Here is a 57671-nt window from a genome sequence, read left to right as displayed (position 1 = left end):
GCTGCTGAGCAAGCTCCAGGTGAACCTGTTCACGGCCTCCCGGCATCTTTCGCCAGAGCTCCAAGAGTTGGGCACCACGCACGTAACCTATGACGCCACTCAGCCAGTCGGCGCCGCTTTCGATGGGTTGCCCGAAGTGCTACACGGGGTGGCCTACTTCCCCGGCAGCATCAAGCTGCGCCCCTTCGAGCGCATTCCCACGGAGGACTTCCAGGCTGATTTTGACCTTAATGTGCTGGGCGCAGTGCGCGTGCTGCAAGCCACTATTAAGCGCCTGAAAAAGGCCGAAGGCGGCGCGTCTGTTGTGTTGTTCAGCACCGTGGCGGCCGATACCGGCATGAGTTTCCACACTAGCATCGCCACGGCCAAGGCTGCGGTGGAAGGCCTCACGCGGGCCCTGGCCGCGGAGTACGCGCCCAGTGGCGTGCGAGTAAACTGCATAGCGCCGTCGCTCACCAACACGCCCCTGGCAGCGGCGCTGCTCAACACGCCCGAAAAGGTGGAGGCCAGCGGCAAACGCCACCCACTGCAGCGCATCGGCCAGCCCGAGGACCTGGCCTACACGGCGTCTTTTCTGCTCTCCGACCACAGCGCCTTCGTAACCGGGCAAGTACTGGCCGTGGATGGTGGCATGGGCAAACTGAAGTGATAATAAGATGAAAATCTGCGTCTTTTGGCACCGGCGCGACATTCGCCTGCACGACAACGCCGGGCTGGCGGCGGCGCTGGCCAGCGGGCTTCCGGTGGTGCCTCTGTTTATCTACGACCAGGACATTCTCGACTACTTACCCAGCAAGGCCGACGCCCGGCTGACGTATATTTTTGACGAGGTAGAACGGCTGGCGCAGGCCACTGAAGCAGCTGGCGGCACCTTTCTGGCGCGCTATGGCAAGCCCATTGAGGTGTTGGAAACACTGATGCAAAAGTTTGAAATCGCGGCCGTTCACGCCAACGAAGACTACGAGCCCTATGCCACCGAGCGAGACACCGCGGTGGGCCAGATGCTGCGCAAGCATGGGGTAAACTTCCTGCTGTATAAAGACCATGTCATCTTTGCCAAAGATGAAATCACGACCAAGTCGGGCACCGTGCCCAAAGTTTTTGGCGCCTACCACAAAAGCTACCTGGCCAAGCTTACCGACGACCTGTTGCTTCCTTTTGGCTCGTTGGAGGCTTTTAAAGCAGAAAACCTACACCAAATACCCACAGCGGGAGCGGGCCTCCGCCCTACCCTAGCCAGCATGGGGTTCGAGCGCCTCGAGCAATTTGTGCCCACTGCCGACCTGCCCGCCGAAGACGTGGTCCGCAACTACCATAATACCCGCAACATGCCCGCCTTGCAAAACGGCACGGCCCGCATTTCGGTGCAGCTGCGTTTCGGCACCCTCAGCGTGCGGCAGGTAATGCGCCAGGCCAAAGCCCTGAACCCAAAGCTGCTGGCCGAAAGTATTTGGCGCGACTTCTTCATGGTGCTGCTCTGGCACTACCCGAACACCGCCACCGAAGCCTACGACCCCAAAATGCGGCACATCCCCTACCGCAACAACGAGGACGAGTTTCGGGCCTGGTGTGAGGGCCGCACCGGCTACCCCCTCGTAGATGCAGGCATGCGCGAGCTGAACGCCACCGGCTACCTGCCCAACCGCGTCAGGATGACTGTGGCGGGCTTTCTCGTCAAGCACTTGTTCATCGACTGGCGCTGGGGCGAGCAATACTTTGCCGACAAGCTGCTCGACTACGAGCAGGCCAACAACGTGGGCAACTGGCAGTGGATGGCCGGCACCGGCGCCATATCCGCCCCCTGGTTTCGGGTGTACAGTCCGGAAAGCCAGCTGGCGCAGGTCGACCCCGAGCTGAAATACGTGAAGCGCTGGGTACCGGAAGTAGGCAGCAGCGCCTACCCTGTTCCGATTGTCGAGCATAGGTTTGCCCGCGAACGGGCCGTGGAGGCCATTCGGGCCGCCCGCACCGCGGCATCGTAGCGCGGACTAAAAGTCCGCGCTACGATGCCGAACCGTTGGTGTACCGAAGCGGTTGTAAGTCTATGGAAAAGGACCGCATCAAACAAGCCTATCTCAGCTTCGTGCTCAACGAAGGCCACCCGCCGCAATCCGTGTTTAAGCTGACTCAGCAATTGGGCATCGCGGAGCAGGAGTTTTATAAGTACTATCCCAATTTCGAAGCCATCGACCGTGAGTTGTGGGCCGATTTTGGGCGGCAGGCACGCGCTACTGCGGCCAGTGAGCCGGTGTGGGAAGGCTATGGCAGCCGCGAGAAGCTGCTGGCCTTTTACTACACGCTGCTCGAAATCCTCAAGCAAAACCGGTCCTATGCCCTCATGAGCCTGCGCCGCTCGTTGAGCCGCGTGCCGGCGCTTTCGCCCCGCGTGCTCGACGACTTCCGTCAGGACTTTGAACCGTTTGTCAGCGACCTGCTGGCGACCGGCCGGGTGAGCGGCGAAATCGCTAACCGACCTGTGGTGCAAGAGGGCTACCCCCGCTTCTTCTGGCAGCAGGCGCTGTTTGTGCTGGGATTTTTTGCCAAAGACGACACTGTGAATTTTGAGCGCACCGATGCTGCGGTGGAGAAAGCTGTCACGCTGAGCTTTGACTTAGTGGGCCGCAACACTCTCGATTCGGCTTTTGACTTCGTGCGTTTTCTCGTGCGGCGCTAACACTGCGTGTAAATGATTAACAGCAAGTCATGTTAAGCAGAGTTTGAGATTCTCTTGCACAGCAATAAACTCTATTGGCTGTCATGCTGAGGCACGAAGCATCTTATTTTTACTAAACGATTCTTTGTGGAGTAAGAAGATGCTTCGCAGGCTCAGCATGACAGATGCGAGGCAGACGAAGCAGTAGCGATGCTTTCCTACGGCGACATCCTGTTCGGCAAGCCCAGCATAATGCTCTTCACAAAGACGTGCTTTTTATAGCTTCTTCCTCCCTGATTTAATGGACGAACCCCAAACCTCCCTGCCCACTACCAAGGTGGCGCGGGCCGCCCGCTTTGCCAAAACCGGCATCAGCGTTGGCGCCAACTACGTGAAGCACTACGCCAAGCGGGCCGTGGGCGCCGAGTCGACCACCGAGGACCTGCACGCCGCCAATGCCGCTGAGCTCTACGGGGCCCTGAGCGAAATGAAAGGTTCGGTGCTGAAAGTGGCCCAGATGATGGCTATGGAGAAGAACCTCTTGCCCTCCGCCTACGCCGACCAGTTTGCCAAAGCCCAGTACCAGACGCCGCCGCTCTCGGGGCCGCTGGTAGTGAAAGCTTTCCGCGACGCGTTTGGGCAGTCGCCCTTCGGGCTGTTTGATGAGTTCGAGCCCGAAGCCCGCCAGGCCGCTAGTATTGGCCAAGTGCACCTGGCCCGCAAAAAAGGCGTTCAGCTGGCCGTGAAGGTGCAGTACCCCGGTGTGGCCGCCAGCATCAAGTCCGATATCAACCTGGTGAAGCCCATTGCCCTGCGCGTGATGGGCCTCAACGAAAGCCAAGTGCGGCCTTACCTGGAGGAAGTAGAAGCCCGCCTGCTGGAAGAAACCGACTACGCCCTGGAATTGCGCCGCGGCCAGGAAATGGCTGCCAGCTGCGCGCACATTCCGCATCTGCAGTTCCCAGCCTATTACCCCGCGCTGTCGGCGGCCCGCATCCTGACCATGGACTGGCTGCCCGGCCTGCACCTCAGAGAATTTCTGGCCACCAACCCCAGCCAGGAAGTGCGCAACCAGCTGGGCCAAACGCTGTGGGATTTCTACCAATTTCAACTCAACACCCTGCACAAAGTGCACGCCGACCCACACCCCGGCAACTTCCTGCTTCGGGAAGACAACGGCGGCACGGTCGGGGTGCTCGATTTCGGTTGCGTGAAGGAGTTGCCGGTTGATGTGCTGGCTCTATTCACGGCCTTGCTGGCGCCCGAAACCTTTGCCAACCAGGAGAAGCTTGAAGCCTTGCTTACTGAAGCCAACGTATTGCGCGCTACCGACCCCGTGGCCCTGCGTGCGTTGTATCTGCGCACGCTGCGGGTATCGCTGGAGCTGGTTGGTCGCCCTTTCCGCGAGGCGCACTTCGACTTTGGCGACCCGGCCTATATGCAAAGCCTTTACGCCCTCGGCGACGACCTAATGGCCGACCCCGAGCTGAAGAAGCAGCGCGAGCCCCGGGGCTCGGCCCACTTTATATACCTCAACCGGACCTACGTGGGGCTTTTTGCGCTGCTCACCGAGCTGCGGGCCCGCGTGAAAACGGGATTCGCCGACAAGCCGACAAAACAAAACGAGGTGTGAGGCTTTTGATGAGCGGGCCGGTGCCGCAGTAGAGACCGGTTAGCGCACTCATCAATTCCCAAACTTATTTTCTGAATGAAAAAATTACTCACCCTTGGGGTGGCCCTTCTGAGCCTCACCTTCTCGGCGTCGGCCCAGAAAATGGCCAGCTGCTGCGCCCGTCCTGCCGGTAATTTATCGGCTTCGGCCACGGAGGCATTTGCCATGCTGGCGGCTGACAAAGATTTTTCGGGCGGCCACGACGCGCCGCTGCCCTTCGAGTTTAAAGGTGAAGGCCAAAATATTGAATTCAAAACCTCGGACGGCAGCACTGGTCGCGGCTTCGAAATCAAAAGCGCCACGCCCAGCAACAAGTATCTTTTCGTGATTCACGAGTGGTGGGGCCTGAACGACTACATCAAAAAAGAGGCTGCCACTTTTGCCGCCGAAATGCCCGGCGTCAACGTGATTGCCGTGGACTTGTACGATGGCAAAGTAGCTACTACCCCTGAAGAAGCCGGCAAGTACATGGGCGAAGTGAAATCGGAGCGCGCCGTGGCCATCCTAAAAGGGGCGCAGGCCTACGCGGGCCCCAAGGCTCAGTTTGCCAGCATCGGGTGGTGCTTTGGCGGTGGTTGGAGCCTGCAGCAAGCCATCCTTGGCGGCAAACAGAGCGTGGCCTGCGTAATGTATTACGGCATGCCCGAAAAGGACGTGGCCAAACTCAAAACCCTGAACACAGACGTGTTGGCTATTTTCGCTACCCAGGACAAATGGATTAACCCCGAAGTAGTCGCTGAGTTTAAGAAGAATATGACGGCCGCTGGCAAGAAGGTCACCATTGAGAGCTACGACGCTGACCACGCGTTTGCTAACCCTTCCAACCCAAAGTTCAACAAGGAATATGCGGCCAAGGCGCATGCCCAATCCCTTAACTACCTACGCACGAAATTCAAGCTGAAAGCCTAGCACTGCTACTGGGGCGAGCAAAAGAAAAGCCATCCCAGTTAGGATGGCTTTTCTTTTGCTCGCTTAGTGATAAGCGAGCCTTAATTAAGGCTTTATTATCTGAAAGAGAGCAGTACGAGGCAATCAATACCTTACGCCAAGGCCAGCATGCCGGCCAGCTCGGCCACGCACTCGGTGAGCTGCTCCCAAGCGGGCAGCACAAAATACTGCTGCTGGTAGCGCTCGCCCGTAACGGGCGTACGCAGCACCGTGGCCAGGTCGAATACCACCCGCGGTGTGTTCTCATTCACGCAGTGGTGGATTTCGCCTGCCGACGACAACAGGCCCGCCCCGTACAAGCGCGGCTGCCCTTCGTGCTGCACCAAGCCAAACTCGGCCGTGAAGAAGTACAGCGCCCACAGCTGCTCCCGCGCCGGCGAGCCCACCGGCTGAGCGCAGTAGGCCTGCCCCAGCATGTGCAGAAAATCGGCCAAGCCCTCGTCCAACAACATGGGCACGTGCCCAAACAAATCGTGGAACAAATCCGGCTGCGGACTGAAATCAAACGCGTGCATCGGCCGGATGCGGGTCACAATTGGGAAGCGCCGCTCGGCCAGCAATTCGAAAAACGCTCCTGGCTCAAACGGCCGCCCTACCGGGGCCAGCTGCCAGCCCGTGTGCTCAAACACGGTAGCGCTAAGCTCGCTGATATCCGGGATGGCATCGCGACGCAGGCCCAGCTTGGCCAGGCCCTGAGCAAAGGCAGGTGCAGCACGCCGGTGCAGCAGCGCCGTCTGGCGGTCAAACAAAACTTTCCAAACCAGTTGGTCCTGGCCGTGGGCGTTTGCGGGGTTGAGCTTGGTTAACATTGCAGTTAGGCAAAAAAAAAGCCCGATATCCTGTTGGATTCGGGCTTTCGAAGGTTTCTAGTGAAGTTTCGGCTTCATGCCTTTTTCTTCCTGTTCGCCAAACGCAGCCCTACCTTGCCCTTTTTGGGGCGAGTAATTAGGAACGCAGTGCAATTGACGAGTTGGTGGCGCATGAGTGGAACGAATTTAAGGACCATTTTTGAAAAAACAAGCGCAGCTAAAATTAAATTATTAAGTAAGCTGAACCGCTAAGTCCATCTACTCTAGCTCGCCCCGCAGTTGAAACACGCGCCGCAGGTTGCGAACCAGCTTTGCTGATTCATCAAAATTCAATGTCTGCTGGCCGTCCGAGGCCGCCGTCTCGGGCGTTTCGTGCGTTTCGTACACAATGCCGTCCGCCCCAGCCAGCACGCCGGCCAAGGCCATGGCCGGTACATACTCCCGAATGCCGATGCCGTGCGAGGGGTCCACAATTACGGGCAGGTGGCTCTTTTCTTTTAGAATAGGCACGGCATTCAAGTCCAGGGTATTGCGACTGGCCGTCTCGAACGTGCGGATGCCCCGCTCACACAGAATCAGTTTCTCATTACCCCCCGAGAAAACGTATTCGGCGGATGACAGTAGCTCTTCAATGGTTCCGGAAATACCACGCTTAATCATTACTGGCTTGTCCACGCCACCTAGGGCATCAAGCAAGTTGAAGTTCTGCGTGTTGCGGGCTCCAACCTGAAACACGTCAACAAAATCGTGCATTTCTTCCACCTGCGATACCTGCATCACCTCAGTCACGATTTTGATGCCGCGCTCGCGGGCCATGCTGTGAAACAGCCTTAACCCCTCCATTCCTAAGCCGCGAAAAGAGTACGGCGACGAGCGGGGCTTGAACACACCGCCGCGCATCAGGCGCACGCCATTTTCCACTAGGTGCGTCATCACCTTCTCCATCTGAGCTTCGCTCTCGATGCTGCACGGGCCGGCGCACAGCGCCAAGGTGCCCTCGCCTATCGTCACGCCATCGCCGAGGTCGAGCACGGTAGGCTTGACGCGCCACTTGCGGCTCACCAGCTTGTAATCGTCGGATACGCGGTGTACGTCGCGCACGCCAGGTAACTGGCCAATAGTGCGGATGTCGAAGTCCTTCTTCCCTATCGCCACCAGGTAGTGTGCGTGTTGGGTGGTGACTTCGGTGGTTTTGTAGCCCTGCTGCTTCATATGCTCGGTTATGGCCGGCACAACGGCAGCATTTTCAAGTTGGATTATCACGGATTTACAGGAGAAAAAAGAACGTTATGCTGAGCCTATCGGAGCATCTCAACCAAGCCGTCATGTTGAGCTAGCGAAGCATCCTCTCATGTCCGAACGATTCGATCAGTGGGAATAAGATGCTTCCTTCGTCAGCAGGACAGACGTAGGGTGGCCGAAGCAGTAGGGAGCTTCATCAAGCTCAGCATGACGTTCTGAATGATTTGTTAGGAGTTGTTATACTTGCTTGATGCCTTGCACGAATCTTGCAGCCGTTGCGGGTGCATCATCGGTGTCTTCCAGTGCCCGAATGAGGGCTGAGCCGATAATGGCACCGTCGGCGTGCCCGCAGGCACGGTCAAAGCCAGTCTTATCGGCAATGCCGAAGCCGATTAGGCGCGGGTTCTTCAGGTTCATGGCCGTGATGCGCTGGAAATACGCCTGCTGGGCCTCCACGTCGGGAAGCGTGGTGCCGCCCGTGGTACCAGGGCCCGACACCAAGTAGAGAAAGGCTTCGGACAGCGCGTCGAGCCGGCGAATACGGTCCTCCGATGTTTGCGGTGTGATGAGGAAAACTGCCTTTAAGCCATATTTCTGGAACATGGGATGGTACATCTCTTCGTACTCGTCCAGTGGCAAATCGGGTAAAATCAGACCATCGACGCCCACTTCGGCGGCTTTTTTCAGGAAAGCTTCCATGCCGAATTGCAGTACCGGGTTGAGGTAGCCCATGAGCAGGACCGGCGTTTCGGGCACGGCGGCGCGCAGCTCATGCAGCTGCCCAAACAGCACCGGCAGGTTCATGCCATTGGCCAGAGCCGCCGAACTGCTGCGCTGAATGACCGGACCATCAGCCAGCGGGTCAGAGAAGGGCATGCCTATTTCCAGGATGTCGGCCCCCGCGGCTACCAGCGCTTTGGCCAGTGGCAGGGTGTCGTGCAGGCCAGGGTAGCCGGCGGTGTAGTACATGTTGAGCAGGTTTTGCTTGCTCGCAAAGGCATCTTTTATTCGGTTCTTCATGAGGAGTTTCTCGCGGCGGTTCGCGGAAGAGAACCGCCGCGAGAAATATTAGATGAGTTTGTCCATGTTTTTCAGGTAGGTCTCCAGGTCCTTGTCGCCGCGGCCCGAGAGGTTGACTACCACCACATCGTTGGGGCCTGCACCGATTTGGCTGAGGGCCGAAAGGGCGTGGGCCGTTTCCAGCGCCGGAATAATGCCTTCCAGGCGGCTCAGCTCGCTCACGGCCTTCAGGGCCTCGTCGTCGGTGATGGATATAAACTCGGCCCGGCCCGAAGCGCCCAAGTGGGCGTGCAGCGGCCCAATTCCCGGATAGTCCAGGCCAGCGCTCAGCGAGTAAGGCTCCGTGATTTGGCCGTGCTCGTCCTGCATAAGCAGCGTACGGCTGCCGTGAATGATGCCCGGTGTGCCCAGCACCGACGTGGCTGCCGAGTGACCGGAATTGATGCCGTGCCCCGCTGCCTCCACGGCAATCAAACGCACGGAAGGCTCGTCTAGAAAATGATAGAATGCTCCGGCTGCATTGGAGCCACCACCCACGCAGGCCACCACAAAATTGGGCAGTTCGGTGCCGGTTTTCTCCAGCAGCTGGGCCCGCATTTCTTCGCTGATAACTGCTTGCAGGCGCGCCACCAAGTCCGGGTACGGGTGCGGCCCCACCACCGAACCGATGATGTAGTGCGTATCTACAGGATTCGCAATCCAGTCGCGGATGGCCTCGTTGGTGGCATCCTTCAGGGTTTGGCTGCCGCTTTCGGCGCGGCGCACTTCGGCGCCCAGCAGGCGCATGCGGGCCACGTTAGGAGCTTGCCGTTCAATATCGATAGCGCCCATATACACCACGCAGGGCAGGCCCATCAGGGCACAGACAGTGGCCGTGGCCACACCGTGCTGCCCGGCTCCCGTTTCGGCAATGATGCGCTTCTTGCCCAACCGCTGCGCCAGCAAAATCTGACCCACGGTGTTGTTGATTTTGTGGGCTCCGGTGTGGCAAAGGTCCTCACGCTTCAAAAACACCCGCGTGCCATATACCTCGGAAAGGCGTTTGGCCTCGAAGAGCGGCGTGGGCCGACCCACGTAGTCACGCAGCAGGTTCTGCAAGTCGTTTTGAAAATCCGGGTCGGCCAGGATTTCCAGGTAGCGCGTGCGCAGCTCTTCCACGTTAGGATAGAGCATTTCAGGAATGAAGGCGCCGCCGAATTCGCCGTAGTAGCCGCGAGCTGTAGGTTGCTGATAGGATGGAGTCATGGGCTATTATCGATTTATTGTAGAACTGTCATGCTGAGCTTGCTGAAGCATCTCTATCGCTTCGTTGCAACGGCCCTAACGAAGCGGTAGAGATGCTTCGGCAAGCTCAGCATGACGTTATCAGGATTTTTTCAACGAGTTGCATTAGACCGCAAAGCAGCCAACATCTGCCCCACCCGACCGGCGTCTTTCACCCCGGGTGCAATTTCGAAGCTGCTATTCAAATCGACTCCAACCAAGCCAGGGAGACGCAAGTTGGAGAGTTCAGCGGCGTGCTCTAGCCCCAGCCCACCGGCCAGGAAGTACGGCACCGGCAGGTTGTAGCTCTTCAACAAATCCCAATCGAAAACGGCTCCGTTGCCGCCCGGAGCCGCGCCTTTGGTATCGAAAAGAAAGAAGTCGCAATGCGGCACGTAGGGCAGCAAAGCCGCAAAATCAACCGCTTTGCCCACCGAAAAAGCTTTCATAACGAGCAGGCCGGCTTCGTTTAATTCTTCGCATTGCGCGGGGGTCTCCTGGCCATGGAGCTGCACGGCCCCGAGCCCAAACCGCGCGGCAATAGCTAGAATTGTTTCGGTTGCTTCGTTCACAAAAACACCCACTTTCCAGATGTTCGCGGGCAGGTTCTGCACTCGTTCGGGAGCCAGCGCCTCCCCCACAAAGCGCGGGGAAGCCGGCGAAAAAATGAAACCCAGAAAGTCGGGGCCTAGCTCGGCCACGTTTGTCAGGGCCACCGCGTCGCGCATGCCGCACACCTTCACCAGTAGCCGCGACGCTTCCTCCGCTACGCCAGCCGACTGCGGCTGGCCAAACGTAGCGGGCAGACCGGCCGTGAGGGCAACATCAGCAGGCAAGTGTCGGGGCGTTTTCATGGGTTGGCTGCTGGCTAGGAAATGAGAGCTGGCTTTGGCAATGCCGCGATTTCCTGCACCAGGGCTGCGCAGGCACGTTCGGGGCGGGCGTGGCGCATGAAGGCTTCTCCAAGCAGGAAGCCCCGGTAACCCGCCTCGCGCAGTTTGCCAATAGCGGCGGCACTGGAAATACCACTTTCCGATACTTTCACAAACTCGTTAGGAATTGCTGCGGCCAGTTCCAGCGAGGTGTCGAGACTCAGGCTGAAGTCGTGCAGGTTACGGTTGTTGACTCCCACCAAATCCACCGCATCGGCGTTGGTGGAGCGGGCCAGCTCTTCGCCATCGTGCACCTCCAGGAGTACTTCGAGGCCCAACGAGCGCGCCAGGCTGCCCAGGGTTTTGATTTCTTCGGGCGTGAGCACTGCGGCAATGAGCAGCACAGCGTCGGCCCCAATGCTTTTGGCTTCGAGAATTTGGTACTCATCCACTACAAAGTCCTTGCGTAGAATGGGGCAGAAGTTGAAGCGACGAGCAATAGTTAGGTCCTCGTTTTTGCCGCCAAAAAACTCAGCGTCGGTAAGGATAGACAACGCGGCCGCGCCGGCCTGCATGTAGCCCAACGTGGTGCGCTCTACGGGCGCATACTGGTTAATCCAGCCCTTGGAAGGCGATTTGCGCTTGAACTCCGCAATAAGGCCACTGCCGTTTTCACGGAGCAAGTACTGCCGCAGCGACAGCGGCTTCGACTTGAAATACAAACTGCTTTCGAGCAGCTTGACGGGCACCAGGTCGCGGCGGGTGGCCACCTCTTTTCGCTTGTGTGCGACGATGGTTTGCAGGATGGTAGGCTGAGACATAATGTCGGGGTCGGTTCTTAGTAGGCGGTCGGTTATCAGGACTACCGGTTAGTTATTGGGTCGCGAGCATCGTTTCAAAAGCACGCCGGGCGGCACCCGAATCCAGCGATTCGCGGCTTTGGGCCAGGGCGTCTTCCCAGTTCAGGCCCGGGCGGGCGCACTGCAAAGCCAATGCGGCATTTGCGGTTACTACATTGCGTTGGGCGGGCGTGGCGCCACCGTCCAGCACTTGCTTGAAGATGCCGGCCGAGGCGGCAACCGTGCTGCCGCCGGCGAGGTCAGTGGCAGCGCAGGCGGCCAGGCCCAACGTTTCGGCCGTTATCATATGCTCGCCGGTTTGGGAGGAAACCACTTTGGCAGGGCCAGTCAGAGCCAGCTCATCGTAGCCATCCAGGGCGTGCACCACGGCGTAGCGCGTTCCCGTGGGCTGCATAAGGTAGTGGTAAAGCCGCTGCAGCTCAAGGCTGAAGACGCCCAGGAGCTGCGCAGCCGGGCGGGCCGGATTCACCAATGGCCCTAGGATGTTGAAGAAGGTGCGCAAGCCCAGCTCACGGCGAATCGGCCCGGCATGGCGCATGGCTGGATGAAAGGCTGGCGCGTGTAAAAAGCAGATTCCTGCTTGCTCCAGCTGCCGACGCAGCTGGTCGGTGCTGGCCTCGAAGTCGTACCCAAAATGTGCCAGCACATTCGAAGCTCCGCACACCGATGACACCCCGAAGTTGCCGTGCTTGGCCACCTGCACGCCCGCCCCGGCCACCACAAAGCAAGCCAGGGTAGAGATGTTGATGGTGTCTTTGCCGTCGCCGCCGGTGCCCACAATATCCAAGACTTCGTGAGTGCCTAGCTGCGGGTCGCGGCTCAGGTCGAGCAAGGCTTGGCGGAAGCCCGCCAGCTCTGCCACCGTGATAGGCCGCATCCGGTACACAGCCAAGAAGGCAGCCGTTTCGGCAGGGTTGGCGCCGCCCTCGCCCAGCTGCCGCATGGCGGCGTGCGCCTCGACCAGGGTCAGGGGCTGATGGTCAAATAATTTGTTGAGGATGTGTTTCAAGGCTTAATCTTCTTTCTGTACCGTCATGCTGAGCTTGTCGACCTTTTTGCACTTCCACTCAACCTTTCTCGTGCATCTACTTAACTCAACCAATTTTCCAGCATTTTGTGGCCGTGCTCGGTCAAAATACTCTCCGGGTGAAACTGCACGCCCCGCACATCGAACTGGCGGTGGCGGAAAGCCAGTACTTCTCCGTTGGCGTCGCGGGCTGTGGTTTCCAGCTCGGCGGGCATGGTTTCGGGGCGCACGGCCCAGGAGTGGTAGCGTCCTACTTGGAAGCGCGGTGGCAGGCCGGCAAAAAGTCGTTCATCGGGAGCGGTTATTTCCGCCTCGTTGGCCACGCCGTGCAGCACCGCAGGCATATTATATAGAGTAGCGCCGAAGCTTTCGGCCAAGCCCTGATGGCCCAGGCACACGCCCAGAATGCGCTTAGTAGGTGCGTAGGTTTTGATGATTTGCGGCATCAGGCCAGCTTCGGCGGGAATGCCGGGCCCGGGCGAGAGCATAATGGCGTCGTAGGCTGCCACGGCTTCGAGCGGCAGCTGGTCGTTGCGGGTCACGGTAAGGTTGGCCCCGTGGCCCAACTCACGCAGCAGGTGCACCAGGTTGTAGGTGAAAGAATCGTAGTTATCGAGAACAAGAATTTTCATGGGGCGGGGCTAGTAACTCGTCATGCTTCGCTGGGCTCTGCATGAGATTCTTTTTACTTAACATCAGAGGCAACCTTGAGAGCGGCCCGTAGGGCGCCCAACTTGTGGTGTACCTCTTCCAGTTCCGATTGCACGCTGGAAGCGGCTACCACTCCGGCGCCGGCCTGGAAATAAAGCTGGTTGCCGGTACTCAAAAACGAGCGAATCATGATGGCGTGGTTGAAGTTGCCATCAAAACCCAGGTGCCCAATGCAGCCACCGTAATAGCCGCGGGCCGTGGGCTCCAGCCCATCAATCAGCTGCAGGGCGCGGTGTTTGGGGGCGCCTGAGAGCGTGCCGGCCGGGAAGGTGTCGGCCACCACTTGCAGGGTGTCGGTGCCCTCGTCGAGCTGGGCCGTGACGTGGCTGACCAAGTGAATGACGTGGGAGTAGAACTGAATTTCGCGCAGGGTGCGCACTTTCACTTCGGTGCCGTGGCGGGCCAGGTCATTGCGCGCCAGGTCAACCAGCATCACGTGCTCGGCGTTTTCTTTGGGGTCGGCGGCCAGGCGCTGGGCGGCGGCGGCATCGGCGGCGTCGTCGCCGGTGCGGCGGTACGTGCCGGCAATGGGAAACAGGCTAGCTTCGCGGCCCTGCACCAGCACCTGGGCCTCGGGCGAGGACCCGAAAATTTTATAGTCGCCGTAGTCGAAGTAGAACAGATAGGGCGATGGATTGATGGAGCGTAGAGCACGGTATACGTTGAACTCATCCCCCGAAAAACCTTGCTGGAACCGGCGCGAGAGCACAATCTGGAACACGTCGCCGCGCATGCAATGGGCCTGCCCCTGCGTGAGACGCGCCAGAAATTCGGTATCGGTTTGGTTGCTGGCCTCCTCTCCTACCGTGGCGAAGTTGAATACCGGCACGCTGGGGTTGCGCACCAGGTTTTCGAGGCGGTCGAGGCCGTTGTTCTCGGTTCCCTGCCCGCCTACGCCGTGCTCAAACAGGAACAGCTCCTGCCGGAAATGGTTGAAGGCAATGACGTAGCGGTACACGCCATAGCGGATGAGCGGCACATCGCCGGCCGGCACTTTGGCCGCGTCGAAGGTCACGTCTTCAAAGCTCTGCACCGCCTCGTAGCCCATGTAGCCGAAAAGGCCGGTGCTAATGAAGGGCATTTTGGCAGCGCCAGCATCGGGCACAAACGCGGCGGCAAACTTCCGTAGCTCGGCTAGGGCCTGGCGTGGCTCGTGGAGCTGCTCGGTGGTTACCCGACCATCGGGAAACGACTGGCGCAACTCGCCGCCGCGCCGCAGCTCGAACGTGCCCATCGGCTCGCATACCAGGTAGCTAAAGGCATTCTGCTGGCCGTGGTAATCGGCACTCTCCAACAGCAGGCAGTTGGAATACTGGTCGCGCAAGCGCAGGTAGAGGCCCACCGGCGTTACGGTATCGGCCAAAAGGCGGCGGTGGGCAGTGGTGAGTTGGTAAGTCACTGGGGAGCGTGGGTTGAACGAAGGAGGCCGAGGGAAAGTCCTGGCTGGAATAAAATGCAAAAAGCCCGGCTAGTGGCCGGGCTTTTGTGGTCAAAGGCAAAATCAAAGGTGACTTCACTAGGAGCACAGGCAGTCCGGTCCGATGTTTCGGAGCTGCCACCACCAAGCCTGAGAAGTACGATGTAAGGTCATATTTTGGAAAGCGTTTTCCTGAAACGCGTCGCAAATATAAAGCAAGTTTATTAAAACACCAGCAACGCGACTCAAAAAGCATTGCAAGCTTCGCAGCTACTCTCCGGCATCTTCGTCATTATTGCAAAACACTTACCCGGCAGCTGTTGAACTTACTGGGCTGCTTTCGTTTTCGCTGCCGCTGGCCGAAACAGAAACTGATAAGCCGCCGGAAACTCCCGTTGCCAGAACCATTCGCGGTGTTGGCCATCGGCAGGCGCGCGGAACGACATGTTGGACGCAGGCACACCCTGGTTACGCAGGTTGTTGCGCCAAGCTGCCATGAGCGGAAGCATGGTTTCGGATTCTTTGGGGCCGCACACGAAGTAAAACCGGGTGGTGGAGGCCGCAGGGTGCATTTTAGCAAAGGCCTTTAAAGAATCATTACAAACCCAGAAGGCCGGCGAAAAAGCCCCAACCCGCCCGAACACACGCGGGTATTTTAGGGCGGCATACACCGATATCAGCCCGCCCAAACTGGAACCTGCAATGCCGGTATGCGCGGCGTCGGGCCGGGTGCGGTACTTGGTGTCAATGTAAGGTTTGAGGGTGAGGGTCAAAAAATCGACGTAGGCACCGCCCTGGCCACCGGCCTTGATTTCGGCGTTGCGCCAGGGAATGTACTCGTCGGACCGGTGTTGGTTATCGTTGTCGACGGCGACTACAATGCAGCCGCTCGGGTCTTGGCCGGCAGCCCGTAGGCTGTCGAGGGTTTCGTCTACGCCCCACTCGCCGCTGTAGCTGGTGGCAGCGTCGAACACGTTCTGGCCGTCGTGCATATACAGCACGGAGTAGCGCTTTTTGGGCTTGTTGGCGTAGTCCACGGGCAAGTAAACCAACACCCGCCGCGTGCGGCCCAGCTGCGGAATCCGGAAGCTGTCGCTGAGGGTGTGCACCTGCGGCGAGGCGGTCTGCTTCTTGGCAGGGGCCGCGCCCGGCTCGCTCCAGGCTAATACTTCGTGGGAAATGACGGCCGCTTGCTGCAGGTTGGCCCGGCGGTTGGGCAGAGGCTGCTTGTCAGCGCCGGTTTCGGATTTGTCCCAACTGCCTCGGGTGAACTTGTACTCGACCGGGCCCAGCGAAGCAGGCAAGGTTATCTGGTAAGTGCCGTCAGGATTTTTGGTCAGGCTGTAAGCCGGATTACGGGGGTTCCAGATGTTGAAGGAGCCGGCCACAAAAAGGCTATCGCCAGGCGGGGTGTTGGCCGGCACGCGGGTTATTTTCAACACCGTTTGGGCGTTGGCGGGCCCAGCTACCGCGGCAAGAAAAGTAGCAAAGTATAGAGTCCAGGCTGCCTTCACTCCTGCTGCCGCTACCGAATTGTTGCGCCGGCGCCTTGCTCAGCCGAGTCCATCTTGCGCAGCGTGTATACGGCCCTTACCGAATCAATGCCCGGCAACCCGTTGGATTGGAAATCCAGAAACGAGCCTTTTTTTTGCGGCCCTTTCACGAAATGCCGATATTCTTCGGCTGACTCAAGCACTACGTACAAAAGCCCAGATGCCGGCACTTTCAGGCGGGAGTAGAAGCTGCGACCGTCGCCGGCGGGGCGGCGGGTGTCCTCGGCCACGGCGCTGGTGCCAAGCAGGCGGTATTTGGCGTCGTCGCTTCCGGGCAGGGCGCGGTTACTCAGGCCATCAACAAACACTTCGCGCCGATTGATGAGCTCCTCCAGGTCCAGGGTTTTGAGCAGGCCCAGGTTTTCCTCAGCCATGATGAGCTGCTGCACGGCCTTACCCGGAGCCGCTTGTTCGTAATAGACTATTACAGGCTTGTTCAACTTGATTTTTCCAACAAAGACTTCGGGTTGGCCATCATCGTTAGAGCGCCTTTGTGACGAACCGACACCAGTACCCGATTTACTATTCTTGGAAGCAGAATTCCGCGAACCAGACCGGCTTTGCGCGAGCACGCCAGCCGTGGTGGCTACAGAGAGCAAAACAATGAGCAGTAACCGCTTTTTCATCATCTAAGGAAAAGCCAAAAGTAACAAGCACAGATTGGCCTTGCAAGGTCTTTGGCCAGCTGCTGTATCAGCCACAATACTATTGCTCCAAGATAAAGCGTCCTAGTCTTAGTTCAATTATAGAATGTCGAGGGCGAGGTTAGACAGACCCTTTTCCTTAAACTTGGTTCTAGTGTTAGTTATCTGGAAACTGCTTTAAACATCTTTTTCAGCAAAATACTATCTATCAATATTTTATGTTAAAAATGAGCCACAATGTTTTTACTTGAATTGTTGTCGAAAGTGCCCACTGTTCGAGAATTAACATAGTAAGTCACACCACAATTCCAACTTGAATAGCCTCGAATTTCACTGTTTTTATTGGTGCATTTCTGTTTGAGAACAGCTGCCTACCCCTTCAACAATACACTGATTAACTGATTATTACCTTTACAACTACTTTACTTGCTCGACTTTGTGCCCTAACTTATTGATGTTAGCGTGAATCTATCTTAGATTAGCTATGCCGGACTGCAAGGACGCTTAACTACTAGGCCTTCTCATAACAGCGCATTCTGCTGCAAACGATTGCGCATAATATACCGAAGTCATAAGTCTTATCCGTACGCGCATTTTAAATGGCTTTGGGCTTCAAAAGACCATAATTCGCAATAAGCTCGACCTCCTTATTTAGAAAGCCAACGGATTTAACCAATCCGAACTCCCTGCGTAGATGCCTCGCTTCGACCGGCTACTTCACTGCTCCTGGTCGACTATCCTATAGGACAAAAGTCCAGCCAAAACAGGCTTAGATGCTATTGCCTGGTAACATGCACGCCGTTTCCCATTTTTCTATTTCTCCCACCACTCACAATTCTCACCAAATTCCGTTTCCCATGAAACACCCTTATTTAGCGAAACTACTGTTTCTGCTATTATTCGCCGGCCTAGGATTTCCTTCGGGTGCCTATGCCCAAACTGGCTCCATTAGCGGTCGGGTCACCGATAACAAAAACGAAGGTATTCCAGGTGCAACTGTGCTCATCGAAGGCACTTCGCTGGGCAGCTCGTCGAATGTAGATGGCACTTACAGCATTCAGAACGTGCCGGCCGGTCCTCAGACCCTGGTTATTTCATTTGTGGGCTACAACACCGTTCGCCGTCCGGTGACGGTAGTGGCCGGCCAAAACACTGAAGTATCAGCCGGATTAATTGAAAACGCTACGCAGCTTTCCGAAGCAGTAGTAGTAGGCTACGGTACGCAGCGCCGGCAAGACGTGACCGGTTCTGTGGCTACGGTCGACTCCCGCGAGTTTGTGCAAGGCCAGGTTACCAACCCCGAGCAGCTTATTCAGGGCAAAGTAGCCGGTGTGAGCATCACCACAGCGGGCGGTGCGCCAGGTACTGGCAGTGTCATTCGCATCCGCGGCAACTCCTCGCTCAATGCCAACAGCGACCCGCTGTATGTCATTGACGGTGTGCCGGTGGATAAGGGCGACATAAGCGGCGCGTCGAACCCACTTTCGCTAATTAACCCCAACGACATTGAAACCTTCACCGTGCTCAAGGATGCTTCGGCCACGGCCATTTACGGCAACCGGGCTTCGGGCGGCGTTATCCTTATCACCACCAAGCGCGGCCTGCAGGGAGAGAAGCTGCGCGTGGAAGTGAACTCGCAAACGGGTGTATCGCGGGTAGCACGGCGCTACGAGACGCTTTCGACCGATGAATTCCGGCGGCAGATTCAAGAGAACGGGTCTCCTTCACAAATCGCCACCCTCGGTACTGCCAATACGAACTGGCAGGATGAGATCTACCGGACCGCTGGCACCTTCGACAACACCGTCAGCCTGATTGGCAGCGTGGCCAAAGTGCCGTTCCGCGTTTCCTATGGCAATCTTTATCAAGAGGGTATCGTCATCACCAACCAGTTGAAGCGGAACACGGGTTCGGTAAGCCTCACGCCTACGTTGCTCAACGACCGGCTGCGCATCGACATCAACGCCAAAGGCAGCGTGGTAGACAACCGCTTTGTCGACTATGGCTATGTAGCCGGCGCTGGCCAATATGACCCAACGCAGCCCGTGCGTTCCAACGAAGCTCAGTTTTCTCGCTTCGGCGGCTATTTCCAGTTCCTGAACCCCACCACCGGTGCTCCGCTGGGTAATGCTCCCACCAACCCCGTGGCGGCCATCAACAACTCGAACAACACCAGCAACGTGAAGCGCTTGATCGGCAACGTGCAGTTGGATTACAAAGTCCATGGCGTTGAAGGCCTGCGTGCCAACCTCAACCTAGGCTTGGATGCTTCGCGAGGACGTGGCAACAACGTTATTTCGCCCAATGATTTTGGCAACTACGAGGTTTCTACAGACCCCGGCCTGAGCGGCCGCTTCAGCCAGTATGCGCAAGACAAAGACATGCAGTTGATGGAGGCCTATCTGGCTTACGGAAAGCAGCTGGGCGGCACGAAGTTCGACATGCAGGCGGGCCATGCCTACCAGTCGTTTGTGACCCAGGGCCCTAACTTCCTGGATTACCGCTCAAACCGCGACACCCTCGTTACCCGTGGCGAGACGCTGAGCCTGCCCGGCTATTACAACAAGTATGTGTTGGTATCCTTTTTTGGCCGGGCCACGATGAACGTACGGGACAAGTACCTGCTGACGGCCACCGTGCGCAATGACCACACCTCACGCTTCCGCCAGGGCTACCGGAGCGGCATATTCCCGGCCCTGGGTCTGGCTTGGCGCGTCAAAAACGAAGATTTCCTGAAAGACAATAACACCCTGTCGGAACTGAAGTTGCGGGCCGGCTACGGCCGCACGGGTCAGCAAGACATCGGCGGTGTCTACGACACGCAGCCGCGCTACGTGGTGGGCACTTCTACTTCGCAATACCCCTTGGGCAATAACTCTACTGCTCCTGGCCTTACCTATAGCGCACAAGGCTACAACTCGGTGCTCACTTGGGAAACCACCAACACCTACAACGCCGGTTTGGACTTGGGCTTCCTGGACAACCGCCTCACGGCTACGCTGGACGTGTACCAGCGCACGGCGAGCGACCTGCTGGCCGAGGTTGACCAGTCAGCCGGCTCGAACCTGACCAACCGTTTGAATGCCAACATCGGCTCGCTGCGCAACCGCGGCGTTGAGTTGGGCCTCAACTACGGTGTTTTCCGCAGCGAGAACCTGACCTGGGACGTGAACCTGAACGGCGCCTACAACGTCAACAAAATCACCGACCTGGGCCTGCAGCCAGAGGGCTTCCCCGGATACAATGTGGGTGGCATTGGTGGCGGCACTGGCAATACCATTCAAATCAACACGGTGGGCCAGCCTGCCAACACCTTCTACGTTCGCCGCCAAGTTTACGGCCCCGATGGACGGCCAATTCAGGGCCTGTATGCTAACAGCGCCCGCAACAGCTCCAACACCGATGCCGGCGACTATTACTACAAGCAACCCGCTCCGCTGGTGACTTTAGGCTTTAGCTCGAACGTGGTGTACAATAAGTTTACTTTCGCCTTCACGCTGCGTGGCAATGTTGGCAACTACGTGTACAACACCAACGCCGCTGGCCTCGGCACCTATGCCAACGCCCAGGGCTCGACCAACTTTGTTAGCAACCTGAACCCCGACGTTCTGAACACGGGCTTTACGCGTCAGCAGCTGTTCTCGGACTACTACGTACAGAACGCTTCGTTCCTGCGTTGCGAGAACATATCGCTCGGCTACAATATTGGCAAAGTGCTAGGCGCCTCCACGTTGCGCGTAACTGGCAACGTGCAGAATGCTTTCTTGATTACCAAGTATACTGGCATCGACCCAGAAGTTGCATCTCCTGGCACCAACGGGGCCCCGGCCACGTTCGGCATCGATACCAACTTTTATCCCCGGGCCCGCACCTATACCTTGGGCCTTGCTCTCGGCTTTTAATTCCCACCATTCATGAAAAATTCATTATATCGTGGGCTAACGGCCCTCACCCTGAGCACGGCTTTGCTTGGCCTCACCACGTCTTGCATGAAAGACCTGGACCAGACCCCCAAGTTTGAGCTCACGCCCGACAAGGTGTATGTGGACCTGAACGGCTATAAGCAAGTTCTTGCCAAGCTGTACGGCGGCTTTGCCCTCACCGGCCCAAGCGGCCCTGGCTCCGGCGATATCAGGGGCATTGACGCGGGTACTTCGGACTACATCCGTCAGTACTGGAGCGCCCAGGAGCTTACCACCGATGAAGCAGTAATTGCCTGGAACGACCCCGGCGTGCAGGAGTGGCACAACATGAACTGGGATGCCAACGACCCCCTGCTCCGCGGCCTCTATAACCGGTGCTACTACGAAATAGCCATTTGCAACGAGTTCATCCGTGAAGCATCCGACGACAAGCTCAGCAGCCGCTTGGGCAGCGGGGAGCAGGCGCAGGGCAAACTGTTCCGGGCCGAAGCGCGCTTTTTGCGGGCCGTAGCTTATTCGCACATCATTGACTTGTTTGGCAACGGTCCTTTCGTCTCTGAGAACGACGCCGTCGGCGCGTCGCGCCCTCCTTACTATACCCGCAAACAGCTCTATGACTTCGTAGTATCTGAATTGCAAGCCATATCGAGCGAGCTGGCTCCTGCCCGTACCAACGAATATGGCCGTATTGACCGAGCTGCTGCTCAGGGTTACCTGGCCCGTATGTACCTGAACGCCGGCGTTTACACCGGCACCCCCGAGTATGCCAAAGCTGCTGAAGAAGCTAAAAAGGTAATTGATTCGGGCTACACGCTTTCGACCACCGCCAGTGCTGCTTCTTCGGCCTATGGCCGCAATTTCCTGGCTGACAATCACCTGCCTCCTGCTGCCAATGAAATCATTTGGCCGGTAATCTTCGACGTCACGCGCGTTCAGAGCTACGGCGGCACCACTTTCCTCATCAACGGCGCCACCAGCGGCGCCGATGGTGCATGGCAGCGCTACGTAGGTCAATCCACCGGTTGGGGTGGCCTGCGCACTACCAGCGCGCTGGTCAATAAGTTTTTCCTGGCGGGCGGTGATACAACTCGTGACACCCGTGGCCGGTTCTGGACCCGTGGCCAGTCGCTGGCCATCAACGACCTCAGCCAGTTTACCCAGGGCTTGGGTGTGGTTAAATACCGCAACGTTACTTCGAGCGGTACTGGCCTGGGCGGCTCGCTGAACTTCTCCAGCGTTGATTTTCCAATGCTGCGCTTGCCTGACATGATGCTGATTTATGCCGAGGCGGCCGCACGTGGCAACGCCGACCGTGCTATTGCGCTGGGCTATGTAAACCAGATTCGGGCACGGGCTTTCCGCAACGCCGCGGGCAGCGCCATTACCCTTGCGCAGTTGACCCCGGAATTCATTCTCGACGAGCGCGCTCGCGAGTTGCATTGGGAAGGCACGCGCCGCACCGACCTCATCCGCTACAACCGATTCACGACAGCTGATTACCTCTGGCCCTGGAAGGGCGGTGTAGCTGCAGGCCGCGCCGTAGAGTCTTTCCGGACGATTTTCCCAATTCCGTCTTCTGACCTCACGGCCAACCCCAACCTTCGGCAGAACGCAGGGTACTAACCTGCCCAACAGGATGGGCCGTGTGCAACGGTCCATCCTCATTTGCCTTTCAAATCATACATTTCAAGAACTGCCTTTCTCACCACTTTTTATGCTTGTACCGGCCAGCAGCACATCTGTTTGGGTTGACGCAAGCTTTGCCACTCCCTTGCCTTTGCTACAGCGTGCCATAAGGTGGAGTAAGTAATTTCTTGTTAATCCCTTTTTAGAATCACTAATCATGAAGAACTGGCTTACCCAAGTGGTGGCAGGCTTATTGGCAGTGTCCACTCTTGCATCTTGCGAAAAAGATGAGGACAAGGTCACTATTACGCCCTCCAACACCATCACTCTCAGCACTTCGGCAAATACCGTTGTGCTAACCCAAGCAAACAGCGCCCGGAATGCAGCGACGTTCACGTGGAATCCCATTAGCTCCTTTACCCTGAGCGGGACCGACCGTAACACGCCTCCAGCCGCTAGCTATCGGCTGCAAGTGGCCAAGTCAGCCACTGGGTTTGGTTACCCTGCCAATATTGAAGCGGGCGCGGGCAATACTAAATCTGTAACAGTCGAGGAGCTCAATTCGGCGCTACTCAATTTGGGCTTGGCGCCCGATGTTGCTGCTCAGGTTTTTGTCCGCGTAGCCGCCGTAGTAGGCACGGATGCGCAGGCATTCGTATCGAACCCGGTGCAGATGACCGTAACGCCTTACAAGGTGTGCTTGCCCCCCAACACAGACACCTGGGGCCTGGTTGGCCCGGCCGGCGACGGCTGGCCTGGTGCTACTGATACTGACCGTGTGCTGAACTGGGATTGCGACGCCAAGGCTTATGTACTAAGAACCACACTAAACGCTGGTGCTTTTAAATTCCGCAAGGACAAAAAATGGGACATCAACCTGGGCGGCAGCGGCAACCCCTTCGCCGGAGCTATTCCACTGACACTCAATGGCTCCGACATGGTTGCTATCCCTGGCACCTACACTATCAAGCTTGAGGTAACCGGCTCCGGCGCCAACGTATCTGCTGGGCGCTTGACCATTACTCCCTGATTTTTACTGAACTACCAATCAAAAAAGAGCCACTGGTATTCCAGCGGCTCTTTTTTGTTGAAGGCATCCACTACTCATTCAAGCATGATTAGTGGCCGAGGAGGAAGGAGTTTGGTCCTTAATTAGAATTGGCATCCTGCTCCTAACGCAATTTGTTGGCCGCGCTGAGGCCAATGCTAGCGGTTGGGATAAGACAGCCGCTCAGCATCTTGAACCTACTCGATGTGGGGCTGTGCGTGAGCCATTGGAGGAAAGCACAACGCATTTTACTCTTGCTCCTGCCACGACAAAAAAAGGCCCCGCACCAATAGTGGTGCGGGGCCTTTTTTTGTCTATCGGTGCGAGGGCACTTAGAGCAACACCACCTTGCGAGTAGCCACTTTATCGCCAACCTGCACACGCACGAGGTACGTGCCAGCAGAAACGTCGGCAGTGCTTACAGTTTTGGTTTTCACACCAGCTGCCTCGATGCCGGACGACAGCACTTGTACCTGACGGCCGAGCAAGTCGGTCAGCACAATGTTTACCTTTTCGGAACGGCTACCAACATTGTAAGCCACCGTAGCAACGCCATTAGCGGGGTTGGGGTACACGCCCATGGCTACAGCAGCTTCGCTAGCAGCCTTGTTGCCAAGAACACCTGAAGCGCCCAGCGTAAAACTCGCCGACTGCACGCCCGGGATGGCAGCGAAGTCTACGTCATTGCCTGCGTTACCGTTATCAGCGCCACCTAGGTTAGGCGAAGGTAGCGCAGCGGGCAATGCGCCTGTAGCTTTAGGGATGAATTCGCCCGAAGCATAGCCGCCATTGCTGTTGTTATAAATGGCGAATATGCGTAAGACCGAATTAGCAGCAGTCGCGCCAAGGGCAGCCCGGTCCAATTCAATCTCCCAGCCGAGAGAGCCTACTCCAGCATAAGCAGCGGTATTGAATAGAGGAACGTTGCCAGGATTGGTGGCGATTGTGCCACTAGTAGAGTTGCGGTAAGCCATGCGAGCACTGCCAAGCATACCATATGGAGCCGCCGTAATGCTTTGGTCGAGGGCACGAGCGGTGCCGTTTCCTACAACTGGAGCCGCGGTCGTAGTTACCTGCCGACTTTGTACGGCTGTGGCTGATGTGAACACCGCAGCTTCAACTCGGTAATTTTGTGGGGCAGGAGCAGTAGGCGTGCCTTCGCCACGCAGAGCCAAAGCCAAATCCACAGTCTGGTCCAATTTCATCCGGTTAATTTTCTCGAAGGAAGTACCTCCAAATCCGGCAGGAAGAAAAGTGCCAGCGGGAACGCCAGTTCCACCAGGCAGGTCGAGGTAAATCTGAAAGGAATTGCTGCTGGGGTCAACAGTGCCGCCAAGAAATATGTACACTTTGGTAGCCGTGTTGGCAACGTAAAGGCCAAGTAACCCACGCGAACCAAAAGGACGGTTATCATTCTGATTTTGAGTGCCCGTGAAGGTGAAGTTGTCGCTTTTCCCTATTAAGACATAGTTGCCTGCAGTGAGTTCAGCGGCAGTTAGTTCGCCGTCAACCGTGACCTGGGCTTGGGCGTTGAACGCACCAACTGCCAAAAAGCCGGCAGTTGCAAGAGTAAATAGTTTTTTCATGACAGTTTTTTACTGTAAAAGGTGGGAATTGAAAAAAACACTGTTTTGCACTCTACTGAACCTCTGAAAGTACCGTAGAAGGGCTTGTAAATGTAACCAAATAGTTAATTATCTCACTAACTGACTACTCAAATAATCATTCACTGAGTGAAGGTGCATCTTCTTGATTGCTTTCGTTACGTACGCACGGTTCTCGCGCTGGTTGCTACTTTCGCCATCCCTCCATTCACAACCTTGTTGATATGATTCTAATTGCCGACGGTGGCTCAACCAAATGCAGCTGGTGCCTGCTCGATGACACCCAAAACCGAGTGTACTTCAACACTGAAGGTTACAATCCTGATTTTGTAGATACTGCAACTATTACGGCTTCGCTTACTAAACACCTGCCGGGCAACTTGCCACGGGAAGAAGTCAAAGAAGTTCACTTCTACGGTGCAGGGGTTTCCTCGCCTCAAAAAGCTGAAATAATTGCTGCTGCTCTGCGTCAAGTTTTTCCCAATTCCACCGCTACGGTGACAGAAGACCTGCTTGCTGCGGCCCGCGCCTTGCTGGGCCGCAAGCCCGGCTTTGCTGCCATTCTGGGCACGGGCACGAACTCCTGCATCTACGACGGTGAAAAAATCACTTACAATGTCGATTCACTCGGCTATTTTCTGGGCGATGAAGGCTCGGGGTCGTACTTCGGCAAGCGGCTGCTGCGCGACTACCTCCGGGGCCTCCTCCCCGATGGCCTGCAGGAATCGTTCAAAGAAACCTACAAGCTGGGCTCCCGCAACGATATTCTGGACCGGCTATACAACCAGCCGCTGCCCAACCGCTTCCTGGCCAGCTTTGCCAAATTCGCCTACGACCACAACAACGTGAGCTACTGCCGCGAAATCGTGCTCGAAGGCTTCGAAACGTTCTTCCAGAACCTGGTGGTGCACTACCCCAATTATCAGGATTACTCCTTCAACTGCATAGGCTCGGTGGGCTACAATTTCCGCGACGTACTCACCCAGGTAGCCCGTAGGCACGGCATGGAAGTGGGCAAAATCATCCGGTCTCCTATTGATGACCTGGTGGGATACCACGAAGAAGTGAGAAGCAACTAAAACACAAGAATGAGTAATTAAAAAGGCCCGCCTGTTAAGTCAGGCGGGCCTTTTTAATTACTCAATGTTATTTCCTTATTCCACTACCAGTCGCAGCATCTGCTGGCGGCTATCGGCTCGGAGCTGCACCATGTACACGCCCGGCGCCAGCTTTCCCAGCGGCAGCTCCTGAGAACGCGCGCCAGCGGCTTGCTTCACGGCAGGCAGCGTCAGCACTGTCTGGCCCAGTACGTTGCGCACCGACAGCTGCACGGGGCCGGCCACGGGCAGTTCGTAACGAACGGTGGTGCTGCCGCTGGCCGGGTTGGGCGCAGCGGTGAGGCGGAAGGTGTTTTGCTGCTGGCTACCGCGCGTGGCCAGCGCGACGCGGCGAATGCGCGTGCTGGTGTACACCGCATAATCGCCCGGGTTCAGCGTCAGCAAGTCGTTGGTATTGGCCACCGTGATGCTGTCGCCGGTGAGGTAGTTGTACCACTTGCCGGTTTGCTGAAACTGAGGGTTAATCTGGTCGCCGAAGACGCCGAAGTTGCCGACCACCGTCACGTTGAGCGTGGGGCTGGTAAGGTGCATCGATTTCGACTGACCGCCCAACTGGGACGTGAAGGCGGCGTTGCTGTAGCCAGGCTGCTTGCGCAGGGCGATGAGGTTGGTGTAGGTGTCGCGCACACGGCGGCGGTTGGCATCCTGTAGGTAGTTCCAGAGGATGGGCTTGGCACCGGTGCGGCCGTTCAGATTGATGTCGATTTCGTAGCCTAACTCACCAAACTGCCACATCAGCTTGGGGCCGGGAATGGGGAAGAAGAACGCGGCGTTCATTTCCATGCGGGACAGGGCCGTGGGCAGGTTCTTGATGTCGTAGCCAGCTCCGTTGTTGAGGCCGAAGTTGAGCGCCTCGTAAACCATCCTCGACTCGTCGTGGCTTTCCATGTAGGCAATCAGGTTGGGCTGCTGCCAGCCCCGGGCTACGTGGTAGGCGCCCGAGAAGTTAGAGTTGCCGGTGCGACCCTGAATGGCTTGCGAGTAGGCTCCGTGCATGTTGCCCCACAGCATCATACCCGCGTTGCTGAGCACAATTTCTTCGCTGTTATCCGCAAAGTGCTCCAGCATGACGTAAGTGCCGGGGCTATTGGCTTGCATGTGGTTGTTGTAATCGTTCCAGATGTTGATGCGCGACTGGTCGTAGCGGCCCCAGGCCCCCACGTCGTTGCCCGTATTTACTTGGGTGAAGCCCTTGCTCAAGTCAAAGCGGTAGCCGTCGACCCGGAACTCATTCACCCAGAAATCCATCACTTTTTTGCTGAAAGCACGCGTGAGGGCGCTTTCGTGATTGAAGTCGTAACCAACATTGAAGGGGTGGCGCGCCACCCGGTTGAACCACGGGTTATCGGCCGTTGGTTCGCCGCCGTTGGAGTACATCTGCACCATGGGGCTTTGGCCGAAGGAGTGGTTCAGCACCATATCGATGACCACGGCCATGCCGCGGCGGTGGGCTTCATCCACAAAAGCCTTGAAGGCGTCCTTTGTGCCGTAGTACTTGTCCACGGCAAAGTAGAAGCTGGGGTTGTAGCCCCAGCTGTCGTTGCCCTCGAACTCGTTCACCGGCATCAGCTCAATGCAGTTGATGCCCAGGCGCTGAATGTAGTTCAGCGTGTCGCGCAGGGTTTGAAAGTCATGACGGGCGATGAAGTCGCGCAGGTGCAGCTCATAAATCACGAGGTTGGCCTTGGCGGGGCGCGTGAAGTTGGTGGTCTGCCACTGGTAGACCGTTTGGTTGGTTTGGAAAGTCGACATGATGCCCGTCTGCCCAGCAGGGTACGGCTTCAGGTTCGGGTAGGTGATGGCGGGAATGAACCGGTCGTTGTTGGGGTCCAGCACCTTCTCTGTGAAGGGGTCGGCCACGCGTATGGTGCCATCAATCAGGTACTGGTAGGCGTATTCCTGGCCGGGGGTGAGGCCGTTGAGCTGCACCCACCACATGTTGCCATCGGGGGTTTTGTTCATGAACCCAGAAGTAACCGCCTGGAAGTTGTTGAACTCGCCCACAACGTACACGAATTGCTTGTTAGGTGCGGTAAGGGCCAGGACAACCGAGGTGCCACCGGGTAGGTAAGTAATGCCTTCCTTAGCCCCGGCGGGCAGGGCGGCCACGGTTACGGTGGGCCGCACAATCAGAATAACCGAGTCGGACACGGCCGTCGCGCCGGTGCCGGCGGTCATCTTCAGCACATTGCGGCCGGCCAGGGTTGGCGTGGCACTGCCGCTGATTGTGGTGGCGTTGGCAGCCTGCGCAATCTGGGTGCCGTTCAGGGTCAGGACCAGGTTGGCGGCCTGCGCGCTTTCGCCCGTCACGGGCAGCGCTGCGTTAGCAGCCACAAACTGCGGGTTGGCCGAGCGCGCGGGGTTGGTGATGCGCACGGCCGCACCGCCCTGGTACACGTCGATGAAAATATCGCCGCCATCACTGGCGCGGCCTACTATCGACCCATCGGCATTCTTAAAAATCATGCCCAACCGCAGTATCGTTTCATTGGTGGGCACCGGGTAAAAGGTGCGGGGCGTGAAGGTGATGCGGTAAATATTAGGATTGGTCGCGTCGCGCGTCATCAGCGCGTTGGGGTCGGCCTGGCCAAAGCTGGGGCTCTTCACGTTGCGCCACGTGGTGTTGGTGGCACTCAGGTTGGTCACGGTGCCGGTCCAGATGTAAACCGGCCCGGTGAAGTCCTTCAGAGCCGAGTTGCCCTGGGTGGCGTCGAAAGTGATGGTGACCGGCGTGGTTTCCGTGAAGAAGACCGGTTGGGTCGTGACCACTTGTGCTTGGGTCGTCCAGGCCAGAAGTGTTAGCAGCAGGCCAGTTAAGCGTCGAAATGTTTGCATTGAAAAATTTGTGGGTGGGAGTGATGGTGGGAATTTGCAGCAACCGGCGGGTGGGAACGCCGCTGGCTCTAAGGTAGAGCCAGCGGCAAGATACTGCTTAGCTGCCAGCGGCAGGCAGGTTGCACCGTACCTTTACAGCCAGTTTGCGCCCTTATGATGCCTTCTTTCCGCTTTTTCTTGACCCTGCGGCAATGGTATTTAGCGGCAGTAGTAACGTCTTCTTTATTCCTGGCAGTGCCCCTTGGCAGCGCCGCCCAAGCCCCACCCCCACCCGACTCGGTGACCGCGCAGTTGCTCGCTACCCAGGCAGGGGCGGTACCCCTCGATTCGGTGGCCCAGCGCAAGCGCCGCCTGCGCCTGCTGGCGGGCGGCTCGGCGCTCGGCTACGGCATTATCTACACCGGACTCACCACGTCGTGGTACACCGGCGAGCGGGCGCCCCTGCACTGGTTCAACGATTGGCCCGAATGGAAGCAGCTCGACAAAGCCGGCCATTTCTGGGGGGCTTTTCAAATAAGCCGCGGTGCCGTCGACATGCTCCGGTGGGCGGGCCTGAGCGAAAAGAAATCTATTTGGTACGGCTCTTTTGTGGGTTTCGCCATTCAAAGCCCCTTGGAGCTGCTCGACGGGCGCGACCCCGCCTACGGCGCCTCGGCCACCGACCTGGCGGCCAATTTCCTCGGCTCCGCAGCCCTGCTGGCCCAGCAACTGGCCTGGCACGACGTGCGCATCATGCCCAAGTGGTCGTTTCACCTCACGCGCTATGCCCAGCTACGGCCCAATGTGCTGGGCCGCAGTGTGCCCGAGCGCTGGCTCAAAGACTACAACGGCCAGACCTACTGGCTGTGCACCGATGTGGGCGCGTTTCTCAAGCCCGGCAACCGTTGGCCCCGCTGGCTGCAGCCGGCCGTTGGCTACAGCGGCCAGGAAATGGTGTACAACGACGAAGCCACCAACCGCGCGCTGGGCCTGCGCTCCTACCGCCAGTATTATTTATCGCTGGATGTGGATTTGCGGCGCATCCCCACCCGGAGCCCAATTCTGAAAAAGGTATTTTACACCCTTAGCATCTTCCACTTACCCGCCCCGGCGCTGGAGTACAATGGACGCAACGGTTTCCGTTTTCACGGACTCTATATGTGAGGCGTGGGCCGGCCAAAACCGTAGGGAGACCCACCGGCCCCTGCTGAACCGTACTTTTGAAGAACCCGCACGGCCAGAGGCGTTGTTTCTAACGTAAGAAAAACAGCGCTAGCCAGCGAAAACCAGTGATATTATGAACGTAGGAGATAGAGTACGCCTGCTCACCGGCACCGAAGAAGGAATTGTTACCCGCCTGCTCGACAGCGAGTTGGTGGAAGTAGCCATCGACAATGATTTTACTATTCCCGTGCTGCGCCGCGAGGTAGTGGTGGTAGCCCAGGAAGAAGGCAACAACTTCGACCGCACTGCGCCCGACTACCGCGTGGGACAAGTGCCCGGCAAAAACGCCAACGCCAGCAAAAAAGACCGCAGCCAGCGGCCTTCCCAGCCAGCGGCCGCCAAGCCGGCGCAGCCTTCTCTGCAGGAAGCCCTGGCGGCCGTGGCCTCCAAGGGTGCGGGCGTGGCCAAAGTGGGCGGCACCGCAGCCCCCGCAGGCAAGCAAGCCGCTGCCGCCAAAGGCCTGTTTTTGGCGCTGGTGCATCAGTCGCCCGAGCTGCTGGCCGTCACGCTCATCAACAACACCGAGGCCGACGTACTCTACACCTACGGCGAGGAAACCAGCACCCGTCCCTACCGTGCCCTGGCAGCCGATAAGCTCGGCCCCAAAGCCAGCACCAAGCCCCTCTCCTTCCTGCACATGAAGGATTTTGAGACCTGGCCCGCCGTCATTTTTCAGCTCCTGCCCCACCGTGCCAACGGCGACGCGGCCTACGAACTGCTCACCAAGCGCCAGGGCTTCAAGGCCAGTACGTTTTACTCCAGCATTCGCCCGGCACCCGTCATTCAGAAGGATGCCTACCTGTTTCAGCTGGATGAGAAAGCCGCTGCGGCTATTGCTCCCGAGCAACTGACGCAGGAAGCCCCTGCTGCCACTCCGGCCAAGCCCGCCGGCGTTGATGCCGCTGCCCTTAAGGCTCAGCTCAGCGGCGACGCTCCGGCCAAGCCCGCCGCTGTGGTAGCGGCGGCAGCCCCTGCTCCTGCCTCGCCCGTTGTAGCCCCGTCCCACGAGTTCGACCTGCACCTTGAGGCCCTGCGCCCCGACAACAAGGAGGAGCTGTCGAACACGGCCATCCTGCGCATCCAGCTCGATGCTTTTGAGGATGCGCTGAGCCGTGCGTTGGCCACCAACATGCACGAAATTGTGTTCATTCACGGCATGGGCAATGGCGTGCTTCGCAAGGAAATTCACCGCCAACTGAGCCGGAACAAAGACATCAAGTTTTTCGAGGATGCCCGCAAGGAGAAGTTCGGCTTCGGCGCCACGCTGGTGCGGCTGAAGTAGACTTGTAGCTCTGCCTGCCACTCAATTGAACGTCATGCTGAGCGGAGCCGAAGCATCTTTACCGCAATAGTAAATCAGTTACTTGCGTGGTAAAGATGCTTCGGCTCCGCTCAGCATGACGTTCTTTTTTCAATTCAATCTCATTTATGCGCCTGCCCTTACTGCTCGCTTCTTCACTCCTCAGCTTTGCGACCCTGGCGCAGCAACCGCTGCCCGTCCCGCGCAACCTCCAGGCTACATTCACCAAAGGCACGCGCGCCGAAACCGGTCTGCCGGGCCCTAAGTACTGGCAAAACACCGCCGACTACAACCTCACCGTCAGCTTCGACCCGGCTACCCGGCTTGTAGCAGGCACCGCGGCCATCACCTATCAGAACAACAGCCCCGACTCGCTTCGCCAGCTCTGGTTTAAGCTCTATCCCAACATTTACCAAAAGGGCGCGCCGCGCACTCGCAATTTCGCGCCCGAAGACGTGGGCGAAGGCATGACCATTTCGGCTCTGACCATCAACGGCGAGGTATTCGATGTAAAAAATCTGGCTATTCAGGCTACCAACATGACGGTGCCGCTTCGCCGGCCACTCGGCTCGCGTCAGGCCGCTACCGTGCAGGTCACCTACGCCTATACGCTTAATAAAGGGTCGCACCAGCGCACCGGCGAGGTGGAGCCGGGTGCAGCGTTTGTGGCCTATTTCTTTCCTCGCATTGCCGTCTACGACGACATCGATGGCTGGAACAAACAGCCCTACACCGGCGACCAGGAGTTTTATAATGACTTTTGCAACTTCAAAGCGGCCATCACCGTGCCCAAGGATTTTGTGGTGTGGGCCACCGGCGACCTCAAAAACGCCAGCCAGGTGCTCACTAAGAAATACGCCCGGCGCCTGCAGGATGCCGAGCGCAAGGATGCTGTAGCCGCCATCATTACAGCCGAAGACGCCAAGCGTCGCGACATCACTGCGCCCAACGCCCAAAACACCTGGCGCTTCGAGGCCCAAAACGTTACCGACTTCGTTTTTGCCACGGCCGACCATTACGTGTGGCAATCCACGAGCCTCGTGGTAGACCCCGCCACCAAGCGCCGCACCCGCGTCGATGCCGTGTACAAGCCCGAGCACAAGGATTACGAGGAAGTTATTCACTTCGCTCGCAAAACGGTGGAAGCCATGAGCTACACCTTCCCCAAGTGGCCCTTCCCTTATGCCCACGAAACCGTGTTCGATGGCCTCGACCAGATGGAGTACCCCATGATGGTGAACGACAACCCCACCGAAACGCGCAAAGACGCCATTGAGCTCACCGACCACGAAATCTTCCACACGATGTTCCCCTTTTACATGGGCATCAACGAAACGAAGTACGGCTGGATGGACGAGGGCTGGGCTACCATCGGCGAGTGGCTGATTTCACCGATAATAGACCCCACCATAGTCGACGACTACGGCGTGGCCCGCTACGCTGCCAGCGCCGCCACGGAGAGCGACGCGCCCATCGTCACGCTCAGCACACAGCAGAGCGGCGTGCCGTTTTTCCTGAACTCCTACCCCAAGCCCGCCATGGGCTACCTCTACGTGAAGGATTTGCTCGGCGACGAACTGTTTACCAAAGCCCTGCACACCTACATCCGCAACTGGAACGGCAAGCACCCCATGCCTTACGACTTCTTCAACAGCATGAACGCCGGGGCGGGCCGCAACCTCAACTGGTTCTGGCAGCGCTGGTTTTTCGACGACGGTTACCCCGACCTGGCCATTGCCAACGTGAACAAAACCGATGCCGGCTACGACATCGTGGTGCAAGCCAAAGGCAGCAAGCCCGTCCCGGTTGACCTCACGGTAACTTTCGCTGACAACTCAACTCAGAAAATCCACCGCACCATCGCTGTGTGGGAAACGGGCGCTACGTCGGTTACTGTGCCCGTCGTTACCAAGCAGCCCGTGAAGCGCGTGACGCTGGGCAGCACGCTGGTGTCGGATAGCTACCCGCAGGATAATGTGTGGGAGGGTAAGTAAACCGTGAGGTTCGAGGTGGGAGGCTTTAAGTAGAAAGCTGGGTTAAGAGAGGTTCTCTTAACCCCCAGCTTGTCTTTTTTTTAAGCCAGATAATGCTTATATTAGTAAGCATATCAACCTAATGTCTAAACGCCATGCCTCAGTACGTTATCGAGCGGGAAATTCCCGGCGCTGGCAGCCTGACAGCTGAAAAGCTAAAAGCTATTTCGCAAGCTTCCTGCGAAGTGTTGAACACGATGGGCCCTGAAATCCAATGGGACCACAGCTACGTGACTACCGATAAGATTTACTGCGTGTATAATGCTCCCAACGAGGAGATGGTACGCGAACACGCCCGGAAGGGTGGCTTTCCAGCAAACGCAGTATCAAAAATTTCGACTATTATCAGCCCAGCTACTGCTGAAATGGCGGTGGCTTGAACTCAGATGCGGCTTCATGGGCATTCTGCTGTACCTTTGCCCGCAGTGATGGGTCGCCCCACCGCGGCGCCAAACGCAAGAATGGCGACGAGGAAAGTCCGGGCAACGCAGAGCACCCTGCTTCCTAACGGGAAGGACTGGCGCGCATAATGCAACCCAGGACAGCCAGTGCCACAGAAAACTACCGCCTACGTACCGGCCCTCGGGCCGGTGCCGGTAAGGGTGAAAAGGTGCGGTAAGAGCGCACCAGCGGGCGGGTGACCGTCCCGGCTGGGTAAACCTCAGGGGTTGAAAGACCAAATAAGCTGGTACGCCGGCGCGGCTTAGGCCGCATCGGCACCGGGCGGCTCGTCCGGCGCCAGCGGGTAGGTTGATGGAGCCTTTCCGTGAGGACTGGCCTAGATAAATGGTGGGGACGCGCCCTCGGGTACGGACAAAACCCGGCTTATAGACCCATTACCTAAAATAAAAACGGCCGCCTCTTTCGGGGCGGCCGTTTTTTTTACTGTGTACTTCTGTCTGTCTGTCATGCTCAGGCACCAGGCACAACAGACAGTTAGGTTACGTTCTTGGTCAAGTGGCTGCTTTAGCTCCGCTTATCAAAACCCCAGCGGATTCAAACCAGCCGCCCTACTTCTTGTTCGTTGCCCGCACGGCCTTCACTTCAGCGCTGCTCACGGCGCTGGCCTTGTTGCCGAAGCTGTTGCGCACGTAGGTCAGCACATCGGCAATCTGCTGGTCGGTGAGGTAGTCGAAAGCGGGCATGACGTTGGCGTACCGTTCGCCGTCAATTTCGACGCCCTGCATGCCATTGAGCAGCACTTTTACCAAGCGGGGTTTTTCGCCCAGCACCCAAGAAGTTTGGGTGAGGGGAGCATTCATGCGGTCTACTCCCCCGCCATCGGCTTGGTGGCAGGTGAGGCAGTATTGGCTGTAAAGGGCTTTACCGGGAGCCAGCGCCGCGGCTGACAGCGCCGCGGCTGACAGCGCCGCTGCAGGCTTGGCCGCGGCCGCCGACTTAGCCGGGGCAGACCGCTTGGATTTAGGCGCGGGCTTTTTTTGGGCAGCGGCCGGCTCGCTAAACCAAGCCAGAGCCCCCAAGAGGATGAGAAATTGCTTCATTAAAACTGATTACTTCTTAGCGTAAACAATGCGGTAAATAGTGCCTTTTTTATCATCCGAGACGTAGAGCGAACCATCGGTACCCTGGGCCAGACCGCAGGGCTTGTGGTCGGGCCGGCCAGCAGCGGCTTTTTCGGGCGTGCCAGCGAAGTTGTCGGCAAACACCTCATAGTCGCCAAAGGGCTTACCGTTCTTGAAAGGCTGAAACACGACGTAGTAGCCTTTCTGCGGCTCGGGGGCCCGGTTCCAGGAACCGTGGAAGGCGATGAACGCGCCGTTGCGGTACTTCTCAGGGAACATGGTGCCCGTGTAAAACAGCAGCGCATTGGGAGCCGTGTGGGCCGGATAAGCCGCGACGGGCTCCAGGTAGTTGCCCGGAGCTTCCTTCTTGCCATCGCCGCCGTATTCGGGGTTAAGCATTTTCTTGCGCTGCATGGGGTCGTAGTAGAGGTAGGGCCAGCCGGCGTTGTCGCCTTTTTTGAGGGCGTACATGCACTCGGCGGGCAACTCGGCTGATTGCTTGGTGGTGAACAGCTCCGGCCAGTTGTCGCTAAGCTGGTCGCGGCCGTGCTGCATCACAAACAACTGGTTGGCCTGAGCGTTCCAATCCAAGCCCACCACATTGCGCAGGCCGGTGGCGTAGCGCGTGCCGTTGGCGTAGCGTTGGTTTAGCTTATCTGTCCGAAACTGCCAGATGCCGCCGGCCGAATCCAGAATGGGGCAATTGGGAATGCCCTTGGAGCCTTTCTGCCGGTCATTCACTTGGCAGGCGTTGGCGTAGGCTCCGATGGTGACGTAGATGTTGCCTTCTTTATCCAAGGTAATGGACTTGCTTTCGTGCTGGCGCCGGTTGATGAGGCCTGCCACAATTTTTTCGGACTGCGCCGGATTTGCCACTTCGCCCTTGCTGTTGAGCTTGTAGCGGTACACGTCTTCATCGGATGAAGCGTACAAATAATCGGGCGTGCTGTAGATGCCCGTGCCGCCGTAGCTGCCAATAGCCCCTGCTACTTCGGCTTTGCCGTTGGCGGTGGGGCGCAGCATCAGAATGCCTTTGCCGGCGGCGTTGGGCCGGTTCAGCTTCACGTAAATCAGCCCTTGGGGCGTCACAGTAATGTGCCGGGCGCGGCCGCCAGTTTCAGCAGCTACCAGCGCGCCGAAGCCGGCGGGCAGCTTCAGCCCGGCGTTGTCGGCATCGGGCACCACCTTGTCTTCGGCCTTGAGGGCCAGCAATGACACGCTTCCAGCCAGGGCGGCTGATAGAAGCAAGTAGCGAGAAAGGTTACTTTTCATGTAATGAGTCGGGACAGCAAAATTTTTACTTGGACAAGCGCGGGCGCGCAATGGTTTAGGAGACGAGCAGAAATATGCCTTTGCCCCTGGCCGCAGCCGACCTTTTGGCGAAGATAAGAGGCTTCGGAAAGCATTGTGCTTGCGCAGGGCTCCATACGGCTAAAGCGTAATAGCCGCCGCGTTTTGCGCTCGCAAATTGTGAGGACCTGCTACGGTCGCGCTGCTTTTCGTTACTTTCGGCCTCTACTTACCAAGCTCGTTTCCATGCCCCGCATCCTCATTATCGACGACGAACGTGCCATTCGGCACACGCTCAAAGAAATACTTGAGTTTGAAAACTACACCGTCGACCAGGCCGAAGACGGCCCGGCTGGCCTCGACATGCTCATTCAGCAGAAGTACGACGTAGTGCTCTGCGACATCAAGATGCCAAAAATGGACGGTCTCGAAGTTCTTACCCGTGCCCAGGCCATGGGCACTGATGCGGCGTTCATCATGGTATCGGCCCACGGCAGCATCGACACCGCCGTGGAAGCCACCAAAAAAGGAGCCTACGATTTCCTCTCCAAACCCCCAGACCTCAACCGCCTGCTGGTGACCGTGCGCAATGCCCTGGACCGCACTAAGCTGGTGACCGAAACCAAAACGCTCAAGAAAAAACTTTCTGTAGCCAAAGGCTCCGAGATGGTGGGCGCTTCTGCCGCGCTGGGCGCGGTGCGCAAAGCCATTGAAAAGGTGGCTCCTACCGATGCCCGCGTGCTCATCACCGGTCCCAATGGTGCCGGTAAGGAAATGGTGGCGCGCCAGCTGCACGAGCTCAGCCAGCGCGCCCACGGGCCCATGGTGGAAGTAAACTGCGCCGCCATCCCCTCGGAGCTGATTGAGAGCGAGCTGTTCGGCCACGAAAAAGGCTCTTTCACGTCGGCTGTGAAGCAGCGCATCGGCAAGTTTGAGCAGGCGGATGGCGGCACGCTTTTCCTGGACGAAATCGGCGACATGAGCCTCTCGGCCCAGGCCAAAGTTCTGCGCGCGCTGCAGGAAAGCAAAATCACCCGTGTAGGGGGCGAAAAAGAGATTTCGGTGAACGTGCGCGTGCTCGCCGCCACCAACAAAGACCTAATGCAGGAAATTGCCGACAAGAACTTCCGCGAAGACCTTTACCACCGCCTATCGGTCATTCTGATTCAGGTGCCGCCCCTCAACGACCGCCGAGAAGACATCCCTGACCTGATTCAGAAGTTCCTCAACGACATCGCTGCCGACTATGGCAACAAGCCCAAGAAGATAGACGCGGCGGCCCTGCAGTACCTCAAAGGGCTGGACTGGCGCGGCAATATCCGCGAGCTACGCAACGTGGTGGAGCGCTTGGTGATAATGAGCGATGACACCATTTCGGAAGGAGACGCGAAGGCGTTTGCCGGAAAGTAACCCCTAGTCTGTCATTGCGAGCGGAGCGAAGCAATCCGTCCTCCCAATGCGACCAACCCAATAATGTGACAAGCCCCGGCACTGTGCAGTGCCGGGGCTTGTCGTTTCATTGAAGTATCCGACCTCTTCAGGACGGATTGCTTCGCTCCGCTCGCAATGACAGTACGTTAGCTACACCATCTGATTGCAGCCGCGCACATCCGAGTTATCCATGCGCCCCAACACCTCAAACCCACCATCGGGGTGCATGCGGGCAAGGTCTTTGGTTTCGATGAAAGCACAGGAATCGACGTTGGCTAAGTCGATGACGTTGATGGCACCGTCGGGCCGAAACGCTGCCACTGAGAAAGGGTCGGAAGGCTCGCGCAGCAGCACGCGCAGCGGAGCGGGGCAATGGAAACGGCCATCGCCCAGGGAGTAGGCCTGACTGAGCAGCTCCGTCATGCCATACTCGGAGTGGATGCCAGCCGGCCCGAAGGCCACCTGCAATTCTTGGTGCAGCTCCTCGCGAATCATTTCGCGGCGGCGGCCCTTCATGCCGCCGGTTTCGAGCACAGTGAGGCCTTGCAACTCGGGCGCAGGCCCAGTAGCGGCTGCAAAGTCAAGCAAGGCATAGCTCACGCCAATGAGCATCACGCGGCGGCCTGGCTCCTGCTTGGCTTTGAGCAGGGCCAAGCGCAGCGCGGCGTGGTCGTGCAGGAAAAAAGCCGGCTGCGTCTGGCCCGATTGCCGGGCAAAATAATCGACCATGGCCACCAATGACGACTGCCCTTGCTCCAGGTACGAGGGCAGCAGGGCCAGAAACGTCCAGCCGGTGAGCGGCCCGTAGTAGTGCTCGAAAATGCGCGCCGCGTTTTCCCGGTAGAGCGCCGGCGCGCGCACCAGGTGGCGGCTGCGCTGCTGCAGCGTGGTTCCGCTGCTGAGAAATTCTTCCTCCGGTGCCCACCCGGCTGGCTCGGTGCGCACCTCGTGAGTCTTGAAAAACTCGATGGGTAAAAACGGAATATCGACCAGCCGGGACACGTTTGCGGGAGCACCATTAAGCCGGGCACGGCCCTGCCGGGTATGGCTCAACGTGGCCAGATACTCGGCATAGGGGGGGCAATGGGCCGCCTGGTGCCGAAACAATGCCAGCGCCGCTGCCTCAAAAGTGGACGCCGTTACGTGGGGCAGCTGCTGCAAGAAATCGGTACGGAAACTCATGGCCGGGCGGCGTGGTTAGCAAGGCAAGTAGAACCAACAAGTCCTGCCATTCGTTGGAAAAAATGTACTTTGGGGCCACTTCGGCCGTTGTGCTTCTGTCTTTTCACTTCCTGTACTTATGAACCTGTTTCGTACTCTGAGCGCGACTGCCCTTGTTTGCTTAACTGCCGCGGGCCTTGATAGTTGCATCAGTGCACCCGATTATGACATCGTGCCTGAAATTGAGTTCAAAGAACTTACCGTAGGGCGAAGCCGCCCCGGGGGAGGTAGCCTGTCGACCGACACGCTCAAGTTTGCGGTGGACTACAGGGACGGCGACGGCGACCTGGGCTTATCGTCCAATGATATCCAGAATGCCCCCTATAATAGCAAAACCGGCGGCCCCAACAACCGCGGCTATAGCTTTAACTACTTCATTCAGCTTTATTTGAAGGAGCCCAGTGGCCGCTTTGTGGCTTTCAACCCGGGAGGGGTTGCGGGTGAATACGACGGAACATACCCCCGCCTCGAAAAAAGCTTTAACCCCGATGCCAAGCCCGGCCCTATTCGGGGCACACTACGTTACAAGCTCCCCATCTTTCTTGATGGAGTAATTTTCAAGCCCGGCCAGGTCTTCCGCGCTGAAATCAGTATTATGGACCGGGCCTTACGCCAGAGCAACAAGGTCACCACCAGCGAAGTAACGCTGGGCCAGTAGTACCGGCCCAACTCCATCTTTTACTTAATAAATTTCGGGAAAACGCTCGGGCTCGGCTTCGCTCATCAGCTCGTACGCGGTGTCGAACACGTCCTCGGCGTTGGGTTTGCTGAAGTAGTCGCCGTCGGAGCTGTAGGCGGGGCGGTGGGGCTGCGCCGAGAGGCAGCGCGGCTGCGCATCGAGAAAGCGGTAGGCCTGCTGCTCGTCCAGCACGTGCTGCATCATGAAAGCGGTGCCGCCGCCGGGCACGTCCTCATCGGCAAATATTACGCGGTTGGTTTTCTGCACACTGTCTACAATCAGGTGGTCGGTGTCGAAGGGTAGCAGGGTCTGCACGTCGATTACTTCTACCGAAATTCCGACTTCGGCCAGCTGCTTGGCTGCCTCCATCACGATGCGGCACATCGAGCCGTAGGTTACCACCGTAATATCAGTGCCGGCCAGCAGCACTTCGGGGCGGCCCAGGGGCAGCGTGAATTCACCCACGTTGCTCGGAATCCGCTCCTTCAGGCGGTAGCCGTTTAGGCATTCCACTACCAAGGCGGGCTCGTCGCTGCGCAACAGGGTATTGTAGAATCCGGCGGCTTGGGTCATGTTGCGGGGCACGCACACGTGCATGCCGCGAAGGCTGCTCAGCACCATGCCCATGGGCGAGCCCGAGTGCCAGATGCCCTCGAGGCGGTGGCCCCGCGTGCGCACAATGAGGGGGGCTTTCTGCCCGCCCTTGGTGCGGTACTGCAGGCAAGCCAGGTCGTCGCTCAGAATCTGAACGGCGTAGAGCAGATAGTCGAGGTATTGAATTTCGGTGATGGGGCGCAGGCCGCGCAGGGCGGCGCCTATCCCTTGCCCCACAATGGTGCACTCGCGGATGCCGGTATCGGTCACGCGCAGCTCGCCAAACTTGTCCTGCAAGCCAGCAAAGGCCTGGTTCACGTCGCCGATTTTGCCCACGTCCTCGCCAATCGCGAAGATGCTGGGGTCGCGCTGGAAGTTAGCATCGAAGCAGGCCTGCAGCACCTCGCGGGCATCTACCTGCGGGGCATTGGCCGCGAAAGTAGCGGGCACCTCCTCAATGTTGCCAACAGCGTACTCGCTTTGGCTGAACAGATTGGAGTTGTAGCGGTCAGCATTTTCGGCGAGCAGCTGCTCAAGGTGACGCTGCACGGCGCGGCGGCCAGCGCTGCGCTTCTCGTTGCGCACGTGGCGCAGGGCGCGGCGCATGGTCCGCACAATGTCGGCGCGGATGGGCGTGGGGTTTGCTTTTAACCGCCCCACCATCTCGTGCAGAGTGTTTTCGGTGCCGGTGTCGGCCACCAGCTTGTCCAGCAAGGTCACAGCCTCGTCGCGTTCGGCCTTGATGGTGTCGAAGAAAGCTGACCAGGCCGCAGTGCGGGCCGTTTTGATGGTAGCGGCAGCAGTTTTCTCAATTTCGTCGAGCTCGCCTTCGGTAGCGTGTCCTTCGGCCAGCAGCCACTCGCGCAGCTTGTGCAGGCAGTCGTGGGCTTCTTCCCAGCTCAGCCGGTCTTTGCTCTTGTAGCGCTCGTGCGAGCCGCTGGTGCTGTGGCCCTGGGGCTGTGTGAGCTCCGTGACGTGGATGAGCACGGGCACGTGCTGCTCGCGGCACATGGCGGCGGCCCGCTGGTAAGTATCCACCAAGCTTGGGTAGTCCCAGCCGCGCACCACAAAAATCTCGAAGCCCTGCAGGCCTTCGCCCTCGCGCTGCAGGCCGGACATGATTTCCGAAATGCTCTGCTTGGTGGTCTGGTATTCGGCGGGCACCGAGATGCCGTAGTGGTCGTCCCACACGCTCACCAGCATAGGTACTTGCAGCACACCAGCAGCATTAAGAGCTTCGAAGAACATGCCTTCGGAAGTGCTCGCGTTGCCGATGGTGCCAAAGGCCACCTCGTTGCCGTTGTTCGACAGGGTGGTGAGCGAATGCAACTCCGGGTTTTGGCGGAACAGCTTCGAAGCGTAGGCCATGCCCAACAGGCGCGGCATCTGCGAGCCAGTGGGCGACACATCGGCCGAGGAGTTCTTGGTTTGGGTAAGGTCGGTGAGGTTGCCGTCTTCGTCCAGCATGCGCGTGGCGAAGTGGCCGTTCATGGCGCGGCCAGCGGTGGCGGGCTCTGCTTCGGCATCGGGGTTGGCGTAGAGCTGGGCGAAGTACTGCTGCCAGGTAAGCTGGCCGATGGCCACCATGAAGGTCTGGTCGCGGTAGTAACCCGAGCGGAAGTCTCCGTTTTGGAAGGCGCGGGCCATGGCCAGTTGAGGAACCTCCTTGCCATCACCAAAAATGCCAAACTTGGCTTTGCCCATAAATACCTCCTTGCGACCGGCTAAGGACGCCAGGCGGCTCTCCCAAGCCAAGCGGTAGTCATCGAGAAAATCGACTTTGGAAAGGGGTGTGGATAGCGCGGGCACAGCGGTTTCGGCAGCAGGCATGGTGTACTAAAGGGAAGGGTGGGATAAAAGCGGGAAGGACGATGCGGCCGGGGCCACGGTACAAAAATACGAAATCGGGAGCGGGCAGGCCGTGCGCAGGATTTGGGCGGAGGGTTTCGCCGTATATTTGAGGGGTAATGCCTTGGCCAGCCGCACACTCGCAAACAGGGCTATTATCATTCGGCAGCTTTTTTTGTTAAACGAAATCAAGGGGGCGTAGCTGTGCCTGCCTTGGTTGTCAGTTCAGCTTTCAAGATTATGAAACAGTTACTTACCCTCTGCCTGCTGGCATTTGCCATCAGCGCACGCGCCCAGGGCGTGATGCAATTCGAAGCCGACAACCACGACTTCGGCAATGTGCCCGAGGGCACGATGGCGACCCACGAATTCAAATTTAAAAATACCGGAAACCAGCCCGTGGTCATTGCCAACGTGCAGGCCAGCTGCGGCTGCACTACCCCCGACTGGACCAAGACGCCCGTGCTGCCCGGCAAAACCGGCATCATCAAGGCCATGTACAGCAGCGCCGGCCGCCCCGGCGTGTTCAACAAAACCGTGACGGTGACCAGCAATGCCACCGAGCCCAGCAAGGTGCTCACCATTAAAGGCGCGGTGCTGACCAAAGACGAAATCAAGCCGACTCTGACAGCTGCCCAGCTCGCGCAGTCGCCGCGCATGGTGGTTGATAAAACTATCCACGACTTCGGCAAGATGGAAGCAGGCCAGCAGCCCACCGCGCGCTTCACCGTGAAGAACACCGGTAAGACGCCGCTGGTGCTGGGCTCGCTCACTTCGGGTTGCTACTGCGTAGGCTACAAGACGCCCCCCGCGCCTATTGCGCCGGGCCAGAGCGCCGCCGTCGACCTCATTTACAGCCAGCGCCAGCTGGGCCAGGTGAGCGACGCCGTAACCATCACTTCCAATGACCTGAGCGGCGACGCAAAAATCACGCTGAAGGCCAACATCGTGCGCGACCTCAGCGGCAACAGCATGGTGAAGGAAAGCAGCACCGCTGTTCCGTTTAAATAGCAAATAATAACCGATAATGTCCTCGATATAAAAGGCCCTGCTCTATTAGCAGGGCTTTTTTTATGCCTAGGCGAAGCTAGTGCGTATAGTACCAGGCTTTCAAGTTCAACTTCTTGCCGAATGGATAACCCAACTTCCGATACTTCACAGCAAGCTGCCAGCTACGAGGCTCCCGCCCAAACCCGCATCGGCCACGTGCACCTTCAGGTCACGGACCTGGAAAAGTCCTTGGCGTTTTACTGCGGCGTTCTGGGCTTTAAACTCATGCAGCGCTTCGGCAACCAAGCGGCCTTTATTTCGGCGGGCGGCTATCACCACCACATCGGGCTCAATACCTGGAACAGCCTGGGCGGGCCGCCCGCCCGCAAGCACGGCGCCGGCCTCTACCACACTGCTATTCTGTATCCCACGCGGGTCGATTTGGCGCAGGCTATCCGGCAGTTGGTGGCGGCCAACTACCCCATCACGGGCTCGGCCGACCACGGCGTCTCGGAAGCCATTTACCTGGATGACCCCGACGGCAACGGCGTGGAGCTATACTGGGACCGGCCGCCAGCGCAGTGGCCCACCGCCCCCGATGGCAGCGTGCAGATGTATACCCGGGCGCTGGATATGGCCGGGCTGCTGGCCGGGTGTTAACCCCAGCGGTTTGGTTTGGCTTGGCGGGCCAAAGCCAAAGTATTTTGCAGTGCCCGCGGGACGGCGGCTCCTTATCTTTACGCCACGAATTCTCACCTCAGCCTCCACCTTCACTCCCACCACTCCGCTCATGATAATCGGCGTTCCTAAGGAAATTAAAAACAATGAAAACCGCGTGGGCCTCACGCCCGCCGGCGTTGCCGAATTGCGCAAGCACGGCCACACGCTCCTCGTGCAAGCCACCGCCGGCGAAGGCAGCGGCTTTTCGGACGACGAGTACACCACGGCCGGCGCCACCCTGCTCCCCACCATCGCCGATGTGTACGAGCAGGCCGAGATGATAATCAAAGTAAAAGAGCCCATTGCCGAAGAGTATCCCCTCATCAAGGAGAACCAGTTGCTCTTCACCTACTTCCACTTCGCCAGCGGCGAAGAACTGACCCACGCCATGATTGAGCGCAAGGCCATCTGCCTCGCTTACGAGACCGTGGAGCTCAGCAACCGTGCCCTGCCCCTGCTCATTCCGATGAGCGAAGTGGCCGGCCGCATGGCCCCGCAGGAAGGAGCCAAGTACCTGGAGAAGCCCCTGAAAGGCCGCGGTATTCTGTTGGGCGGCGTGCCCGGCGTGAAGCCCGCCAATGTGCTGGTGCTGGGCGGCGGCGTGGTAGGCACCCAAGCGGCCAAAGTGGCCGCGGGCCTCGGCGCGCAGGTTACCATCATGGACATCAGCCTGAACCGCCTGCGCGAGCTCGACGACTTCATGCCCAAGAACGTGGTGACGCAGTACTCGAACGAGTACAACATCCGCGAAGCCATCAAAACCTCCGACCTGATTGTGGGTGCCGTGTTGATTCCCGGCGCGAAGGCGCCGCACCTCATCACGCGCGACATGCTGAAGAGCATGCGTCCCGGTACCGTGGTGGTTGACGTGGCCGTGGACCAGGGCGGCTGCATTGAAACCTGCCACCCCACCACCCACGAAAACCCGACCTTCATCATCGACGACGTGGTGCACTACTGCGTGGCCAACATGCCCGGCGCAGTGCCCTACACCAGCACCCTGGCCCTGACCAACGCCACCCTGCCCTATGCCGTGAAACTGGCCAACCAAGGCTGGCAGGAAGCCTGCCGCCGCGACGAGGCCCTGCGCCTCGGCCTGAACGTGGTGCACGGCGAAGTGGTGTACAAAGGCGTAGCTGACGCTTGGGGCCTGCCCCTGGTGAACGTAGAAACCGTGCTCGAACTGGCCTCAGTGTAAGCAATACTTTAAGTGTGGAAAGCCTTCCCGGCGCAAGTCGGGAGGGCTTTTTACTTTTATCCCCTCAAAACATCGTGCTGACCGAAGTCTGTCCCGGCCTGGCATGATGCTCTGTTTTTCGGATTGATTTCTTCTCGCCACAGATGCTTCCTTCACCTGCCATCCGTCTGCTGTTGCGCCGCTTCGCTTTATTGCTGGCGGTGTACACGCTGCTGCGGCTGGGCTTTTACCTGTTCAACCGCAGCACGTTCGGGGGCATAGATAACGGGGCCGTGCTGCTGGCTTTTGTGCACGGGCTGCGCTTCGATGTTGCGGCTCTGCTGTGGCTCAATTTGCTGCTGGTACTGCTTTCGGTGGTGGTGCCCGTGTCGGCACGGCGCGGGCAGCAGGGGCTGCGGTGGCTTTTTGTACTCGTGAACGTGCCGGGCTTCTTGCTGAACGTCATCGACTGGGAGTACTTCAAGTTCATTGGCCGGCGCCTGAGCAATGAGTTCACGACGGTGGGGGGCGACATTGCGCGGCAGTCGGGCCAGATTGTGGAGCACTACTGGTACCTGCTAATTCCGCTGGGGGGCATGGTGTACCTGCTCTGGCGGCTCTGCCCCATGCCCACCCCGGCTGAGGAAAGAGCCGCGGGCCCCCGGAAACAATGGGTGCTGCGCGGGGTCGAGTTTCTGCTGCTGGTGGGCTTGGTAGTACTGGGCCTGCGCGGGGGCTGGCAGTTGAAGCCGTTGCGCACCGGCGCAGCGTTTGACCAGCAGCCCGCCGTGCTGGGCCACCTTGCGTTGAACAGTACCTTCACCGTGCTCAAAGCTTTGGGCGAAGCCAAGGTGGAGCGCAAAAACTACTTCCCTACCGATGCGGCTGTGCGCGCCCACCTGGGTGCGGCCTCTCTGCCGCAGCGGCCGGCACCGGCAGCCCCGCTCAACGTGGTGGTGCTGCTGCTCGAAAGCTTAGCCTCGGAGTACACCGGTGTCGACAACGGAGGCCAGGGCGGCTACACGCCCTTCTTCGATTCGCTGGCCACGGCGCCTGGGTCGCTACTTATGCGGGCCAACTATGCCAACGGCCGCCGCTCCATTGAGGCACTGCCGGCGGTGCTCGCCGGGCTGCCCTCGCTCATGGAGGAGCCCTTCATCACCTCCAGCTTCCAGACGGCGGAACTGCACGGGCTGGGCGATATGCTGGGCCGCCACGGCTATACCACGGCTATTTACCACGCCGGGGCCAATGGCACCATGGGCTTCGATATTTTTGCCGGCATTGCGGGCATGCAGCGCTACTACGGCCTCAACGAATACCCTGGCGGCGCCGCCAGCCCCGACTACGACGGGCACTGGGGCATTTTCGACGAGCCCTACCTGCAGTACTTCAACCGGCAGCTGGGTAGTACGCAGCAGCCGTTTTTTGCTTCGCTGTTCACGCTGAGCGCCCACGACCCGTTTACGATACCGGCCCAATACAAGGGCAAGTTTCCGGCGGGAACGCTGCCCATTCACCCCACCATTGCCTACTCCGATTTTGCGTTGCGGCGTTTTTTCCAGGCGGCCCGCCAGGCGCCCTGGTACAGCAACACGATTTTTGTGCTCACCGGCGACCACACCTCGCAAACAGACCGGGAAAACTACCACAACTTCCTGGGCGACCACAAGACGCCGCTGCTGCTCTTTAGCCCGGGCCATGCGCTGCCAGAGGCCAACCCCCAGCGCGTCACGCAGCAGGCCGACATTCCGGCCACGGTGCTGGACGTGCTCGGCCTGCACACCGAGCAGAAGGCGCTGCTGCCCTTTGGCTCTTCGCTGTTTGATGCGGCCAGTTCAGGCCGGGCCCTGTTCCACGACGACGATTCGTATTTCCTGGTGCACTCCGATTTTGTGACCGAGCTAAAAGGAGATAACACGGTGCAGCTCTACCCCTATCAGCCGCACTTTATTCCGAACCAGCCGGTGGCCAACCCTGACCCGGCATTGGTGCAGAAATACGGCGATGAGTTGCGGGCCTGTGTGCAATTTTACGTAAACGGACTGCTTGACAACCGGCTCTATAAGTAGCTGCTAACGCGTAGTAAACAGGCCCACGCCTGCCAGCGCGGGGTGCAGTCGCTCAAGCTTTGGTTTCTCATGCAATAACCTTCCGGCTAAGGTGCCGTTCAACTAAGCTGTCCTGCCTGGACGCTTTCCTCAACGACCAACCCCACCCAAGAAAATGCAAGAGGCTCATTTGCTCGAAGACGTATTGAATACCCCGCAGAAGAAGCTGGCCTTCTTCCAAAACTTAGTTTTGATAGCTGCGGCCGATGGCGATTTAAGCAAGGATGAAGGAGATTTTCTGCTCCAGATTGGCAGCAAGCTGGGCCTGACCGCCGAAGAAGTAATGCCGATTGCCAATAACCTGGGCGTGCTCAGCTTCATTGTGCCATCTGAGGGGCTCCAGCGCACCCTGGAGCTGCAAACACTGGTGCAGATGATGCTGCAGGACGGTCAGATAGATGCCCGCGAGTACGGCCTGTGCATGGAGTACGCCAACCGCATTGGCTACAGCAAGGCCATCCTAGATGACATGGTGAGTCAGTTGTCGGGCGGTGCGCCCATTTCCAACCCCAACCCGCCCACCGTAAGCTAAGCCAGCTAAAGCCGCTTATGCCGGCTAGGCCGGCAGCCGGAAGGCATAGCCAGAAATCAGAACGCGGCTACAGCAGCACCGCTGCGGCATAAGCCGGAATTTCTTCCAGCCGCTCGTTGGTGCGGGTTTTAAAATCGACCCGCCAGCAGTAATGTACCAAGCCATTGGTAAGCAGCAGCAGCGGCGCTCCAATGGCTTGGTTGTAGGTAGTAGCCTGCCGGGCCACCGCAGCATCGATGGTCACGGAGGGCGCTTTGCATTCTACCAGCAGCAAGGGCTTGCCTTCGGGACCGAGGGCCAGCAGGTCGGTGCGCTTATGGCGCTGGTTGTAGCGCAGGCCGCGCTCCAGGGCCAGCAGGCCACGGGGGTAGCCGAGGTGGTCGGCGAGGTAGTGCACCACGTGCTGGCGCACCCACTCCTCGGGCGTCAGCACCACGTGCTTGCGCCGGAGCCCATCCCAGATGAGTGGTTGATTCGAGGCCGATTGTGTAAGTTTGGCCTCGAAAGGCGGCAGGTCCAGGGCTTGCATCACCTCCAAAGGTACGGGGCCAAATCGAGTAACTGAGTAGCTGAGCGACTGAGTGGCATCGGGTTTTGCGTCCTTTCTTCCACCATTTAGTCAGTCGCTCAAACACTCATTTACTCCTTATGAAGACCAAAGAAGAAATCGTTAATAACTGGCTGCCGCGCTACACGGGTGTGCCGCTCGGCGACTTTGGGCAGTACATCCTGCTCACCAATTTCAGCAACTACGTGTTCATGTTTGCCGAGCAGTTCGACTGCGAGGTAAAGGGCCTCGACAAGCCCATGCAATCGGCCACGGCCAACGGCATCACCATCATCAACTTCGGCATGGGTTCGCCCATGGCCGCCACGGTCATGGATTTGCTGTCGGCCATCAAGCCCAAGGCAGCCCTGTTTCTGGGCAAGTGCGGCGGTCTGAAAAAGACCAAGCTCGGCGACCTTGTGCTGCCTATCGCAGCCATTCGCGGCGACGGTACTTCCGACGACTACCTGCCCAAGGAAATTCCGGCCCTGCCGTCCTTCCGCCTGCAGCGCGCCGTGTCGTCGATGATTAAGAAGCGCGAGCTCGACTACTACACCGGCACCGTGTACACCACCAACCGCCGCGTGTGGGAGCACGACCTGGAATTCAAGGACTACCTGCGCCGCGTGCGTGCGCTGGCCGTCGATATGGAAACAGCCACCATTTTCGTGTGCGGTTTCATGAATGACATTCCCCACGGTGCTCTGCTGCTGGTGAGCGACAACCCGATGACGCCTGAGGGCGTGAAAACGTCGGAATCGGACTCGAAGGTGACCATTGATTTCGTACGTCGTCACTTGCAAATCGGCATTGAGTCGCTGCAGGAACTGCAAAACTCGGGCGAATCGGTAAAGCACATGCGCTTCGAATAACTCACCGGCACTTCCAGCGAAAACTCAGAGAACGTCATGCTGAGCTTGGCGAAGCATCTCTACCTCAACACTAATTTGAATTAGTTGGGCGGTAGAGATGCTTCGCCAAGCTCAGCATGACGTTCTTGTTTAAAAATTTAAAATCACCTCGTTACCTATGATGAATTTTACCAAGCCGCTGGGGCAAAAGCTGGGTGTGGCACTGCTGGGACTGAGCGCATTGGCCAGCTGCCAAGGCCAGCGCGAGTCAGTGGATTTGCTCGTTACCAATGCCACGGTCTACACCGTGGACTCAACTTTTGCGAAAGCCGAAGCCTTTGCGGTGAAAGACGGCAAGTTTGTGGCGGTTGGCACATCCGCCGCCCTCAAATCACGGTTTGACGCAGCCAAGGAAGTAGACGCGAAAGGCCAGTTCATCTATCCGGGCTTTTACGATGCGCACTGCCACTTCTACCGGTACTCGCTGGGGCTGAGCTCCGCCGACCTGGTGGGCACCACTTCCTGGGAAGACGTGCTGCAGAAGCTGCAGGCGCACCGCCAGAAGTTTCCGCAGGCGGCCTGGCTGCTGGGCCGTGGCTGGGACCAGAACGACTGGCCCACCAAGCAGTTTCCGACGAAGGAAGCGCTGGACCGGCTGTTTCCCGACGTTCCCGTCCTAATAATTCGGGTGGATGGGCATGCGGCGCTCGTCAACCAAAAGGCGCTGGACCTCGCCGGCGTGACGGCGGCCACGCCCATCAGCGGCGGCACCATTGCGCGCGATGCACAGGGCCGCCTCACGGGCTTGCTCGTAGACAATGCCACCCGGCTCGTCAGTAATAAAATTCCGGAGCCTACCCCTGCCGAAGCCGCCCAGCTGCTGCTGCAAGGCCAGCAAAACTGCCTGGCGGTGGGCCTCACCAGCGTGGCCGATGCCGGTCTCAACCGGGCCGACATCGAGCAAATGGCTGCCCTGCAGCAGCAAGGCAAGCTGCACCTGCGGCTGTATGCCATGCTCAACCCCACGGCGGCCAACAAAGATTATTACCTCAAGAACGGCCCCATCCTCACCGACCAACTGGCGGTCAGCTCGTTTAAGGTGTACGCCGACGGGGCCCTGGGCTCACGTGGGGCCTGCCTCGTGGAGCCGTATGCCGACAAGCCTAAAGAAACTGGCTTCCTGCTAGCTACCGAAAAGGAATACCGCGCCTTGGCAAAAGAACTGGCCGCGTCAAAGTTTCAGATGAACACCCACGCCATCGGCGACTCGGCCAACCGCATCATCCTCGACATCTACGGTGAGGCCCTGCAAGGCCAGAAAGACCGGCGCTGGCGCATCGAGCACGCCCAAGTGGTGACGCCAGCCGACATGCCCAAGTTTGGGCAGTTTGGCATTGTACCCTCAGTGCAGCCCACCCACGCTACTTCCGACATGTACTGGGCCGGCGAGCGTCTGGGGGCCGAACGCGTCAAAACGGCTTATGCTTACGCCGAGCTGCTGAAGCAATACGGCCAGTTGGCGCTGGGTTCAGATTTTCCCGTTGAGGACATCAACCCGCTATATGGCTTCCACTCTGCCGTGGCCCGGCAAGATGCCAAGAACTTCCCCAAAGGCGGCTACCAGATGGAAAACGCCATTTCGCGCCCCGACGCCCTGCGCGGCATGACCACCTGGGCCGCCCACGCAGGCTTTGAGGAGAAGCGCAAAGGCCAAATCAAGCCCGGCATGCTCGCTGATTTCGTGCTGATGGGTACGGACTTAATAACGGCGCCCAACGAGCAGCTGCGCAATGCCAGCGTACTGGAAACCTGGGTTGGCGGCAAGCAAGTGTTCGCGCTGAAAAAGTAAGTAGCCGTAAATACAAAGGCCCCGTTCAACTCCACCTCCTGGTGAGTTGAACGGGGCCTTTGTATTTACGGCTAACCAACCTTAAACCCCGCCTTGCTCGTCGGCGCTGGGACCGTAGAAGCCGGGTACTGGAATGTCGAGTAGGCGCAGGTACACCGAGAGCTGGCCCCGGTGATGGATGCTGTGGTTCAGACCCATGATGCGCAAAGCGGCGGCCTTGGGGCGGTCCATCAGAATCTGGTCGCCCCGGTGCAGCTGAAAGTGGTTGGTGAGCTTTTCGTCGTTGCTGTTTTGGAGCGACTCAATCAGCGTGGTGCTGTACTCATCGAACCGAGACAGCAGTTCCTCTTTTGAAGTGGGCGTGGGGCCGGGCTTGGGGGCGTTGGGGTCGAGAAAGTCGCGCGAGTTAGCTTGTACAAATAGAGTTTTGAAAGCCAGCAGGTTCACGATGTGCGACGCCAACTGCCATAGCGACATGCTTTTGGAATGGGGCTTGAAGTCGGCCTTTTCGAAGGGCACGCGTTCGAGCATTTTGCGGGTGTTGGCCAGTTCGTGGTCGAGCTCGGCGAGGATGTTTTGCTGAAGGGAGGACGTGTGCATGGGCCAGGATTTGGAAGAGGGAGTGCGTGCGGTGGCATGCTCCGTGGATGCCCTCTTAGGGAGATGCCGGGAAGCCTAAATTACTTTGTCGTAGCCGGGGTACTGGTCACGGGCGAGGCGGGCGGCGGGCCGGGCACGGCATCGGCACCAGCGCTGGTGTTGTCGCGCAGCTTTTTGCCGCGCAGCGTCAGCAAGAAGCCCAGCCCAAGAATGAAAAACACTATCAGCGACAGAATGCTGTTGCGCATCGAGCCCGTGATTTGCCCAATAAGCCCGAAGGACAGCGTACCAATGACGATGCCCAGTTTCTCTACCACGTCGAAAAAGCTGAAGTAAGCCGCGTTATTGGGGCTGTTCTCTGGCATAATCTTCGAGTAGGTGCTGCGCGACAGGCTTTGCACCGCCCCCATGGTGAGGCCGATAACGGCCGCCAGCGCAAAAAACGACCAGCCCTTCTGCACAAAGTAGCCGGCCACGCATATCAGCATCCAGATGAACACGGCCCAGCTCAGAGCCCGGGTGTTGCCGATGTGCTCTGAGAGTTTGGCAAATAGATAGGCCCCGAGAACTCCCACGATTTGCAGAAGCAGGATGGTGATAATGAGCTCCCGGGTTTCCAGGTTCAGCACTTTGTCGCCGAAAATTGTGGCCACGTACATCACCGTCTGCACGCCCATATTGTAGGTGAAGTACGCCAGCAGAAAGCGCTTCAGGTTGGGCTGGTGCTCAAGTTCGGCCCAAACTTTTCCCAACTCGCGGAAGCCGTTCAGTACCCAGCTGCCTTCGCTGGTGCTGCCGGCCGGCCGGCCAGGGTCGGCGGGCAAGGTGGCAAAGGGAATCTGGGCGAAACCCGCCCACCACACGCCCGTCAGCAGAAAGCTGAGGCGGGTGGCAAAGGCTTTTTCTAGGCCAAACATTTCGTGGCCTTCGATGAGCACCAGGCACAGCACCAGCAGAATGACCGAGCCGATGTAGCCCATTGAAAAGCCCCGGGCCGATAACGAGTCAAACTTCTCCTCCGAGCTGATTTCCGGCAGGTAAGAATTGTAGAATACAATGCTGCCCGAGAAGCCCACTGTGGCTGCGATAAACACAAACGTGGACGGCACGAGGTTGTCCTTAGTGAAGAAAAACAAGCCCGCACAGGAGGCCGCGCCCAAGTAGCAAAACACCTGCAGAAATAGCTTCTTTCGCCCGGAGTAATCAGCCAGCGAGGTCAGAAACGGGCTGACAATGGCAATCAGTAAAAAGGCAAATGAAATGGCATAAGTCAGCAGGGACGAACCCGGCAGGGTGTACCCCAGAAAGTTGACTATATCCCTACCCTGGGCGTCGACGGCCTGCGTGCCCCAATAAATGGGAAAGACACTGGACGTAATTACCAGCGGATAAACTGAGTTGGCCCAGTCGTAAAAGGTCCAGCCGCGGGTGATGCGTTTGTTGTCTTTTTCGACGGGACCGGCAGCAGCCGTAACAGTTGAAATGGGGGCCATGAGGAAGGGCGCAAATTGGTGCGGAAACGCCGGGCAAGGTAACGGGTTTTGGGCGCTTGCGTTGCGGCGTAGCACAGCGATAATATTGCTGCTACGCTTCTGATTCAATCCAGCTTAAGCTCAGCAGCACAATTGCGAACTTACCTTCGCAGAACAATAATCTGTATTTGTTTCCACCTATGCTGCGCTCTTTGCTCATTTTGATGGGGTTGGCTTTATCAACTGCTGCCCATGCCCAGACCGGCAACCCGGTCATTGACAGCCCTGCGGCCTACCGCGAGCAAGGCCTGCACGGCCCCGAGCACGCCCGCCTGGTGCGTGAGCTGCTGCGTTACGAGCTGCGCAACATGCGCAGCCTGGTGGCTAGCCAGGTTCAGGTGCGTCCCGAAGGCTACACCTTCACCTTTACCAACCGCGCCACGCTGGCCGAAATTACAGAAGGCACCTATAGCGTGACTTACTACAACGCGCAGAGCCAGGCAGTTGGCACATCCAAAGGCCGCTTCGGCGGTTTGGCGCCGGGTGCCAGCCGCAACCAGTCGGTCACTTTTGCGCGCCCAGCCGACACGGCCCGCACCGAAATCAGCGTGACCACCGTGCAAGCGGAGTAAGCTGACTGCAGTTGTTCGGAATTCAATCAAAAAGCCTATTTCCTAATTCGAGGCCTCGTGCTGCCAAGCCAAACCGCTCCTCGCCAACCCCTTAATCAGTAGAAGCACACACTGCTGAGCTGCGGCCGGGAACGATGCGCTACTTGGCGGTGTATATTTGGCTTATGGAAGTAGCTAGCCACACCCTCGCTGAAGCCACGCGCTCGGCTCCTTACATCGACTACGCAGTGTGCGTCGATGCCGATAATCGCCCTGCCAACCACGTGGGAGACTGGCCGATGAAAGGCCGCGTCTACGCCGTGCGCATGGTGGAGAGCCGGACCGAAGGCATCCCACTCATTCACGTGCTCACCTTTCAGGGCCAGGCCCCGTACTTCAACGCCTTCGCCCCGCACCGCTTCAAGATATTCGAGCGGGTCTGGTTGAATTAGCATCTCGTTTCATCATTGCATGAGTAAAGCCCCGACCGTTCCACCGGCGGGGCTTTTTTGCTAGTGGCTCACGATAACAGATGCGGCGATTTTAGTACGCACTCCAGCGGCGCCACTCGGCCAGGGCATCCGGGCCGTACCACACGGCGCAGCGGGTCAGGGCTTGCCCACTGCCCTTCTCCTCGAACACCTCCAGCGGCCCGATGCACAAGAGCGGAACCTCGTCCCGGCTCACGAAGCGGTAGCCCTGCCAAACCATGTCAATCAGAATGCGGTCTGCATAGTCCCAGAGTAGCTCTTCCTCGTCGTCGGGCACGTATTCGCCGGCGTCCATGTAGGCGCGCCGGAGTGCCGTGGCCAACGGGTACGGGCGGTGATACAGAATGGCATTGGCCAGCACCCACATTTCGGCAGTGGGGGTGTTGTCTACGGCTCCAGTCACGTTCTCTACTTGCTCGGCAATTGAATGTAAACGGCGTGGTACTTCAGGAGAGTCGCGTTGGTGAAGCAGTGCAACCCCACCTGTTCTTTGCGGGGCATCCACCACGCCTCAACACCTTACAGGGACTAAAAGAACACCATAAAAAAAGCCTCGAAAAATGTCCTTTCGGAACGTTTTGCGAGGCCTTTTAAAAAACTGCTGAGGGGATGGGATTCGAACCCACGATGACCTTTTGAGCCATACACACTTTCCAGGCGTGCTCCTTCGACCACTCGGACACCCCTCAAGGATGGTGGTTGGTGGCACAAAGATAGAGTGCAGTTGGCAGTTGTTGGTTGCTAGGCATGAGTTTTATGTGCTGTTCAGACGCTGACATCTGACAACCAATCACTGAGAACGAAAGCTAAAGGGTAATTTCGCCGCGTAGGTTCTGAGTTAGCAGCTGCCGGGTGCGCTCCTCCCCCAGCCCCAGCCCGAGCACAAACATGAGCTTGGTCACTGCGGCTTCGGTCGTGATGTCGTCGCCGCCCAGAATGCCCAGGTCGGCGAAATGGGCGCTGGTTTCGTACTTGCCCTGCACCACGCGGCCTTCTTCGCACTGGCTCACGTTGAGCAGCCACACGCCGCGGGCCCGGGCATCGGCCAAGCACTGCAAAAACCAGGGGGCAGTGGGCGCATTGCCCGAGCCGTAGGTTTCGAGCACGCAGCCACGCAGGCCGGCCACGCCCAAAATAGCCGTCACCACCGCCTCCGTGATGCCCGGAAACAGCCGCAGCACGGCTACCCCGGTTTCGAGGTTGGCGTGCACTTTGAGTTGGGCGCCAGGCAGCAGGCGAATGCTTTTGTCGTCGAACTCCAGGCTGATGCCGGCGCGGGCCAGTGGCGGGTAGTTTTCGCTTTTGAAAGCGGCGAACTGCTGGCTCTCTACCTTTTTAGCCCGGGTGCCCCGAATCAGGATGTCGTTGAAAAACACGCACACTTCGGGCACGCGCACCGTGTGGGCACGTAGGTGCCGGGCTGCGGCAATTTCCAAGGCCGTGATGATGTTGCGTTGCGCGTCGGAGCGGTTGGCGCCTACCGGCACCTGCGCCCCAGTAAATACCACCGGCTTGCCCAGGTGCTCGAGCACGTAGCTGAGCGCCGCGGCTGAGTAAGCCATAGTATCAGTACCGTGCAGCACCACAAAACCATCAAAATCGGCGTAGTGCCGGCCAATGAGCTGGGCCAGAAACAGCCAGTCGGCGGGCGTGACGTTGCTGCTGTCGATGGGCTCGGGCAGGCTGAGCAGGGCCAACTGAAACGGCAGGCGCGCCAGCTCCGGCATCTTACGGTCGAGCCGCCTAAACTGCATGGGCACCAGCTCGCCGCTGCGGTTCACGGCCATGCCCACGGTGCCGCCCGTGTAGATGATGAGGAGTCGTGGAGCGGCGGTATTGGCGGGGTCGACGCGCGTAGGAAGGGGCAACAGCGGCAGTTCGAGGTCGGGCATGGGTGGGAGTGGAAAGCAGTACAGAACGGTAAACATCCCCTCTTTAAAAAAAGGAGGTCAGCTTACCGTTGACCTTCGCAAGGTAGCCAACTGGTTTTTTTCAGCAACGAACAGCCCTGTGCGCCTAGCCTCCGTATTGCCTGCGGCCCTTTCCTTAATTTTTCTATGACCTCAACGGACCAGAATCCTGCTAAACCCGTGACTGATGTCGTCCTCATCGGCGCGGGCATCATGAGCGCTACACTGGGCGTGCTGCTCAAAAGCCTCGACCCCAACCTGACCATTGCCGTGTATGAGCGCCTCGATGCGGTGGCCGCCGAAAGCTCCGACGCCTGGAACAACGCCGGCACCGGGCACTCGGCCTTCTGCGAACTCAACTACACGCCGGAGCGCCCCGATGGCACCATCGACATCTCCAAAGCCGACAAAATTGCCGAGCAGTTTGAGATGAGCAAGCAATTCTGGGCCTCCTTGGTGCAGGAAGGCAAGCTGCCCGACCCCACCACCTTTATCCAGAGCATTCCGCACATGAGCTTTGTGTGGGGCGCCGACAACGTGAACTACCTGCGCAAGCGCTACGAGTCGCTGCTGCACTCGCCCCTGTTCAAAGGCATGGAATTCAGCGAGGACCCTGCTCAGATTGCCGCATGGATTCCGCTGGTGATGGACGGCCGCGACGCCACCGAGCCCGTGGCCGCTACTCACATGCCCATTGGCACCGATGTCAACTTTGGCTCGCTCACGCGCTGCCTTTTCGAGCATTTGAAGGAGCAGCCCGGCGTAGAGTTTCACCTGGGCCACGAGGTGGAAGACTTCCGGCGCAAGGCCGACGGCATCTGGCGCATCAAAATTGAGAACCTGACTACTCGCCAGGACCGCATTGAGCGGGCGCGCTTCGTGTTTATCGGGGCCGGTGGCGGCACCTTGCCCCTGCTCGACAAAACAAATATTCCGGAGGCCCACGGCTACGGCGGCTTCCCCGTGAGCGGGCAGTGGCTGAAGTGCCGCAACCCCGAGGTGATAGCCCGCCACCAGGCCAAGGTGTATGGCAAGCCTGCCCTGGGCTCGCCGCCCATGTCGATGCCCCACCTCGACACGCGCCAGATAAACGGTCAGAAAGAGTTGCTATTCGGGCCTTATGCTGGCTTCACCACCAAATTTTTGAAGAAGGGCTCTTATACCGATTTGTTCCGCTCCATAGAGGTGGGCAACATCCGGCCGCTGCTCTACGCCGGAGCCCGCAACCTGGGCCTGACGCGCTACCTCATCGGTCAGGTGCTGCTATCGCCGCAGGAGCGTACGGCCGTGCTCCGTGAGTATTACCCCAAAGCTGACCCTGCCGATTGGCAGCTGGAAGTGGCGGGCAAGCGCGTGCAGGTTATCAAAAAAGATAAAAAGGTGGGCGGCGTGCTTGAGTTTGGCACCGAGATGGTCACCTCGGCCGATGGCTCGGTTGCCGCATTGCTGGGTGCCTCGCCTGGGGCCAGCACGGCCGTGGCCATTATGTTCGACCTGGTGCAAAAATGCTTCCCGGAACGGGTGGCCACCCCCGAGTGGCAGGCGCGCCTCCGGGAGTTGGTGCCCTCTTTTGGGCAGCGCATGGCCACCGACCCGACCCTGACGGCCGCTGTGCGGGAGCGCAGCCAGCGGGTGCTGCAACTGGAGGGTTAGCGCCTATCCGATATAGGCAAAAAGACGGTCATGCTCATTTGGCGTCCGTGCAGCTGAGCATGACCGTCTTTTTGCCTATTCGGATAGGCTCCTACTGTGATTGGTAATACATTCTAGGTTGTACGGACAATTAGCTTTGCGTTCGTGAATCAATTAGACGAAATCAGTGACCGCACGTGGGCGTTGTTGG

47 protein-coding genes, 1 tRNA gene and 1 other RNA gene (1 of these 49 running past the window's edge) are annotated in these 57671 nt (G+C 58.5%); 26 read left to right on the top strand and 23 right to left on the bottom strand.

Going from position 1 to position 57671, the window contains the following annotated elements:
• From ACP7AJ_RS04245 to ACP7AJ_RS04225, 5 genes are all read left to right on the top strand, one after another.
• Positions 1 to 649, top strand: partial view of an SDR family NAD(P)-dependent oxidoreductase gene (locus ACP7AJ_RS04245; protein ID WP_426058951.1) — the 3' portion only. It extends 68 nt beyond the left edge of the window; 649 of the gene's 717 nt are visible here — the last part of the coding sequence; its start codon lies beyond the left edge, outside the window; the stop codon is at positions 647 to 649.
• A 7-nt stretch (positions 650 to 656) separates the two neighbouring features.
• Positions 657 to 1982: a cryptochrome/photolyase family protein gene (locus ACP7AJ_RS04240; RefSeq protein WP_426058950.1), complete on the top strand. Its 1326-nt coding sequence runs from the start codon at positions 657 to 659 to the stop codon at positions 1980 to 1982.
• Positions 1983 to 2044: 62 nt separating this feature from the next.
• Positions 2045 to 2674, top strand: a complete 630-nt coding sequence (locus ACP7AJ_RS04235) for a TetR/AcrR family transcriptional regulator (RefSeq protein WP_426058949.1) — start codon at positions 2045 to 2047, stop codon at positions 2672 to 2674.
• A gap of 280 nt (positions 2675 to 2954) precedes the next feature.
• The gene (locus ACP7AJ_RS04230) at positions 2955 to 4286 is read left to right on the top strand and encodes an ABC1 kinase family protein (protein WP_426058948.1); all 1332 of its coding nucleotides are present in this window, start codon (positions 2955 to 2957) and stop codon (positions 4284 to 4286) included.
• 75 nt (positions 4287 to 4361) lie between these two features.
• Positions 4362 to 5234, top strand: coding sequence for a dienelactone hydrolase family protein (locus ACP7AJ_RS04225; protein ID WP_426058947.1), 873 nt, complete (start codon positions 4362 to 4364; stop codon positions 5232 to 5234).
• 131 nt (positions 5235 to 5365) lie between these two features.
• On the opposite strand, the gene ACP7AJ_RS04220 is transcribed toward ACP7AJ_RS04225, so the two are convergent.
• The 11 genes from ACP7AJ_RS04220 to ACP7AJ_RS04170 form a co-directional block, all read right to left on the bottom strand.
• Entirely contained in the window at positions 5366 to 6082 is a 717-nt protein-coding gene (locus ACP7AJ_RS04220; protein WP_426058946.1) for a phenylalanine-4-hydroxylase, read from the bottom strand.
• A 258-nt stretch (positions 6083 to 6340) separates the two neighbouring features.
• Positions 6341 to 7345, bottom strand: a complete 1005-nt coding sequence (aroF, locus tag ACP7AJ_RS04215) for a 3-deoxy-7-phosphoheptulonate synthase (protein WP_426058945.1) — start codon at positions 7343 to 7345, stop codon at positions 6341 to 6343.
• Between the two features lie 216 nt (positions 7346 to 7561).
• Positions 7562 to 8344 carry a tryptophan synthase subunit alpha gene (gene trpA, locus ACP7AJ_RS04210; protein ID WP_426058944.1) on the bottom strand — a complete coding sequence of 261 codons (783 nt, stop codon included), beginning with the start codon at positions 8342 to 8344 and terminating at the stop codon, positions 7562 to 7564.
• A 48-nt stretch (positions 8345 to 8392) separates the two neighbouring features.
• On the bottom strand, positions 8393 to 9589 hold the full coding sequence (trpB, locus tag ACP7AJ_RS04205; RefSeq protein WP_426058943.1) for a tryptophan synthase subunit beta: 1197 nt from the start codon (positions 9587 to 9589) through the stop codon (positions 8393 to 8395).
• Positions 9590 to 9720: 131 nt separating this feature from the next.
• Complete coding sequence (locus tag ACP7AJ_RS04200; protein ID WP_426058942.1) at positions 9721 to 10461, bottom strand: phosphoribosylanthranilate isomerase; 741 nt, start codon at positions 10459 to 10461, stop codon at positions 9721 to 9723.
• Between the two features lie 14 nt (positions 10462 to 10475).
• Entirely contained in the window at positions 10476 to 11300 is an 825-nt protein-coding gene (trpC, locus tag ACP7AJ_RS04195) for an indole-3-glycerol phosphate synthase TrpC (protein ID WP_426058941.1), read from the bottom strand.
• A 52-nt stretch (positions 11301 to 11352) separates the two neighbouring features.
• Positions 11353 to 12348 carry an anthranilate phosphoribosyltransferase gene (gene trpD / locus ACP7AJ_RS04190; RefSeq protein WP_426058940.1) on the bottom strand — a complete coding sequence of 332 codons (996 nt, stop codon included), beginning with the start codon at positions 12346 to 12348 and terminating at the stop codon, positions 11353 to 11355.
• Positions 12349 to 12428: 80 nt separating this feature from the next.
• On the bottom strand, positions 12429 to 12998 hold the full coding sequence (locus ACP7AJ_RS04185; protein WP_426058939.1) for an anthranilate synthase component II: 570 nt from the start codon (positions 12996 to 12998) through the stop codon (positions 12429 to 12431).
• 53 nt (positions 12999 to 13051) lie between these two features.
• Positions 13052 to 14476 (bottom strand): anthranilate synthase component I family protein, encoded by a 1425-nt coding sequence (locus tag ACP7AJ_RS04180; protein WP_426058938.1) that lies wholly within the window; start codon positions 14474 to 14476, stop codon positions 13052 to 13054.
• A 344-nt stretch (positions 14477 to 14820) separates the two neighbouring features.
• Positions 14821 to 15936, bottom strand: a complete 1116-nt coding sequence (locus tag ACP7AJ_RS04175) for an alpha/beta hydrolase-fold protein (protein ID WP_426058937.1) — start codon at positions 15934 to 15936, stop codon at positions 14821 to 14823.
• A gap of 83 nt (positions 15937 to 16019) precedes the next feature.
• The gene (locus ACP7AJ_RS04170) at positions 16020 to 16487 is read right to left on the bottom strand and encodes a hypothetical protein (protein WP_426058936.1); all 468 of its coding nucleotides are present in this window, start codon (positions 16485 to 16487) and stop codon (positions 16020 to 16022) included.
• A gap of 1061 nt (positions 16488 to 17548) precedes the next feature.
• Here ACP7AJ_RS04170 and ACP7AJ_RS04165 point away from each other — a divergent pair.
• From ACP7AJ_RS04165 to ACP7AJ_RS04155, 3 genes are all read left to right on the top strand, one after another.
• Complete coding sequence (locus ACP7AJ_RS04165; RefSeq protein ID WP_426058935.1) at positions 17549 to 20593, top strand: SusC/RagA family TonB-linked outer membrane protein; 3045 nt, start codon at positions 17549 to 17551, stop codon at positions 20591 to 20593.
• Positions 20594 to 20605: 12 nt separating this feature from the next.
• Positions 20606 to 22237, top strand: a complete 1632-nt coding sequence (locus ACP7AJ_RS04160) for a RagB/SusD family nutrient uptake outer membrane protein (RefSeq protein ID WP_426058934.1) — start codon at positions 20606 to 20608, stop codon at positions 22235 to 22237.
• Positions 22238 to 22457: 220 nt separating this feature from the next.
• The gene (locus ACP7AJ_RS04155) at positions 22458 to 23270 is read left to right on the top strand and encodes a SusE domain-containing protein (protein WP_426058933.1); all 813 of its coding nucleotides are present in this window, start codon (positions 22458 to 22460) and stop codon (positions 23268 to 23270) included.
• 350 nt (positions 23271 to 23620) lie between these two features.
• On the opposite strand, the gene ACP7AJ_RS04150 is transcribed toward ACP7AJ_RS04155, so the two are convergent.
• Positions 23621 to 24874, bottom strand: a complete 1254-nt coding sequence (locus tag ACP7AJ_RS04150; protein ID WP_426058932.1) for a T9SS type A sorting domain-containing protein — start codon at positions 24872 to 24874, stop codon at positions 23621 to 23623.
• 242 nt (positions 24875 to 25116) lie between these two features.
• Between ACP7AJ_RS04150 and ACP7AJ_RS04145 the strand changes: the two genes are divergently transcribed.
• A complete protein-coding gene (locus ACP7AJ_RS04145) occupies positions 25117 to 25971 on the top strand; it encodes an N-acetylglucosamine kinase (protein WP_426058931.1) in 855 nt (284 codons plus the stop codon).
• Between the two features lie 75 nt (positions 25972 to 26046).
• Here ACP7AJ_RS04145 and ACP7AJ_RS04140 read toward each other — a convergent pair whose 3' ends face one another.
• The gene (locus ACP7AJ_RS04140) at positions 26047 to 28845 is read right to left on the bottom strand and encodes an alpha-amylase family glycosyl hydrolase (RefSeq protein WP_426058930.1); all 2799 of its coding nucleotides are present in this window, start codon (positions 28843 to 28845) and stop codon (positions 26047 to 26049) included.
• A 153-nt stretch (positions 28846 to 28998) separates the two neighbouring features.
• Between ACP7AJ_RS04140 and ACP7AJ_RS04135 the strand changes: the two genes are divergently transcribed.
• From ACP7AJ_RS04135 to rnpB, 5 genes are all read left to right on the top strand, one after another.
• On the top strand, positions 28999 to 29988 hold the full coding sequence (locus tag ACP7AJ_RS04135; RefSeq protein ID WP_426058929.1) for a DUF2279 domain-containing protein: 990 nt from the start codon (positions 28999 to 29001) through the stop codon (positions 29986 to 29988).
• Between the two features lie 133 nt (positions 29989 to 30121).
• The gene (locus ACP7AJ_RS04130; protein ID WP_426058928.1) at positions 30122 to 31330 is read left to right on the top strand and encodes a Smr/MutS family protein; all 1209 of its coding nucleotides are present in this window, start codon (positions 30122 to 30124) and stop codon (positions 31328 to 31330) included.
• A gap of 146 nt (positions 31331 to 31476) precedes the next feature.
• The gene (locus tag ACP7AJ_RS04125) at positions 31477 to 33342 is read left to right on the top strand and encodes a M1 family metallopeptidase (RefSeq protein WP_426058927.1); all 1866 of its coding nucleotides are present in this window, start codon (positions 31477 to 31479) and stop codon (positions 33340 to 33342) included.
• Positions 33343 to 33476: 134 nt separating this feature from the next.
• Complete coding sequence (locus tag ACP7AJ_RS04120; protein ID WP_426058926.1) at positions 33477 to 33761, top strand: DUF4242 domain-containing protein; 285 nt, start codon at positions 33477 to 33479, stop codon at positions 33759 to 33761.
• Positions 33762 to 33806: 45 nt separating this feature from the next.
• Positions 33807 to 34225: RNase P RNA component class A (gene rnpB / locus ACP7AJ_RS04115), an RNA gene on the top strand.
• A 166-nt stretch (positions 34226 to 34391) separates the two neighbouring features.
• Here the strand turns inward: rnpB and ACP7AJ_RS04110 are convergent.
• Positions 34392 to 34883 carry a c-type cytochrome gene (locus ACP7AJ_RS04110; RefSeq protein WP_426058925.1) on the bottom strand — a complete coding sequence of 164 codons (492 nt, stop codon included), beginning with the start codon at positions 34881 to 34883 and terminating at the stop codon, positions 34392 to 34394.
• Between the two features lie 9 nt (positions 34884 to 34892).
• A complete protein-coding gene (locus ACP7AJ_RS04105) occupies positions 34893 to 36176 on the bottom strand; it encodes a PQQ-dependent sugar dehydrogenase (RefSeq protein WP_426058924.1) in 1284 nt (427 codons plus the stop codon).
• A 264-nt stretch (positions 36177 to 36440) separates the two neighbouring features.
• Between ACP7AJ_RS04105 and ACP7AJ_RS04100 the strand changes: the two genes are divergently transcribed.
• Positions 36441 to 37604, top strand: coding sequence for a sigma-54-dependent transcriptional regulator (locus tag ACP7AJ_RS04100; protein WP_426058923.1), 1164 nt, complete (start codon positions 36441 to 36443; stop codon positions 37602 to 37604).
• 171 nt (positions 37605 to 37775) lie between these two features.
• On the opposite strand, the gene ACP7AJ_RS04095 is transcribed toward ACP7AJ_RS04100, so the two are convergent.
• On the bottom strand, positions 37776 to 38807 hold the full coding sequence (locus ACP7AJ_RS04095; protein ID WP_426058922.1) for an acyl transferase: 1032 nt from the start codon (positions 38805 to 38807) through the stop codon (positions 37776 to 37778).
• A gap of 118 nt (positions 38808 to 38925) precedes the next feature.
• Between ACP7AJ_RS04095 and ACP7AJ_RS04090 the strand changes: the two genes are divergently transcribed.
• On the top strand, positions 38926 to 39504 hold the full coding sequence (locus ACP7AJ_RS04090) for a hypothetical protein (protein ID WP_426058921.1): 579 nt from the start codon (positions 38926 to 38928) through the stop codon (positions 39502 to 39504).
• Between the two features lie 24 nt (positions 39505 to 39528).
• Here the strand turns inward: ACP7AJ_RS04090 and ACP7AJ_RS04085 are convergent, their stop codons facing one another.
• On the bottom strand, positions 39529 to 41949 hold the full coding sequence (locus tag ACP7AJ_RS04085; RefSeq protein WP_426058920.1) for an alpha-ketoacid dehydrogenase subunit alpha/beta: 2421 nt from the start codon (positions 41947 to 41949) through the stop codon (positions 39529 to 39531).
• Positions 41950 to 42207: 258 nt separating this feature from the next.
• On the opposite strand from ACP7AJ_RS04085, the gene ACP7AJ_RS04080 reads away from it, so the two are divergent.
• The 5 genes from ACP7AJ_RS04080 to ACP7AJ_RS04060 all read left to right on the top strand — a co-directional run bounded on the left by ACP7AJ_RS04080 (position 42208) and on the right by ACP7AJ_RS04060 (position 47497).
• The gene (locus tag ACP7AJ_RS04080) at positions 42208 to 42978 is read left to right on the top strand and encodes a DUF1573 domain-containing protein (protein WP_426058919.1); all 771 of its coding nucleotides are present in this window, start codon (positions 42208 to 42210) and stop codon (positions 42976 to 42978) included.
• Between the two features lie 120 nt (positions 42979 to 43098).
• Positions 43099 to 43617: a VOC family protein gene (locus tag ACP7AJ_RS04075; RefSeq protein ID WP_426058918.1), complete on the top strand. Its 519-nt coding sequence runs from the start codon at positions 43099 to 43101 to the stop codon at positions 43615 to 43617.
• Positions 43618 to 43747: 130 nt separating this feature from the next.
• Complete coding sequence (gene ald, locus ACP7AJ_RS04070; RefSeq protein WP_426058917.1) at positions 43748 to 44875, top strand: alanine dehydrogenase; 1128 nt, start codon at positions 43748 to 43750, stop codon at positions 44873 to 44875.
• A 143-nt stretch (positions 44876 to 45018) separates the two neighbouring features.
• A complete protein-coding gene (locus ACP7AJ_RS04065) occupies positions 45019 to 46926 on the top strand; it encodes an LTA synthase family protein (RefSeq protein WP_426058916.1) in 1908 nt (635 codons plus the stop codon).
• A 154-nt stretch (positions 46927 to 47080) separates the two neighbouring features.
• On the top strand, positions 47081 to 47497 hold the full coding sequence (locus tag ACP7AJ_RS04060) for a TerB family tellurite resistance protein (RefSeq protein ID WP_426058915.1): 417 nt from the start codon (positions 47081 to 47083) through the stop codon (positions 47495 to 47497).
• A gap of 67 nt (positions 47498 to 47564) precedes the next feature.
• Here ACP7AJ_RS04060 and ACP7AJ_RS04055 read toward each other — a convergent pair whose 3' ends face one another.
• The gene (locus tag ACP7AJ_RS04055; RefSeq protein ID WP_426059453.1) at positions 47565 to 48026 is read right to left on the bottom strand and encodes a type I restriction enzyme HsdR N-terminal domain-containing protein; all 462 of its coding nucleotides are present in this window, start codon (positions 48024 to 48026) and stop codon (positions 47565 to 47567) included.
• Between the two features lie 119 nt (positions 48027 to 48145).
• Between ACP7AJ_RS04055 and ACP7AJ_RS04050 the strand changes: the two genes are divergently transcribed.
• On the top strand, positions 48146 to 48916 hold the full coding sequence (locus tag ACP7AJ_RS04050) for an AMP nucleosidase (RefSeq protein WP_426058914.1): 771 nt from the start codon (positions 48146 to 48148) through the stop codon (positions 48914 to 48916).
• A gap of 157 nt (positions 48917 to 49073) precedes the next feature.
• A complete protein-coding gene (locus tag ACP7AJ_RS04045; protein WP_426058913.1) occupies positions 49074 to 50744 on the top strand; it encodes an amidohydrolase in 1671 nt (556 codons plus the stop codon).
• Positions 50745 to 50825: 81 nt separating this feature from the next.
• Here ACP7AJ_RS04045 and ACP7AJ_RS04040 read toward each other — a convergent pair whose 3' ends face one another.
• Entirely contained in the window at positions 50826 to 51344 is a 519-nt protein-coding gene (locus ACP7AJ_RS04040; RefSeq protein WP_426058912.1) for a DinB family protein, read from the bottom strand.
• Between the two features lie 80 nt (positions 51345 to 51424).
• Positions 51425 to 52837, bottom strand: coding sequence for an MFS transporter (locus ACP7AJ_RS04035; RefSeq protein ID WP_426058911.1), 1413 nt, complete (start codon positions 52835 to 52837; stop codon positions 51425 to 51427).
• A gap of 179 nt (positions 52838 to 53016) precedes the next feature.
• Between ACP7AJ_RS04035 and ACP7AJ_RS04030 the strand changes: the two genes are divergently transcribed.
• Positions 53017 to 53448, top strand: a complete 432-nt coding sequence (locus ACP7AJ_RS04030) for a hypothetical protein (protein WP_426058910.1) — start codon at positions 53017 to 53019, stop codon at positions 53446 to 53448.
• A 164-nt stretch (positions 53449 to 53612) separates the two neighbouring features.
• The gene (locus tag ACP7AJ_RS04025) at positions 53613 to 53879 is read left to right on the top strand and encodes a hypothetical protein (protein WP_426058909.1); all 267 of its coding nucleotides are present in this window, start codon (positions 53613 to 53615) and stop codon (positions 53877 to 53879) included.
• Positions 53880 to 53970: 91 nt separating this feature from the next.
• Here the strand turns inward: ACP7AJ_RS04025 and ACP7AJ_RS04020 are convergent, their stop codons facing one another.
• The 3 genes from ACP7AJ_RS04020 to ACP7AJ_RS04010 form a co-directional block, all read right to left on the bottom strand.
• Positions 53971 to 54321, bottom strand: a complete 351-nt coding sequence (locus ACP7AJ_RS04020; RefSeq protein WP_426058908.1) for a hypothetical protein — start codon at positions 54319 to 54321, stop codon at positions 53971 to 53973.
• 198 nt (positions 54322 to 54519) lie between these two features.
• Positions 54520 to 54607: transfer RNA gene (locus ACP7AJ_RS04015), tRNA-Ser, on the bottom strand.
• 117 nt (positions 54608 to 54724) lie between these two features.
• Positions 54725 to 55810 (bottom strand): asparaginase, encoded by a 1086-nt coding sequence (locus ACP7AJ_RS04010; protein WP_426058907.1) that lies wholly within the window; start codon positions 55808 to 55810, stop codon positions 54725 to 54727.
• A gap of 165 nt (positions 55811 to 55975) precedes the next feature.
• Between ACP7AJ_RS04010 and mqo the strand changes: the two genes are divergently transcribed.
• Complete coding sequence (gene mqo, locus ACP7AJ_RS04005; protein ID WP_426058906.1) at positions 55976 to 57481, top strand: malate dehydrogenase (quinone); 1506 nt, start codon at positions 55976 to 55978, stop codon at positions 57479 to 57481.
• Positions 57482 to 57671 lie beyond the last annotated feature (190 nt).

Source organism: Hymenobacter sp. B1770 (genome assembly GCF_049896385.1).
Classification (GTDB): Bacteria; Bacteroidota; Bacteroidia; order Cytophagales; family Hymenobacteraceae; genus Hymenobacter.
Note: the sequence above shows the minus strand (reverse complement) of the source record. Positions and strands in the feature narration are given on the sequence as shown.

Excerpts from the sequence above, each read along its gene's own strand:
- ACP7AJ_RS04240 (WP_426058950.1), top strand. The coding sequence starts at position 657 with ATGAAAATCTGCGTCTTTTGGCACCGGCGCGACATTCGCCTGCACGAC.
- ACP7AJ_RS04235 (WP_426058949.1), top strand. The coding sequence starts at position 2,045 with ATGGAAAAGGACCGCATCAAACAAGCCTATCTCAGCTTCGTGCTCAAC.
- ACP7AJ_RS04230 (WP_426058948.1), top strand. The coding sequence starts at position 2,955 with ATGGACGAACCCCAAACCTCCCTGCCCACTACCAAGGTGGCGCGGGCC.
- ACP7AJ_RS04225 (WP_426058947.1), top strand. The coding sequence starts at position 4,362 with ATGAAAAAATTACTCACCCTTGGGGTGGCCCTTCTGAGCCTCACCTTC.
- ACP7AJ_RS04220 (WP_426058946.1), bottom strand. The coding sequence starts at position 6,082 with ATGTTAACCAAGCTCAACCCCGCAAACGCCCACGGCCAGGACCAACTG.
- trpA (WP_426058944.1), bottom strand. The coding sequence starts at position 8,344 with ATGAAGAACCGAATAAAAGATGCCTTTGCGAGCAAGCAAAACCTGCTC.
- trpB (WP_426058943.1), bottom strand. The coding sequence starts at position 9,589 with ATGACTCCATCCTATCAGCAACCTACAGCTCGCGGCTACTACGGCGAA.
- ACP7AJ_RS04200 (WP_426058942.1), bottom strand. The coding sequence starts at position 10,461 with ATGAAAACGCCCCGACACTTGCCTGCTGATGTTGCCCTCACGGCCGGT.
- trpC (WP_426058941.1), bottom strand. The coding sequence starts at position 11,300 with ATGTCTCAGCCTACCATCCTGCAAACCATCGTCGCACACAAGCGAAAA.
- ACP7AJ_RS04185 (WP_426058939.1), bottom strand. The coding sequence starts at position 12,998 with ATGAAAATTCTTGTTCTCGATAACTACGATTCTTTCACCTACAACCTG.
- ACP7AJ_RS04165 (WP_426058935.1), top strand. The coding sequence starts at position 17,549 with ATGAAACACCCTTATTTAGCGAAACTACTGTTTCTGCTATTATTCGCC.
- ACP7AJ_RS04160 (WP_426058934.1), top strand. The coding sequence starts at position 20,606 with ATGAAAAATTCATTATATCGTGGGCTAACGGCCCTCACCCTGAGCACG.
- ACP7AJ_RS04155 (WP_426058933.1), top strand. The coding sequence starts at position 22,458 with ATGAAGAACTGGCTTACCCAAGTGGTGGCAGGCTTATTGGCAGTGTCC.
- ACP7AJ_RS04150 (WP_426058932.1), bottom strand. The coding sequence starts at position 24,874 with ATGAAAAAACTATTTACTCTTGCAACTGCCGGCTTTTTGGCAGTTGGT.
- ACP7AJ_RS04145 (WP_426058931.1), top strand. The coding sequence starts at position 25,117 with ATGATTCTAATTGCCGACGGTGGCTCAACCAAATGCAGCTGGTGCCTG.
- ACP7AJ_RS04140 (WP_426058930.1), bottom strand. The coding sequence starts at position 28,845 with ATGCAAACATTTCGACGCTTAACTGGCCTGCTGCTAACACTTCTGGCC.
- ACP7AJ_RS04135 (WP_426058929.1), top strand. The coding sequence starts at position 28,999 with ATGATGCCTTCTTTCCGCTTTTTCTTGACCCTGCGGCAATGGTATTTA.
- ACP7AJ_RS04130 (WP_426058928.1), top strand. The coding sequence starts at position 30,122 with ATGAACGTAGGAGATAGAGTACGCCTGCTCACCGGCACCGAAGAAGGA.
- ACP7AJ_RS04125 (WP_426058927.1), top strand. The coding sequence starts at position 31,477 with ATGCGCCTGCCCTTACTGCTCGCTTCTTCACTCCTCAGCTTTGCGACC.
- ACP7AJ_RS04120 (WP_426058926.1), top strand. The coding sequence starts at position 33,477 with ATGCCTCAGTACGTTATCGAGCGGGAAATTCCCGGCGCTGGCAGCCTG.
- ACP7AJ_RS04110 (WP_426058925.1), bottom strand. The coding sequence starts at position 34,883 with ATGAAGCAATTTCTCATCCTCTTGGGGGCTCTGGCTTGGTTTAGCGAG.
- ACP7AJ_RS04105 (WP_426058924.1), bottom strand. The coding sequence starts at position 36,176 with ATGAAAAGTAACCTTTCTCGCTACTTGCTTCTATCAGCCGCCCTGGCT.
- ACP7AJ_RS04100 (WP_426058923.1), top strand. The coding sequence starts at position 36,441 with ATGCCCCGCATCCTCATTATCGACGACGAACGTGCCATTCGGCACACG.
- ACP7AJ_RS04095 (WP_426058922.1), bottom strand. The coding sequence starts at position 38,807 with ATGAGTTTCCGTACCGATTTCTTGCAGCAGCTGCCCCACGTAACGGCG.
- ACP7AJ_RS04090 (WP_426058921.1), top strand. The coding sequence starts at position 38,926 with ATGAACCTGTTTCGTACTCTGAGCGCGACTGCCCTTGTTTGCTTAACT.
- ACP7AJ_RS04085 (WP_426058920.1), bottom strand. The coding sequence starts at position 41,949 with ATGCCTGCTGCCGAAACCGCTGTGCCCGCGCTATCCACACCCCTTTCC.
- ACP7AJ_RS04080 (WP_426058919.1), top strand. The coding sequence starts at position 42,208 with ATGAAACAGTTACTTACCCTCTGCCTGCTGGCATTTGCCATCAGCGCA.
- ACP7AJ_RS04075 (WP_426058918.1), top strand. The coding sequence starts at position 43,099 with ATGGATAACCCAACTTCCGATACTTCACAGCAAGCTGCCAGCTACGAG.
- ald (WP_426058917.1), top strand. The coding sequence starts at position 43,748 with ATGATAATCGGCGTTCCTAAGGAAATTAAAAACAATGAAAACCGCGTG.
- ACP7AJ_RS04065 (WP_426058916.1), top strand. The coding sequence starts at position 45,019 with ATGCTTCCTTCACCTGCCATCCGTCTGCTGTTGCGCCGCTTCGCTTTA.
- ACP7AJ_RS04060 (WP_426058915.1), top strand. The coding sequence starts at position 47,081 with ATGCAAGAGGCTCATTTGCTCGAAGACGTATTGAATACCCCGCAGAAG.
- ACP7AJ_RS04055 (WP_426059453.1), bottom strand. The coding sequence starts at position 48,026 with ATGCAAGCCCTGGACCTGCCGCCTTTCGAGGCCAAACTTACACAATCG.
- ACP7AJ_RS04050 (WP_426058914.1), top strand. The coding sequence starts at position 48,146 with ATGAAGACCAAAGAAGAAATCGTTAATAACTGGCTGCCGCGCTACACG.
- ACP7AJ_RS04045 (WP_426058913.1), top strand. The coding sequence starts at position 49,074 with ATGATGAATTTTACCAAGCCGCTGGGGCAAAAGCTGGGTGTGGCACTG.
- ACP7AJ_RS04040 (WP_426058912.1), bottom strand. The coding sequence starts at position 51,344 with ATGCACACGTCCTCCCTTCAGCAAAACATCCTCGCCGAGCTCGACCAC.
- ACP7AJ_RS04035 (WP_426058911.1), bottom strand. The coding sequence starts at position 52,837 with ATGGCCCCCATTTCAACTGTTACGGCTGCTGCCGGTCCCGTCGAAAAA.
- ACP7AJ_RS04030 (WP_426058910.1), top strand. The coding sequence starts at position 53,017 with ATGCTGCGCTCTTTGCTCATTTTGATGGGGTTGGCTTTATCAACTGCT.
- ACP7AJ_RS04025 (WP_426058909.1), top strand. The coding sequence starts at position 53,613 with ATGGAAGTAGCTAGCCACACCCTCGCTGAAGCCACGCGCTCGGCTCCT.
- ACP7AJ_RS04010 (WP_426058907.1), bottom strand. The coding sequence starts at position 55,810 with ATGCCCGACCTCGAACTGCCGCTGTTGCCCCTTCCTACGCGCGTCGAC.
- mqo (WP_426058906.1), top strand. The coding sequence starts at position 55,976 with ATGACCTCAACGGACCAGAATCCTGCTAAACCCGTGACTGATGTCGTC.